At 43.9% G+C, this 57,671-nt stretch carries 57 protein-coding genes and 3 riboswitches (2 of these 60 running past the window's edge); of the genes, 14 read left to right on the top strand and 43 right to left on the bottom strand.

Translation table 11 applies throughout. The features are described from left to right. The 14 genes from nuoF to DESPCE1_RS0106015 form a co-directional block, all read right to left on the bottom strand. On the bottom strand, positions 1–790 hold the 5' portion of the coding sequence (gene nuoF, locus DESPCE1_RS0106085; RefSeq protein WP_019849811.1) for an NADH-quinone oxidoreductase subunit NuoF. The gene continues 1,004 nt to the left of window position 1, outside the view; the window shows 790 of its 1,794 coding nt (coding positions 1–790); the start codon lies at positions 788–790; its stop codon lies beyond the left edge, outside the window. Positions 791–801: 11 nt separating this feature from the next. Beyond that, the gene (gene nuoE, locus DESPCE1_RS0106080) at positions 802–1,284 is read right to left on the bottom strand and encodes an NADH-quinone oxidoreductase subunit NuoE (protein ID WP_019849810.1); all 483 of its coding nucleotides are present in this window, start codon (positions 1,282–1,284) and stop codon (positions 802–804) included. A 28-nt stretch (positions 1,285–1,312) separates the two neighbouring features. Then, complete coding sequence (locus tag DESPCE1_RS0106075) at positions 1,313–1,897, bottom strand: 5-formyltetrahydrofolate cyclo-ligase (RefSeq protein WP_019849809.1); 585 nt, start codon at positions 1,895–1,897, stop codon at positions 1,313–1,315. Positions 1,898–2,038: 141 nt separating this feature from the next. Then, positions 2,039–2,965: a lysine exporter LysO family protein gene (locus DESPCE1_RS0106070; protein ID WP_014793230.1), complete on the bottom strand. Its 927-nt coding sequence runs from the start codon at positions 2,963–2,965 to the stop codon at positions 2,039–2,041. A gap of 417 nt (positions 2,966–3,382) precedes the next feature. After that, positions 3,383–4,402 (bottom strand): tRNA (adenosine(37)-N6)-threonylcarbamoyltransferase complex transferase subunit TsaD, encoded by a 1,020-nt coding sequence (tsaD, locus tag DESPCE1_RS0106065; protein WP_014793229.1) that lies wholly within the window; start codon positions 4,400–4,402, stop codon positions 3,383–3,385. Between the two features lie 98 nt (positions 4,403–4,500). After that, the gene (gene rimI, locus DESPCE1_RS0106060) at positions 4,501–4,947 is read right to left on the bottom strand and encodes a ribosomal protein S18-alanine N-acetyltransferase (RefSeq protein ID WP_019849808.1); all 447 of its coding nucleotides are present in this window, start codon (positions 4,945–4,947) and stop codon (positions 4,501–4,503) included. Beyond that, positions 4,944–5,660, bottom strand: a complete 717-nt coding sequence (gene tsaB / locus DESPCE1_RS0106055; RefSeq protein ID WP_014793227.1) for a tRNA (adenosine(37)-N6)-threonylcarbamoyltransferase complex dimerization subunit type 1 TsaB — start codon at positions 5,658–5,660, stop codon at positions 4,944–4,946. The genes rimI and tsaB overlap by 4 nt, the downstream gene beginning before the upstream one ends. 8 nt (positions 5,661–5,668) lie before the next feature. Further along, entirely contained in the window at positions 5,669–6,151 is a 483-nt protein-coding gene (tsaE, locus tag DESPCE1_RS0106050; protein ID WP_014793226.1) for a tRNA (adenosine(37)-N6)-threonylcarbamoyltransferase complex ATPase subunit type 1 TsaE, read from the bottom strand. A 114-nt stretch (positions 6,152–6,265) separates the two neighbouring features. Then, positions 6,266–7,435, bottom strand: a complete 1,170-nt coding sequence (locus DESPCE1_RS0106045; RefSeq protein WP_014793225.1) for an amidohydrolase — start codon at positions 7,433–7,435, stop codon at positions 6,266–6,268. Positions 7,436–7,485: 50 nt separating this feature from the next. Beyond that, positions 7,486–9,651 (bottom strand): Tex family protein, encoded by a 2,166-nt coding sequence (locus tag DESPCE1_RS0106040; RefSeq protein ID WP_014793224.1) that lies wholly within the window; start codon positions 9,649–9,651, stop codon positions 7,486–7,488. Positions 9,652–9,786: 135 nt separating this feature from the next. Further along, a complete protein-coding gene (locus DESPCE1_RS0106035; RefSeq protein ID WP_014793223.1) occupies positions 9,787–10,581 on the bottom strand; it encodes a DUF4652 domain-containing protein in 795 nt (264 codons plus the stop codon). A gap of 265 nt (positions 10,582–10,846) precedes the next feature. Next, positions 10,847–11,875, bottom strand: coding sequence for a homoserine dehydrogenase (locus tag DESPCE1_RS0106030; RefSeq protein WP_014793222.1), 1,029 nt, complete (start codon positions 11,873–11,875; stop codon positions 10,847–10,849). Between the two features lie 107 nt (positions 11,876–11,982). After that, positions 11,983–12,084, bottom strand: a riboswitch (SAM riboswitch). A gap of 109 nt (positions 12,085–12,193) precedes the next feature. After that, complete coding sequence (gene larE, locus DESPCE1_RS0106020) at positions 12,194–12,997, bottom strand: ATP-dependent sacrificial sulfur transferase LarE (protein ID WP_014793221.1); 804 nt, start codon at positions 12,995–12,997, stop codon at positions 12,194–12,196. 51 nt (positions 12,998–13,048) lie between these two features. Then, a complete protein-coding gene (locus DESPCE1_RS0106015; protein ID WP_014793220.1) occupies positions 13,049–13,399 on the bottom strand; it encodes a hypothetical protein in 351 nt (116 codons plus the stop codon). 270 nt (positions 13,400–13,669) lie between these two features. Further along, positions 13,670–13,768: riboswitch (SAM riboswitch) on the top strand. Positions 13,769–13,857: 89 nt separating this feature from the next. Here DESPCE1_RS0106015 and DESPCE1_RS0106010 point away from each other — a divergent pair. Then, entirely contained in the window at positions 13,858–15,003 is a 1,146-nt protein-coding gene (locus DESPCE1_RS0106010; RefSeq protein ID WP_172637587.1) for a PLP-dependent aspartate aminotransferase family protein, read from the top strand. On the opposite strand, the gene DESPCE1_RS0106005 is transcribed toward DESPCE1_RS0106010, so the two are convergent. The 9 genes from DESPCE1_RS0106005 to DESPCE1_RS0105960 form a co-directional block, all read right to left on the bottom strand. Beyond that, the gene (locus DESPCE1_RS0106005; RefSeq protein WP_019849805.1) at positions 15,000–15,668 is read right to left on the bottom strand and encodes a YitT family protein; all 669 of its coding nucleotides are present in this window, start codon (positions 15,666–15,668) and stop codon (positions 15,000–15,002) included. The two genes, DESPCE1_RS0106010 and DESPCE1_RS0106005, sit on opposite strands and share 4 nt — an antisense overlap. Before the next feature lie 497 nt (positions 15,669–16,165). Next, positions 16,166–16,816 carry a TetR/AcrR family transcriptional regulator gene (locus DESPCE1_RS0105995; RefSeq protein WP_019849803.1) on the bottom strand — a complete coding sequence of 217 codons (651 nt, stop codon included), beginning with the start codon at positions 16,814–16,816 and terminating at the stop codon, positions 16,166–16,168. Between the two features lie 49 nt (positions 16,817–16,865). Beyond that, a complete protein-coding gene (locus DESPCE1_RS0105990) occupies positions 16,866–17,258 on the bottom strand; it encodes a DUF2809 domain-containing protein (RefSeq protein WP_014793216.1) in 393 nt (130 codons plus the stop codon). A gap of 329 nt (positions 17,259–17,587) precedes the next feature. Next, on the bottom strand, positions 17,588–18,115 hold the full coding sequence (locus DESPCE1_RS0105985; protein WP_019849802.1) for a GNAT family N-acetyltransferase: 528 nt from the start codon (positions 18,113–18,115) through the stop codon (positions 17,588–17,590). 65 nt (positions 18,116–18,180) lie between these two features. Continuing rightward, positions 18,181–18,702 carry a hypothetical protein gene (locus tag DESPCE1_RS0105980; protein WP_019849801.1) on the bottom strand — a complete coding sequence of 174 codons (522 nt, stop codon included), beginning with the start codon at positions 18,700–18,702 and terminating at the stop codon, positions 18,181–18,183. A gap of 212 nt (positions 18,703–18,914) precedes the next feature. Further along, positions 18,915–20,051, bottom strand: a complete 1,137-nt coding sequence (locus DESPCE1_RS0105975; RefSeq protein WP_019849800.1) for an FtsX-like permease family protein — start codon at positions 20,049–20,051, stop codon at positions 18,915–18,917. Positions 20,052–20,085: 34 nt separating this feature from the next. Beyond that, the gene (locus tag DESPCE1_RS0105970; RefSeq protein WP_014793212.1) at positions 20,086–21,246 is read right to left on the bottom strand and encodes an FtsX-like permease family protein; all 1,161 of its coding nucleotides are present in this window, start codon (positions 21,244–21,246) and stop codon (positions 20,086–20,088) included. Beyond that, complete coding sequence (locus tag DESPCE1_RS0105965) at positions 21,243–21,941, bottom strand: ABC transporter ATP-binding protein (RefSeq protein WP_019849799.1); 699 nt, start codon at positions 21,939–21,941, stop codon at positions 21,243–21,245. Before DESPCE1_RS0105965 ends, DESPCE1_RS0105970 begins: the two co-directional genes overlap by 4 nt. Before the next feature lie 71 nt (positions 21,942–22,012). After that, entirely contained in the window at positions 22,013–22,594 is a 582-nt protein-coding gene (locus DESPCE1_RS0105960) for a DUF2318 domain-containing protein (protein WP_019849798.1), read from the bottom strand. A gap of 314 nt (positions 22,595–22,908) precedes the next feature. Here DESPCE1_RS0105960 and DESPCE1_RS0105955 point away from each other — a divergent pair, with 314 nt between their 5' ends. The 3 genes from DESPCE1_RS0105955 to DESPCE1_RS0105945 all read left to right on the top strand — a co-directional run bounded on the left by DESPCE1_RS0105955 (position 22,909) and on the right by DESPCE1_RS0105945 (position 25,946). After that, complete coding sequence (locus tag DESPCE1_RS0105955) at positions 22,909–23,676, top strand: ThiF family adenylyltransferase (RefSeq protein WP_014793209.1); 768 nt, start codon at positions 22,909–22,911, stop codon at positions 23,674–23,676. 181 nt (positions 23,677–23,857) lie between these two features. Beyond that, entirely contained in the window at positions 23,858–24,550 is a 693-nt protein-coding gene (locus DESPCE1_RS0105950) for a response regulator transcription factor (RefSeq protein ID WP_014793208.1), read from the top strand. Between the two features lie 4 nt (positions 24,551–24,554). After that, positions 24,555–25,946, top strand: coding sequence for a cell wall metabolism sensor histidine kinase WalK (locus DESPCE1_RS0105945; protein ID WP_014793207.1), 1,392 nt, complete (start codon positions 24,555–24,557; stop codon positions 25,944–25,946). A gap of 37 nt (positions 25,947–25,983) precedes the next feature. On the opposite strand, the gene DESPCE1_RS22930 is transcribed toward DESPCE1_RS0105945, so the two are convergent. Beyond that, positions 25,984–26,154 carry a hypothetical protein gene (locus DESPCE1_RS22930; RefSeq protein WP_019849797.1) on the bottom strand — a complete coding sequence of 57 codons (171 nt, stop codon included), beginning with the start codon at positions 26,152–26,154 and terminating at the stop codon, positions 25,984–25,986. A gap of 461 nt (positions 26,155–26,615) precedes the next feature. Here DESPCE1_RS22930 and DESPCE1_RS0105935 point away from each other — a divergent pair, with 461 nt between their 5' ends. Then, a complete protein-coding gene (locus DESPCE1_RS0105935; RefSeq protein ID WP_014793206.1) occupies positions 26,616–27,158 on the top strand; it encodes a nitroreductase family protein in 543 nt (180 codons plus the stop codon). Between the two features lie 116 nt (positions 27,159–27,274). On the opposite strand, the gene DESPCE1_RS0105930 is transcribed toward DESPCE1_RS0105935, so the two are convergent. After that, positions 27,275–27,850 carry a DoxX family membrane protein gene (locus DESPCE1_RS0105930; RefSeq protein ID WP_014793205.1) on the bottom strand — a complete coding sequence of 192 codons (576 nt, stop codon included), beginning with the start codon at positions 27,848–27,850 and terminating at the stop codon, positions 27,275–27,277. 307 nt (positions 27,851–28,157) lie between these two features. Here DESPCE1_RS0105930 and DESPCE1_RS0105925 point away from each other — a divergent pair, with 307 nt between their 5' ends. Further along, positions 28,158–30,392, top strand: coding sequence for a sigma-54-dependent Fis family transcriptional regulator (locus DESPCE1_RS0105925; protein WP_019849796.1), 2,235 nt, complete (start codon positions 28,158–28,160; stop codon positions 30,390–30,392). Positions 30,393–30,748: 356 nt separating this feature from the next. Here the strand turns inward: DESPCE1_RS0105925 and DESPCE1_RS0105920 are convergent, their stop codons facing one another. The 7 genes from DESPCE1_RS0105920 to DESPCE1_RS0105890 form a co-directional block, all read right to left on the bottom strand. Then, complete coding sequence (locus DESPCE1_RS0105920; protein ID WP_014793203.1) at positions 30,749–31,474, bottom strand: gamma-glutamyl-gamma-aminobutyrate hydrolase family protein; 726 nt, start codon at positions 31,472–31,474, stop codon at positions 30,749–30,751. Between the two features lie 397 nt (positions 31,475–31,871). Further along, entirely contained in the window at positions 31,872–32,666 is a 795-nt protein-coding gene (locus tag DESPCE1_RS0105915) for an MBL fold metallo-hydrolase (protein ID WP_019849795.1), read from the bottom strand. A 282-nt stretch (positions 32,667–32,948) separates the two neighbouring features. Further along, the gene (locus DESPCE1_RS0105910) at positions 32,949–33,299 is read right to left on the bottom strand and encodes a type II toxin-antitoxin system PemK/MazF family toxin (RefSeq protein ID WP_005817423.1); all 351 of its coding nucleotides are present in this window, start codon (positions 33,297–33,299) and stop codon (positions 32,949–32,951) included. Further along, positions 33,296–33,574 (bottom strand): CopG family ribbon-helix-helix protein, encoded by a 279-nt coding sequence (locus DESPCE1_RS0105905; RefSeq protein ID WP_014793202.1) that lies wholly within the window; start codon positions 33,572–33,574, stop codon positions 33,296–33,298. Before DESPCE1_RS0105905 ends, DESPCE1_RS0105910 begins: the two co-directional genes overlap by 4 nt. Positions 33,575–33,803: 229 nt before the next feature. Next, positions 33,804–34,568 (bottom strand): type 1 glutamine amidotransferase, encoded by a 765-nt coding sequence (locus tag DESPCE1_RS0105900; protein WP_019849794.1) that lies wholly within the window; start codon positions 34,566–34,568, stop codon positions 33,804–33,806. A 3-nt stretch (positions 34,569–34,571) separates the two neighbouring features. Further along, positions 34,572–35,972, bottom strand: a complete 1,401-nt coding sequence (locus tag DESPCE1_RS0105895; RefSeq protein WP_019849793.1) for a MurT ligase domain-containing protein — start codon at positions 35,970–35,972, stop codon at positions 34,572–34,574. Positions 35,973–36,108: 136 nt separating this feature from the next. Then, entirely contained in the window at positions 36,109–37,125 is a 1,017-nt protein-coding gene (locus tag DESPCE1_RS0105890) for a 2-hydroxyacid dehydrogenase family protein (RefSeq protein WP_019849792.1), read from the bottom strand. 278 nt (positions 37,126–37,403) lie between these two features. Between DESPCE1_RS0105890 and DESPCE1_RS0105885 the strand changes: the two genes are divergently transcribed. Further along, a complete protein-coding gene (locus DESPCE1_RS0105885) occupies positions 37,404–37,934 on the top strand; it encodes a gamma carbonic anhydrase family protein (RefSeq protein ID WP_014793198.1) in 531 nt (176 codons plus the stop codon). A gap of 175 nt (positions 37,935–38,109) precedes the next feature. Here the strand turns inward: DESPCE1_RS0105885 and alr are convergent, their stop codons facing one another. From alr to DESPCE1_RS0105860, 5 genes are all read right to left on the bottom strand, one after another. Continuing rightward, entirely contained in the window at positions 38,110–39,222 is a 1,113-nt protein-coding gene (gene alr, locus DESPCE1_RS0105880) for an alanine racemase (protein ID WP_019849791.1), read from the bottom strand. A 10-nt stretch (positions 39,223–39,232) separates the two neighbouring features. After that, a complete protein-coding gene (locus DESPCE1_RS0105875; protein ID WP_014793196.1) occupies positions 39,233–40,798 on the bottom strand; it encodes a bifunctional ADP-dependent NAD(P)H-hydrate dehydratase/NAD(P)H-hydrate epimerase in 1,566 nt (521 codons plus the stop codon). Between the two features lie 92 nt (positions 40,799–40,890). Beyond that, positions 40,891–41,247, bottom strand: a complete 357-nt coding sequence (locus DESPCE1_RS0105870; protein WP_014793195.1) for a holo-ACP synthase — start codon at positions 41,245–41,247, stop codon at positions 40,891–40,893. Further along, entirely contained in the window at positions 41,244–42,515 is a 1,272-nt protein-coding gene (locus tag DESPCE1_RS0105865) for a histidine kinase (protein WP_014793194.1), read from the bottom strand. Before DESPCE1_RS0105865 ends, DESPCE1_RS0105870 begins: the two co-directional genes overlap by 4 nt. A gap of 67 nt (positions 42,516–42,582) precedes the next feature. Beyond that, positions 42,583–43,188 carry a TrkA C-terminal domain-containing protein gene (locus DESPCE1_RS0105860; RefSeq protein ID WP_014793193.1) on the bottom strand — a complete coding sequence of 202 codons (606 nt, stop codon included), beginning with the start codon at positions 43,186–43,188 and terminating at the stop codon, positions 42,583–42,585. A 175-nt stretch (positions 43,189–43,363) separates the two neighbouring features. Then, positions 43,364–43,490, top strand: a riboswitch (cyclic di-AMP (ydaO/yuaA leader). A gap of 108 nt (positions 43,491–43,598) precedes the next feature. On the opposite strand from DESPCE1_RS0105860, the gene eam reads away from it, so the two are divergent. Beyond that, positions 43,599–44,840 carry a glutamate 2,3-aminomutase gene (eam, locus tag DESPCE1_RS0105855; protein WP_014793192.1) on the top strand — a complete coding sequence of 414 codons (1,242 nt, stop codon included), beginning with the start codon at positions 43,599–43,601 and terminating at the stop codon, positions 44,838–44,840. A 69-nt stretch (positions 44,841–44,909) separates the two neighbouring features. Next, the gene (locus DESPCE1_RS0105850) at positions 44,910–45,101 is read left to right on the top strand and encodes a hypothetical protein (protein WP_014793191.1); all 192 of its coding nucleotides are present in this window, start codon (positions 44,910–44,912) and stop codon (positions 45,099–45,101) included. A 74-nt stretch (positions 45,102–45,175) separates the two neighbouring features. On the opposite strand, the gene DESPCE1_RS0105845 is transcribed toward DESPCE1_RS0105850, so the two are convergent. The 4 genes from DESPCE1_RS0105845 to DESPCE1_RS0105830 all read right to left on the bottom strand — a co-directional run bounded on the left by DESPCE1_RS0105845 (position 45,176) and on the right by DESPCE1_RS0105830 (position 48,121). Then, positions 45,176–46,144, bottom strand: coding sequence for a TIGR01212 family radical SAM protein (locus DESPCE1_RS0105845; protein ID WP_014793190.1), 969 nt, complete (start codon positions 46,142–46,144; stop codon positions 45,176–45,178). Between the two features lie 38 nt (positions 46,145–46,182). Next, positions 46,183–46,563 carry a VOC family protein gene (locus DESPCE1_RS0105840; RefSeq protein WP_019849790.1) on the bottom strand — a complete coding sequence of 127 codons (381 nt, stop codon included), beginning with the start codon at positions 46,561–46,563 and terminating at the stop codon, positions 46,183–46,185. Positions 46,564–46,609: 46 nt separating this feature from the next. Next, positions 46,610–47,773 (bottom strand): DVU0298 family protein, encoded by a 1,164-nt coding sequence (locus DESPCE1_RS0105835; RefSeq protein ID WP_019849789.1) that lies wholly within the window; start codon positions 47,771–47,773, stop codon positions 46,610–46,612. Positions 47,774–47,905: 132 nt separating this feature from the next. Beyond that, positions 47,906–48,121: a tautomerase family protein gene (locus tag DESPCE1_RS0105830; RefSeq protein ID WP_014793187.1), complete on the bottom strand. Its 216-nt coding sequence runs from the start codon at positions 48,119–48,121 to the stop codon at positions 47,906–47,908. A gap of 266 nt (positions 48,122–48,387) precedes the next feature. Here DESPCE1_RS0105830 and DESPCE1_RS0105820 point away from each other — a divergent pair, with 266 nt between their 5' ends. Both DESPCE1_RS0105820 and tsaA read left to right on the top strand, forming a co-directional pair. Further along, positions 48,388–48,576, top strand: coding sequence for a CooT family nickel-binding protein (locus DESPCE1_RS0105820; protein ID WP_014793185.1), 189 nt, complete (start codon positions 48,388–48,390; stop codon positions 48,574–48,576). A gap of 5 nt (positions 48,577–48,581) precedes the next feature. Next, a complete protein-coding gene (tsaA, locus tag DESPCE1_RS0105815; RefSeq protein ID WP_033422414.1) occupies positions 48,582–49,247 on the top strand; it encodes a tRNA (N6-threonylcarbamoyladenosine(37)-N6)-methyltransferase TrmO in 666 nt (221 codons plus the stop codon). Between the two features lie 101 nt (positions 49,248–49,348). Here the strand turns inward: tsaA and DESPCE1_RS0105810 are convergent, their stop codons facing one another. Beyond that, on the bottom strand, positions 49,349–50,179 hold the full coding sequence (locus DESPCE1_RS0105810; protein WP_014793183.1) for a manganese catalase family protein: 831 nt from the start codon (positions 50,177–50,179) through the stop codon (positions 49,349–49,351). A gap of 146 nt (positions 50,180–50,325) precedes the next feature. After that, entirely contained in the window at positions 50,326–52,302 is a 1,977-nt protein-coding gene (locus DESPCE1_RS0105805; RefSeq protein ID WP_019849787.1) for a methyl-accepting chemotaxis protein, read from the bottom strand. A gap of 308 nt (positions 52,303–52,610) precedes the next feature. On the opposite strand from DESPCE1_RS0105805, the gene DESPCE1_RS0105800 reads away from it, so the two are divergent. The 3 genes from DESPCE1_RS0105800 to DESPCE1_RS0105790 all read left to right on the top strand — a co-directional run. Beyond that, positions 52,611–54,704: a glutamine synthetase III gene (locus tag DESPCE1_RS0105800; RefSeq protein ID WP_019849786.1), complete on the top strand. Its 2,094-nt coding sequence runs from the start codon at positions 52,611–52,613 to the stop codon at positions 54,702–54,704. A gap of 158 nt (positions 54,705–54,862) precedes the next feature. Further along, positions 54,863–56,485 (top strand): sigma 54-interacting transcriptional regulator, encoded by a 1,623-nt coding sequence (locus DESPCE1_RS0105795; RefSeq protein ID WP_014793180.1) that lies wholly within the window; start codon positions 54,863–54,865, stop codon positions 56,483–56,485. Positions 56,486–56,734: 249 nt separating this feature from the next. Further along, positions 56,735–57,671: the 5' portion of an amino acid permease gene (locus tag DESPCE1_RS0105790; protein WP_014793179.1), read on the top strand. The gene runs 431 nt beyond the window's last position; the window shows 937 of its 1,368 coding nt (coding positions 1–937); the start codon lies at positions 56,735–56,737; the stop codon falls past the right edge of the window.

Below are 57,671 nucleotides of genomic sequence, written 5' to 3'. Positions count from 1 at the left end.
TGTTATCACCTAAGAATCCTGCTTCTTCAGCCTGTTTCATGGCAATTTGCAGATTCTTGATAGCCAAGGGGTACTCTGCACGACAGTAAACATAGCCCTCATCTGCACCAATAGCATAGGCGCCAATCAACATTCCCTCAATGACGGCATGAGGATCTCCCTCGAGAAGACCGCGATCCATAAACGCACCCGGATCTCCTTCATCGGCGTTACAAATCACATATTTTTTATCTGATGGAGTAGCTTTACATAAGCTCCATTTCAGACCAGTTAAGAAACCGGCTCCTCCCCGGCCACGTAAGCCGGCTCCCTTGACTTCCTCGATAATTGCCTCGGGGGCCATAGTGAGGGCTTTCTTTAAACCTTCATAGCCTCCATGAGCCAGATAATCCTCAAGCTTAGTAGGATCGATAAATCCACAATTTTTAAGAGCGATACGGGTTTGCTTGGCAAAGAAACTAATGTCCTCATAGCTTAAAGCCGGTTCTCCTGACAGGGGATCCACATAGAAAAGGCGCTCCACCTTCTCCCCTTGACCTAATTCTTTCTCTACAAGCTCCGGAATATCTTCCGGTTGAATTCTTCTGTAAAATCTCTGAGCAGGCTCTACGACCAAAGTTGGCCCTTGCTCACAAAAACCACGGCAACCTGTGGCGATGAGCTCCACATTCTCAGACAACCCTTGACGTTTTATCTCTACGTTCATTAAATCAATGATTTTATTGGCTCCTGAAGAGAGACAGCCTGTGCCCGCACAGATAAAAACCTGTTTTTTAGCTTCTGTGTTCATCCCTATTCCCCCTACTTATACTCTGCCAGGATTCCTGGGATCTGATCTGCATTCAATCGTCCGTGGACATTTCCATTAATGGACATAACAGGAGCTAATCCGCAGGCACCAATACAGTTGACAATCTCTAAAGTAAAGCGTCCATCTTCCGTGGTCTGTCCATCCTTAATTTTTGTATTTTTTTCTATGGCTTCCAGAACTTTAGCTCCTCCTCGAACATGGCAGGCAGTACCTAAGCAGACACTGATGACATTGCGTCCCATTGGCGCAAGGCGGAATTGGGCATAAAATGTGACAACTCCATAAACCTTGGCAGAAGGTATACGTAGTTCCCTGCTTATGTGCTTTATCACATGTTCAGGCAAATATCCATAAAGTCCTTGTGCTTCCTGCAAAACCGGAATAAGCGCCCCTTTCTCCTGTTTATAGTGGGCTAATATCCGATCCAATTGTTCCTCTTTAGGATCAACTAACTCCCTACACTCCTCACACAAAACGATTCTCCTCCCTTTTCCACTAAGTTCAAAGCGTTTCTTTGAAACGCATGATACCCTGTTCAGTGATTAACATGTCTACTTTCTTATCGTAAAACTCAACGGGGATTCTGTCCACGATCTGGCAGTGAAAAGCAAGCGCAATCTTTGGTGTTCCTTCTGCCAATCTCCCGAAAAACCGATCATAATATCCGCCCCCATAACCGAGGCGATTGCCCTGAGTATCAAAAGCTGCTCCAGGAACAAGAATACAATCGATCTCCAGGGGATCAACCTTAGTGAGTTCCTCCTTTTTAGGTTCACGGATTCCCCACATTCCTGACTCAATATCCTTTTCCAAATCCTCGATAAGCGCCGGTATAAGCACCCCCTTTGGAGCACATCGCGGCAATACCAACCGCTTTCCTAAGTCAATGACTATTTGGGCTAACTCAGTAGTCTCTACCTCATCGCGAAAATTCATAAAAAGCATGATGGTGCTTGCTTCCTGAAACTCACGGGTCTGAGTCACGATAGCCTGAATTCTTTGGCTTTTAAAAGCCCGTTCTTCCGGCGTCAACGCCGATCGCAGGGACAGTACCCGTTCCCGCAATGACCGCTTCTCCTCAGACACCTTTCAATCCTCCTTTAGATCCTCCACTAAAAAAGTATACTTTTCTTTTCAAGAAAATTCAGTCAATCATATAATAGATTCGTCAAAGATTAGAATATTCCTTCTACAAAGTTCGATAAATACTTAAATGGCTTTCCTGATCTAACCTAAAACCAGGGGTACCAAAACCGGAACCAGAAGAGATAAAGAAAGCCCGCTAATTATAGCTACGATACCGATACCTTTAGGTCCCACCGCCACCAAGAGAGGAAGGGTCGAATCCATAGCTGTCGCTCCACTGGGAGCAACAAGGGCCAACGGCCCCACCCTTTTAGCTAAAAAAGGGACAAAAATAATCGCTAAAACTTCTCTAAATATATTACTCAAAAAAGCGATAGTACCCAAGGAGACCGAGTGAAGGTCGGAGATCAAAACCCCAGATAGGCTGTACCATCCAAACCCAGCACCAACTGCTCCTCCCTCCCGAAGCTCCCATCCAAAGCACAATCCTACCACCATAGCCGCTACAATACTACCGAGCACCACACCCACAGGTGCTAAAAACACCTGCCAACCAACTTTGAGCATATGTCTCCAAATATCGCGATTCAGACCTAAATCGATGCCTACCATGACCAGAGTAAAATCAAGAGCTAACGTTGTAATCGTTGGTAAGTATGCTGTCCAAGCCTGGGGAAATAAAAGAATCCCGCCGAAAATTCCTGCAATAAACGCCCCAATAATTGCGCAAGTCATCTGATAGGGATGAGCTGCCTCAGTACTGTTCACTTCCATCTTATCTTGCTGCGGAAGCATGGGCGACTTCCCAATGAAAACTCTTTCTAATAGCCAAACAGCCACTACACTTCCTATAATTGCCGCAACTGCAAATAAGAAGGCCTGCAATCCGAAGCTCCCTAATTGTGAAAGAGTGTTCTGGTCCACTCCGATCCGTAAACCCATGGTCAACAAGAGAATCAATACCCCGATCATCATCCCTCGTCCCGCTTGGTTCAAGATAACCCTAGGCAATAAACGAAACCATCCCACGAAAGCTCCTGCTATAAGACAAACAAATAATATCCACATGTTTGTTCTCCGTTCTTATAAATAAATTAATTTTAAGCCGTTAACTAAGGGCTCTCCCCCATGGTATGAGAAACTCTCTAAACACATGCTTCTATTTTATCTCGAACAAAGGATAAAAGAAAAGTACCTTGTACTACTTTTCATATTTTTAAGTTATCCCCATCTCCATCCCTTCATAATATCCCTTGTCCCTGACTTATCCACATTATCCACAGGGTCTGTGGGTAATTATGTCCAATGTTCCTCCTCAAATTCAACACCTCTCAACCCGCTAATACCAGTTAGTCACAGAGTTATCCACATTGTCCACAGAATTAACTATCCACAGAACATATTATCCCTTTTCAAAATTTCTTGCCCGAATGTCCTATTTCGAGAAAAAGAAAGGGGGTATAGTCCTATTCGAACTATACTCCCTTAAGCCAGATTCAGTCCCGGTATAGCATTCAAATTCCAAGGAGCATAATCCTTAGCTAAATAACGGTAGTATCCGGCTGCCGCGATCATGGCTCCATTATCCGTGCAGAGAACCGGAGGTGGATAACTAAAGGCAACACCCCGTTTTTGGGTTGCCTCAGTGAGACGTTTCCTTAGTGAAGTATTGGCTGCCACTCCTCCGGCAAGGACTAGGGTAGGAGCCTTTGTTTTTTCCAAGGCCAGCAAGGTCTTACGCACTAAGACATCTACGATGGCCTCCTGGAAAGAAGCTGCCACATCAGCAACATTCACCGTCTCGCCCTTCATTCGCGCTGAATTCAAGGTATTGAGCACAGCGGACTTCACTCCGCTAAAGCTGAAATCAAGACTGCCGGGTTCAAGCATAGCTCTTGGGAATTCGTAGGCATGAGGATCCCCTTCAAGAGCGGCCTTTTGAATATAAGGTCCTCCAGGATAACCCAACCCTAAGGTCCGAGCTACCTTATCTAAAGCCTCCCCTGCAGCGTCATCCCGAGTATGTCCAAGGACTTGATACTTCCCATGCCCTTCAAAATGCACCAAATGGGAATGCCCTCCCGAGACAAGGAGAGCCAATAAAGGAAACTTCAGCTCCGGATCATGGAGAAAGTTCGCATAAATATGTCCTTCTAAATGGTTAATTCCCAGCAACGGAATCCCTGCCGCATAAGCCATAGCCTTTGCCCCCGCCACTCCTACAAGAAGAGAGCCCACAAGCCCCGGTCCATAGGTCACTGCAATTCCCGCCAAATCTCCAAACTCCATCTTCGCCCCTTGCAAAGCTTCCTCTACAACACTTTGCAAATGTAGGATATGCTCCCGTGAAGCCACTTCCGGCACGACTCCACCGTATTTTTGATGGGTCTTGATCTGCGATGAAATAATATGACTGAGCAGATCACGGCCATTGCGAAGCACGGCCGCTGAGGTCTCATCACAGCTTGTCTCAATTCCAAGTATATTAATATCTTTATTGTTCACCAGCAACCTCCCGATATCTGCCTACTTTCCTTCACCAGAAAAAAACATCTCTTCTTAATAGAGATACTCGCCACCGCTCAGTATGGCAAAGACTATCTCTACTCTTTGCCTATATCAAGCCACATAATAAGGGCATCTTCACGATTATCTGAGTAATAGCCTTTACGAACCCCCGCTGTTACAAAGCCAAGGCGTTCGTACAGTCTTTGAGCAGAGACATTGGAGGCTCGTACCTCAAGGGTCATACGCTCCATGCCTTCCTTAACCATCAAATCGATCACAGAGCGCATCAGGAACTCTCCTCCGCCCATCCCCTGATACCCCGGTGCTATAGCCACATTGGTAATATGTCCTTCTTCGAGTATAAACCATAACCCCATATAGCCGATGATATTGCCCTCGTGTTCCAAGCAAAAGTACCGTGCATACTCATTATCTCTCAGCTCACTGACAAAAGACTGGGGAGCCCAAGGTGCCGGAAAGCAGGCATGCTCTATCTCCAGAATTGTGGATAAATCACTCTCTTGCATGGGGCGAATCATCATTTCCCCTTTAGCGCCTCCTCTTTCTTAGCCCAATTGACCTCAGCTTCCGATAACCGAATGTAATAAGGTTCCACAAGCTTCCCCTGGGTTCCCTTCTGCCATTCATTCCAAACACAACGAACAGTATACGCTCCCCGTGGTAAAGCCAAATAATCCGGGAGAAGCACCGCCTTATTCCCTAAGGTGGTCTTAATCTTCTCTTTATAGCGCGAAACGGCGTCACCGATAAAAACAATGGCTTTATCCTGTTCCGCCAATTCCTTAAGCCAAAGAGCTGGCTCTACCGCGAAAGGATCCCGGCTTCGTATGGGGATTTCCTCTCCTTCCGACCATCGGTACCGAGCTGTATACCATTCATTCTTTCTTGCATCAAGAATAGGTACGATTTCTTCCGGTCGGCTATGTCCGGCCCAAGCCAAAGAATCCAAGGAAAGCACACCTACTAAGGGAAGTTTGAGCACTTGAGCCAAGCCCTGAGCTGTGGCAATCCCAATACGGATTCCCGTAAAAGAGCCTGGTCCCCGCACCACACCAATAAAATCGAGATCTTGAAGCTTCCAGGCTGATGCCTCTAAGACTTGATCCAATACAGGAATCAACCGCTCCGAATGGGTTTTGGATGTATGCAAAAAGCCTTCCGCCACCAGCTGCCCGTCCTCCGCCAAGGCTAAAGCTGTGACTTTGGTGGTAGTATCGATGGTGAGATACTTCATAGATCCTCCTAATATTCAAAAGGAATAATATCTTTGAGCCGTTCTACCCAGGCTTCCGAATGAGAAGAAAAGCCGATTCTGCGTGGTTCCTCCCCTGATCCTTCAATCCTGATCTCTAATGAATCATCGGGTAAGATGTCCTCTGCAATTCCCGGCCATTCAATCAAGCAAATAGTATCTTCTTGAAAGGCATCCTCTACTCCGATTATTTCTACCTCTTCTGGATAACGCAAACGATATAAATCCATGTGGATTAACCGCACCGGATTATCCCGAGCTATCCCTGAATACTCAATCTGAAAAGTAAAGGTCGGACTGGTCATGGGTTCTTGTACTGCTAAAGCCTTCCCAACTCCTTTGGCTAATGCAGTTTTTCCCGCACCCAAATCACCGAAGAGGCACACCACATCTCCCCCACGAAGCGCTTTTCCTAAATTGTATCCAAGGGCATGAGTACAATCTGCGCTTAGGCTTTGAACTTCTAGGTCCATTCTGACCGTCCTTTCCTTTAACTATTCGTTCTAAAATCTGGTTCGCTTCAGGTATTACCCTGAGGTTTGGCTAAGCGCCCACGGAAGCGAAATGATGCCGGCCCCCCGGAAAGCCTAATCCCTAATGATTTTGCCGTTAATAATGACAGTCTCAGGATGTGATTTTAAAACAAAAGGATGTTCACTCCAAATAACGATATCCGCATCTTTACCCACTTCCAAGGATCCTAGGCGATGATCCACGCCCATAATTTCTGCCGGATTAATAGTGATGGCCTTTAAAGCTTCTTCTTCATCCATACCGGCTCGTGCTACCAGCGCTGCACAAAGGGGCAATTGTTCGATGGGAGTCACCGGATGATCTGTGATAATTGCTACCTTAACGCCTGCTTGTGTTAGGACATTAGGAGTTTCAAAGGATTTATCTTTCAACTCCACCTTAGCCCGATTAATTAATGAAGGACCCACAACAGCAGGATATCCATATTCTGCGATTTCCTCAGCAATCTTATGTCCCTCAGTGCAATGTTCAATGACCAGATCTACATTAAATTCTTTAGCAATGCGAATAGCGGTCATAATATCATCAGCCCGATGAGCATGGGCCCGTAAAGGAATCTCACGTTTAATCACACGAATCAAGCTTTCCATTCCCAGATCCCGCTCGGGCACTTTTTCTGGATCTTCAATACCTTGCTCCAACTTTTCCAGATAGGTCTCAGCATCCACTAGAGCTTGTCGAAGAAGTGCCGCAGTGGCCATACGTGTCATGGGCATCTTCTTTTGTTCACCGCCATAGACCATTTTGGGATTCTCACCAAAGGCCACCTTTAGCCCTGCAGGTTCCCGTACGATCATCTTATCCACGACTTTGCCGACTGTTTTCAACACTACGCCTGTACCACCAATGACATTGCCGCTGCCCGGTGTGGAAAACACTGCGGTGACTCCCCCTAAACGAGCATCCCGTAAACCTTCATCCTCTGGATTAATACCATCAATTGCACGCAGTTCAGGGGTGATCGGCTCAGTCATTTCATTGAGATCATCCCCTTCACTTTGGTAAATCTCCTCTCCCAGTCCCACGTGACAGTGGGCGTCAATAAAGCCGGGTAAAACAAACTTATCCTGGGCTTCGATGATCTCTGCTCCCTCAGGAGCAACCAGATTCTCCCCAATGGCTTTAATTTGTGTGCCTTCCACTAAGATGCTTCCGATGAATTCTTGGCCTTTCATGGTCTTAATGCGACCGTTACGGATAAAAAGGCTCGTATTTGCGTTCATGATTACCTCCGTTATGAATAGTATAGTCGTTGAAATCCTTATATATAGGGCTATATAGATACCATTGCGTCTGCAGCGATTTCCCTCATAGACAGACTGACTCGCTCACGGGCGGTGTCGATACCTAGGACACGGACTTTAACGATGTCTCCCACGGAAAGCACTTCCATGGGATGCCTGATAAACTTCTCACTGATTTGAGATATATGCACCAAACCGTCGTGTTTGACTCCTATATCAATAAAAGCTCCAAAATCAACGATATTCCTGACGGTTCCTTCGAGGATCATTCCAGTCTGTAAATCCTCTAGATGGGTAACATCCTGACGTAGTTTTGGTCGGGGCAAATCCTCCCGAGGATCCCGGCCAGGGCGTTGCAGAGCGGCAAGAATATCTTTGACCGTGGGAACCCCGGCACTGAATTCCCGAGCACATTCCTCCGGATCCAATTGGGCAATCCCCAATCGCACCTCATTGGGGCGTTCTCGTAGATCTGTTAGAGCGAATCCTGCCTTGTGCAAAATATTTTGAGCAAGGTCATAAGATTCCGGATGAACCGGTGTATTTTCCAGAGGGTTGACCCCTTCGGGAATACGAATAAAGCCGGCGCACTGAACAAATGTCTGCTCACCTAGACGAGGGACCTTTTTAAGCTGATCCCGTTTTTGGAACTTCCCGTGGTTTTCCCGATAAGCCACAATATTTTTGGCAATGGTAGGTTTAAGACCTGCTACATATTGAAGGAGAGATGGTGAGGCGGTATTCAGATCTACACCAACAGCATTAACTGCCGATTCCACTACTCCATGTAGGGATTCTTCAAGGCGTTTGGGTTGAACATCATGCTGATACTGCCCAACTCCTACGGCCTTGGGTTCTATTTTAACAAGCTCAGCCAAGGGGTCCTGTAAGCGCCGAGCTATGGAGACTGCGCTACGTAATGAGAGATCAAAGTCCGGAAACTCTTCTCCCGCCAGCTTCGACGCAGAGTACACTGAAGCTCCAGCTTCACTCACGATGATATACTCCGAAGCTAAGCCACTTTCCCTAATCATTTCTGCAGTAACTTCCTCTGTTTCTCGAGAGGCTGTGCCATTTCCAATGGCGATCACATCTACATGATATTTTCCGATAGCATCTCTAAGCATTCTTTTCGCTTCTTCCCGCTTGTTTTGGGGAGGATGGGGATAAATAACCCCTACATGAAAGAGCTTGCCAGTATCATCAACTACAGCAAATTTACACCCCGTTCGGAATCCCGGGTCTAACCCCAGTACCACTTTCCCACGCACTGGAGGTTGCAGTAAGAGTTGCCTCAAATTCTCGGCAAAGACTCTGATAGCTTGTTCTTCGGCTTTTTCGGTTAGAGCACCCCGAATTTCTCTCTCTATAGAAGGTGCTATTAAGCGTTTATATGCATCATCCGCAGCTGAACGTACAATCTCCGCTGCGGGCCCTTGCTTCACAAAAGCCTGTTCGATTAGGGCTAAAATATGCTCTGAAGGAACTTCCACTTTCACATTAAGGAGCTCTTCCTTTTCTCCTCGGTTCAAAGCAAGGATGCGATGAGGAGGCAGTTTTTTCACAGGCTCCCGATAATCATAATACATCTCATAGGCTGAGCGCTCTTCTGCTTTTTTCGCTGAAGCTATGATATCACCAAGGCGGAAAGTAGCTTCCCGAATCTTTTTGCGCATAGCAGCATCATCGGAGATCATTTCTGCAATAATGTCTGAGGCTCCATTGATTGCCTCTTCTGGCGTTTCTACACCAAGTTCAGGATTTATATATTTTTGAGCTTCTATAAGCGGCTGAGCCTTGTGATATTGTTCAAGAATCCATAATGCTAGAGGCTCAAGTCCCTTTTCTTTAGCCATGGTAGCCCGAGTCCGTCGTTTTTGTTTGTAGGGCCGATAGAGGTCTTCTACTTCTTGAAGAATTGTGGCCTTCTCAATCTGATTCGCCAACTCCTCAGTAAGTTTACCTTGTTCTTCAATTAAACGCAGAACCTCACTTTTGCGTTGCTTTAAATTTCTTAAATACTCCAAACGCTCAACAATACTGCGCAGGGCGTTCTCATCCAACTCACCGGTCGCTTCTTTACGATAGCGAGCTATAAAGGGAATAGTGTTCCCCCCGTCCAAGAGTTGTATGGCTTCTTTAACTTGATGGGCTCGCAAGGTAAGTTCTTGCGCAATAATTTCCACAAATTCCAAAGGATAATCCCTCCTGCTAGTTCTCAATTTTTTATTATACCATTCTTTTAGCAAAAAGCTAAAGAAAGATGGAGAAACTAACAAAGCAAGCCCGCCAGGACCTGCTTGTAAAAAACTAGACCTTATTATTATGCTTTAAGAAACAATGTCTCGTTGTGATAAAGTATCAATGTCTTTCAGGGGAACACGGATTTCTCCCTTCTCTATACAAAATCCATTAACATCCATGAGATTAATATAAAGAACTAGATCATCTCCCACTTGTTCAAAATCTACAACCTCTTGATTAAGTTTTTGATAGGCGGGGTAAAGAATCTCCGCCTTACCGGTAGCTCTAGTAACCTTAACCAGCTCACCACCCTTAGAAACTATACCATGAGCAAAGCCGACTATAATGATAAACTCGTTATCATTAAGCCAGTGAATCTTCTTTTTTGGAGTGTATCTTCCTTCTGGAGCAAAAGAATGCCACATTTTAACTCGGTAGTTCTGGTCTAGCTGCAGTCGCAACCAACTACTGCTCGCACTATCTTTGATATAAATATCGCCGATGGTTTCCCATTCATCTGGGTAGATATAAGCTGTATATTGCTTATTTGGCGAACTGCCATGAACCACATAATTCCCCTGTAAAATAAAGGCAGGAACATAGGGATTGGTATTAATACGAAAAAGCTGTTCAGTTTGCTCGGTGATAGCTGGTTTCGGAGTCTCGTCTTCCACTGCTCCGCTATCAGGTTCACTTGGACCAGCTGCTGCTGCGGTCTTTACTTTCTTAACATAAGCGGCATAATTGGCTCTTTGCTGTTGGATTCTTTGCTGTGGAGTTTGTTCGGGATTGGTGACCAGCGTTGTCGAATAAGTCAGTTCCTCTGAACCGGGCCCTTTAAAAAAGGCACTTAAAGGAAAGATACCAAAATTCAAGAACAAGGTACAGAATACCACTCCTAGGAAAAACAAGGTGCCGCGAGTGATTCTTCGTTTCTTGATAATGCTCCCTCCCTAAACTTTACTTCCACTTGAATCGAGTAATACCATTATTTACCATACCTTTATAGTAGGTTCTCTATTACTGTTTCTCATTCCTTCTTTTAGCAAAGATATGTCAAATCACCCTACGAATCGTGTAGATAAAAAGGAAATCATCAAAAAACGAACTAGCATAAACTAGTTCGCTCATATGATCCTGCCTTATTTAACGAGCTGCATTTCCTATGCTGCGCTCTACAACTACTTTCTTTGCAATCTCAACGATATCGGACAAGACCGCTCCCCCTGTGGCCAATCCGCCAGCACCAGGTCCCTTCCAAAAAAGATCACCCACCAACTGCGTTTCCAGGGATAGGCCATTATCCACGCCGGAGACATGACTTAGAATTGCTTCCCTAGATAACCACTGCACACCAACCTTAGCAATAATTCCTTCCCGACTTTTTTCCAGTCCTGACGAAGACTGATCAATGATGGATGCCTCGGCAACTAATTTAGGCACTCGTCCCTGTCTTTTTTGCTCCGCGACCTCTTCCGGGGTTAGCCCTTGGATTCCTTTAATCTCCACCTCTTCAAGAGGAATATCCAGATCAAAGCATTCCCGACAGAGAATAACAAGTTTACACGCCGCATCTAAACCAGTTACATCCATGGTCGGATCACTTTCCGCATAACCAGCCTCTTGCGCTTCTTGCAAAGCCTCCTCATAGCCTTTCTCTGACTCCACCATTTGAGTCAGAATATAATTAGTGGTCCCATTTAAAATTCCACAAATTTTTTTCACCTGGTCTCCGGCTAGCCCATATTGAATGGTTCTAAGAATCGGAATCCCTCCCAAGACGCTCCCTTCATAAAGCAAGCAGATTCCTTTACGCTGGGCTATTTCTTGTAATTCCGCGCCATGAAGAGCCAGTAATAGCTTATTGGCTGTCACTACATGCTTTCCTTTATCTAGCGCCTCTTTGATATAAGAATAGGTGGGATGTTCACCTCCCATAACTTCCACTACTACTTCAATCTCCGGGTCATCGAGAATATCTTGAGGTTTCTGTGTTAGAATAACCCCCTCAATTGCTCGCTCTTTACTTATATCTTGAACAAGGGCCTTGCTTACGACCAGTGTGATCCCCAGTTTGCGAAGAATTTTGTTTGAATGGAGTAGTATTCCTTTTACCACCCCTTGGCCCACGTTCCCACATCCTAATAGACCAATACTCACTGTATTTTCCTTCATCTCTCTATTCCTCCTCTTCGTCGGTCCTTGACGGTGCCTGCAATGTTATAACTAGAGCAAATAAAAAGCCCTTCCATATTCCAGGAAGAGCTTATGTCTTATATTTTTGCTCATCTTCCAGGAATAATCCTGCTGGAATTAGCACCACTGCCACATAGGCCGGTTGCCGGGTTTCATCGGGCCAGTCCCTCCGCCACTCTGGATGAGAAGTATTCAATTTTTCATTATTATATGACAGTAAACAAAGTAATGTCAATAGAGCAGAGTGATATATTACAGAACAATGTGATCCCTTCACTGTAGAACTATGAAGTAATGCTACAGAATTGGTATTCCTTCGTTTAGACTGCCGCTTCGAAAACCCTCTAAATCCAGAGTAACATAGGTAAACCCTAATTCCTTGAGGGGCTTGACGATAGTATCGAGGTCCAGTTCCATAAGTTTCAAAAAATCTTCTTTAGGAATTTCCAATCGGGCCACATCCTGGTGATAACGCACTCTTAAATTTTTAAATCCTAGTTCTTTAAGTAAAGTTTCCGCTTTCTCTACGCGCCGAAGCTTTTCGATCGTGATCTCCTCTCCGTAGGGAAAACGAGAAGATAGACAAGGACTGGAGGGCTTATCCCAAGTTGAAAGTCCCATCTTCTTGGAAAATTGACGAATCTCTTCTTTGCTCAAGCCCGCTTCTTGTAACGGACTCCTTACCCCCAAGGCTCTCGCTGCTTGCATGCCAGGACGGTAATCTTTTAGATCATCAGCATTACTCCCATCAAGAACCCAATTAATCTTCTTCTCTTGGGCAATGCTCAAAAGCTTTGTAAACAGCTCATTTTTGCAATGAAAACAACGGTTCTGAGGGTTCTTTACAAACTCCTCCTTGTCCATTTCTTCAGTTTTAATTACTAAAAACTTTGCCCCAAACTCTTTAACCTGCTGCAAAGCATTGTTATAATCAGCAGAAGGCATCGTTTCCGAAGCACCGATGACAGCAAGACAATGATCCCCTAAAGTTTCATGAACTACTTTTAAGAGAAAGGTGCTGTCCACCCCACCCGAAAAAGCTACCACAACTGATTCCATTTCCTTAATGATTTGCTTTAAGTGATTCAGCTTTGCTTGCATGATTTACCTCCAGATTACTCAAACTTAATTAAATTTCACGCTTTAATCGATCTATTCTTTAGAATTATCGCTAACATAGTAGTTTCTCAGCCTCTCCATTCTTTCAGAATACTCCTCTTGAGTCAAGATTCCTTGCCCGACTAATTCCGAAAGCACTTTCGTATAGCGTTCTAATTCTTTCATCTTTTTACTTGAAACTTTCTTATGATTGTAAAACTGTATAACCTCTTCTAATTCATTATTATCCAGCACCCCGATATCCCGCAACCTGACCAGGCTTAACTCACCTTCCTCATTAACCGCAACATCATTGGAGCTTTGGATCAATGGCTGTATAGCCAGCCTTACAGCAAGAAAGATAATAATGAAAAGTAATATTGGATATACAAGGATTGCCTCCATTGTTATGACTCTCCCCTCTTTTTCATACCTTACTCCTTTACACAGTCATGAATTTTCTCTCGGTTAGGGTACTCTCTAATGCTTGCACACATGGAACTGAATTTTAGCTCCGCTTAACTAAGATATTCTCAAAAAGCTAGGATTTTCCTCTTTTCAGAACGAAGTACACTAGAACACGAAAAATTCACTTGCAAAGCCCATAGGAATAGTATAGTATTATCTAAATATCTTATTAAGCTAAAACGAATTAAATATGGACTTATGTCAAAGCTCTTATCGAGAGTGGCGGAGGGACTGGCCCAATGAAGCCCGGCAACCTGCATATGTGAGGTGCTAAATCCAGAGAACTATTAGGTTCGAAGATAAGAGGACGTGGAAACAATTCACGACCTCTTTCGAGGTCGTTTTTGTTTACGCACAACAACTTTATTGATTGCTCAAGTGTCTAAAGAGGAGGAATGAGAATGAATATTTTAACCGAACTGGCTCAGATCGGCAACCGCCGAGATCCCAATGGAGCGATTAGCTTTCCAATTTACCATTCATCCACCTTTGCTCACCCTGGCTTCGGTGAAAGCACAGGCTTTGATTACTCACGAACCGGCAACCCTACCCGCCAAATTCTGGAAGACGCTATGGCAAGCATAGAAGAAGGTACCAAAGGGTTTGCTTTTTCTTCAGGCATGGGCGCCATTACCACTATTCTCTCCTTATTTTCTCAAGGAGATCATCTCCTTGTTACAGAAGATCTTTATGGGGGAACCTATCGCATCCTTAAGGAAGTCTTCAACCGCTTTGGTCTTCAAGTGACCTTTGTGGATTCCAGCAATCTCAGGGCCATAGAAAAAGAGATCCGCCCCGACACAAAAGCCATCTTCACCGAAACACCGACCAACCCTCTAATGAAGGTTGCCGACCTTAAGGGGATCGCTTCCTTGTGCCAGATGCACGGTCTCTTAAATATAGTGGACAATACTTTTCTTACACCCTATTTGCAAAAACCACTGAACCTGGGTGCAGACATTGTTATTCATAGTGGCACCAAATATCTCGGTGGTCATAATGATGTCGTGGCGGGCCTCGTAGTGGTTCAAGGAGAAGAGCTTGCAGCTCGCTTTGGACGTTTGCAGAACTCTCTCGGCGCTACATTAGGCCCCCAAGATTCCTGGCTAATTATCCGGGGTTTGAAAACCTTGGCCCTGCGCATGAGAGCACAAGAAGAAAATACCCTCCAGATTGCACAATGGCTGGAGATGCATCCCCTTGTCACCGAGGTCTATTATCCCGGACTTGAGCATCATCCCGGATATGCAACTCAGCTTGAACAAGCCCGAGGCTTTGGTGCTATGCTATCTTTCCGAGTAAAAAGTCCCAGCTTAATCCCCGAAATATTAAAATCTCTCAAGATTATTTCCTATGCAGAGAGCCTTGGTGGTGTAGAATCTCTAATCACTTATCCCGCTACCCAAACCCATGCTGATATTCCTCACGAAGTAAGGGCAAGGCTTGGGGTGGACGATTGTCTTCTCCGGTTATCCCTAGGTATCGAAGCCGCCGAGGATCTCATTGGAGATTTAGAACAAGCTTTAAAGCAGATGCTTTAGGCATCTTCTCCAACGGATTTCTTATAAAACCCCTTCAGATTCTTAACGGTCTCATCAATGGTCTCATGTTTGACCGAAGTCGCATCAAATTTCACCCAAGCAAAGACCGTTTGTACGCAGATCCCTATTCCAAATGCAGAAATAACTGTACCAATTCCTACGGGTCCGCCCAAAATCCAGCCGATCAAACACACCGTCACTTCAATAATCCCACGGCAAAGCCCTATCGATAATTTAGTCTTTCTCTCTAAAGCCACCATTAGACTATCCCTTGGGCCTGCTCCAAAACCAGAGGCAATATAGAGATAGGAGCTAAAGGCGCAAAGGAATAATCCAAGGATGAGCATAATCATCCCTGGAATAAAACTCTGCATCTCAGGGATTAGTTTTAAGGGTAACAGTAAGTCAATATAAATTCCGATGGCAAATATATTAAAGATAGTGCCAATACCCAACTTCTCTCCAAGCAAAACGACTATGATAGAGATCACCAAACTGGCCACTATAGAAACATTTCCAATTGTGATGCCGACAGTATCGGCAGTCCCCCGATGGAACACATCCCAGGGGGCATAACCTAAATTGGCTTTCATGGTCATAACAATTCCCAAGGATAGTAAAAAAGTGCCTAAAAATAAATACACAAGCCTTTTCCACAAATTCATATCCGCACTTCTCCTCAATATCTCCTGATTGATTATCTAATAAATAAGTGTAACATTTTATTGAGCACATTTCCAAACCTTTATTTTATTTCTAACGTATATCTTACTCATAAAACGGTATTAGGACCGGGAGAAGACAAAGACTAAAGTGGAAGCCATAGCGGAGCTGTAGCGTGCATTGACCCAGTTTGAGCCGGAGATTATGAAAGTGTTTGTAGGAAAGGCTTTATGAGCACCTCACAACCAAAAGAAGGCTAACGCTTGTAATGATAAAAAACGCGATACCTGTTAGATAAAACGCAAACTGTACCGCTGAACTTCCAACTATAGAAATTGTTTGACCGATAGTTATCGTAAAAAAGCTTCTCTTCCATGGCTGTTTCGTATTGGTTGAATTGATACTCATACTCACATCTCCTATTTCTAAAATATACCGACGTTTGGTATGAATCTTTTTAAAATAATAGCTATTCTCTACATCCACCTGTAAAGAATAGCTATTTCTGTTTTTGGGAAAGCGAATGGAGTTCGTCAATGGATTGAAGAACCTCTTCCGTAAATATAGGGACCCCTATTTCTTCAAATACATTTCTTGCAAAGGAAATTATGTCCTTTAACTCATTGGGAGTCCAAGAATACATCCACGGGTTAAACCAAACGTTAAAAAATAAGAGAATCATCTGGGCAAGCCGACGGGGTTGAGCTGTATGAATGGATCCATCTCTAATACCTTCCTCAATAACACCTGTAAGCAGGTCGGCTGCAGAGCCCATAGTATCTCGCATATGAAGAGCCAATAATTGAGGATTTCTAAGAAACGGCGGTACGGTCTGATCGAGAGCCTCGTGTTGGGCCGATTGTATAGAAAACATAAGCATCTTACAAAGTTTATCCAACCCGGATATGCTGGTATCGTGAGCAACTGTTTTTATATCCGCTATCCCCTGCTCAGCTAATCTTTTATTCACCGCATCCATAATTTCTTCTTTTGACTTGAAGTGATGATAAATAGCGCCTTTACTCAAATCTCCCAATTCATCGATGATATCCTGTATCGTCGTATGCTCATATCCTTTGGACATAAATAATTTCATGGATGTATTGAGAATGCGGTTTATCGTTACTTCAGGATATTTATTCCGTGCCATAGTAGTACTCCATCTTTATATACATACTTTAAGTATGTATACGTATATGTCAAGGTAGGTAAGAGTTTATCAACCTATCTATAACTGCTCCCACCGCTACTCCGATGGTATAGGCTACTAAATCCCTCCACAAAAAGCCATACCCTAGCACCAAACCACCCAGCCGGGTTTGCCTTATAGCATCAATCCAGGGAGCATGATAAAGCTGACTGATTTCAATTCCAAAGGTGAAAAGCAAAGCTACTGCAGCAAGCCAGCCGGTTCCTTTCAACCTGAAAATAAAGCAAAACATAAAGAAAACCATAAGTGCCCATAGGGCATCTCCCAAGTAAAGATTGATTGTATAGGGCAAATACCCCGAAAACTGCCGGCTGCTTAAGCCAAGTATTATTGTTACTCCAACAAAGATAAGGTAAGTCCATCGATTTCTTTTTGCTGCCATAATCATTTCCTCTTTAAAACAATAACAACTATGCTTCAGTAACTCCTCCGGTGCTGATTATACTTAATTCTTCTCCACCTGTTTTAAGCATACAGAGTTATCCCATTAAAAGCAATTTTAATAAACTGAATACGGAAAGTGTAACGAGGCCGATTCCCCCACTCCTTTCCGTTAACTTTATCTTCTCATCGGGCAAGGGGAGCCTTTCCCTCACCCAGTCAATATATCTTTTACTATAGGTAAGTGTAACAATACTATTCCTGCAAATAGCACAAAAATCCATAAAACCATACTAACCACTCAGGCATCGCTCACCCCCACAGGTTAAGTTAAGACTGAAGATTATAATTTGATCTGTTTATTCTGGCCATTAGATATTCATCTTCATATTTTCCATTTCTTATTGCCGCCAAGCGCTTTATTCCTTCTTTTTCAAATCCAAACCTTTCATACAAATGTATGGCTCTAGCATTGTCTACAAATACAGTTAATTCGATTCTAACTAACATTAGCCAGTTGTCCGCAACATCTATAAGTCTTCCTAACAAGACACTGCCAACACCCTGATTTTGGTAGTCTTTATGAATCATTATACCGATAGCACCACTATGCCGCATGCGATGATTAGGATATACCGTTAAGCCTGCACTTCCTATTATCACTTCCTGTCCATCTTGAAGCCTGGCTACCGCCACAAATTGATGCTGGTTGACATCTAAGTTGGCGATAAACTCCTCATTCCTCTTTGCCCGCTCGGACGGAATGCCTAGAATATTTTCAAAAACGCCAGGCATACGCCTCAACTCATTTATACCTTTGCCATCACCAATTTCTATGGGTCGAATATGATACTCCATTCCTATGTCCTCCCGGTAAAAATTTCCGCAATGTTTCAACGATATGCAGCTGCTTTAAGATACTATCATTCTTCTAATTCCGAATCGCTTTCTCTCTTTAATCCAGCTGTTCTAATAAGATTCAATAGATTAACCAACCCCTGTGAACCAAGAAAAATGCCTATTCCAATAAGCAATTCGGTTGTTGGTCCTCCCAAAAAAAGCACCCTTAACCCGGTGGGTTCCGGTAATCCATAGCTAGCAGTATGCAGGCTGGGTAATTTAGTCACCAATTCCGGCAATGAGTGCCCAATAAAATAAAGTCCCAATACTGAAAAGCCTATTCTCTGTAGATCACTAGCCCCTAATCCGATGACCTCATTTTGATTCCTTTTTTTAACCAAAACTTTAGCTAATTTATCAGAAAAGTACCACAGTAAAACACCAAATAGAATTGTAATTAAAGAATAAAAAATGTTTACCATACTATAGTCAGCTATCATATTTGCCGCTACAGGTACATTAAGCGAAAGCAGTCTGGACCCTTGAACGATAAAGAATATCCCGATAAGCTTACACCCTATACTTGCAATCTCACGCTGGTTCATTCTTTTCCCCTCCCTTAAAACAACCCATTTCCTGCCGATTTCCCTTCTATGTATACTCCTTCATTTTTATCGTTTAACTTCGCTAAACCGGAATATATCTCCTTCTAATCCTTTAATCAGTATAAGATAATCTTGTCAACATAAATAAAAAAACAAGCACTGCATAACGAATTTTTACCTCATGCAGTGCTTGTTGGTGCGGATTCCTCACCTTATATGAACTTAAGAACATCCTGTAAATTCAGCTTAAGTATTCGCCATGCAGGATAAATCATTGCCAGCACTCCTACCAGAAGAGATCCGGCAATCAGGGCGCTTCCTAAACCGACGTAAGGCGCAAAGGCGAAGTTACTATAACCTAAAAGCGGTCCCAGTACAAGGGGGACAAAGACTCCTATGATATATCCTAGAAGGCTTCCAGTAAGGCTGGTGATCAGCACTTCACGACCAAGCAAGGATAGTATATGCCTTTGGCGAAAGCCAATAGCCCGAAGCACGCCAAGTTCACGAGCCCTGTCATGAACATTTCCGGCCAAAGTTACGATAATCACTAAGGCCCCGATTAACCCCATGGCTAAAGAGATGGTTGAGGAAAAGCTGGCAAAACGCTCCAGACTCTCTTTGGAGCCTTGGACAAGCTGAGTCACTTCTGTGACGTTAGCCGACCGTAGAACAGAAGTTAGTTGAGTTACGGTTTGTGCCGTGTCTTGCGTATTGAGTTCGATTAAAGACCATTCGGAGGTTATATCTGTAAGAGATCTAGCGGTATTGATCGTTGTAAATACTCCTTGGTCCTCTGCTCCTCCCGTTTCTTCCATAATTCCCACCACAGGGTACTTCCCTTTTCCTAAATCCAGGATATCCCCAATCTTCAGGTTAGAATTCATGGCCAACTGAGAACCGATTACCACCTGATTATCCTCGGCGACCCTACCTTCAATCTTCCACCAGGGCTTTATCTTAAGCTCTTGGTCAAAGTCAACACCGATAATCATGAAGGTCTTGCCCATGGCTTCTGCCGAGCCAATAACTTTGGGAGCAATGGTCACTTCCGAGCCCATCTCTTGGGAGATCATCTCTACAGCATCGGCGTCCAGCTTCTTGACCTCATACTCCACCCCGGAGACAGATAATCCTCCATAGCTTAAGTTCAGGTGCTCGGAACGAGGGCTAATCACTACATTGGCACCATATTCGGTTAAACTCTTCTGCAAATCTTCCTTCATTACCAGCGCTAGGATGGTTAAGGCAGAGATAGTGGAGACGATAAAGGCAAATGTCAGGATCAGAAATAGAGTTTTGCCCGGCCTTCTACGTAGATTTTCCAGGGCGATGTGGTTAAGTGTCATAAATACCCCCCGAGATAGAAGTAAAGCAGATTTTTTAGAAGTAACGCAGGGCTTCAGCAGGATCGAGCTTAGTTGCCTTCCAGGCTGGATAGATAGTGGCAAGGAAGCTGATCATCAGGGCAGCCACCAAGGAGTAAAGGGCAAGCATAGGCTGAAAGGGTATCTGAAGGGTAAGTTGAGCCAAAGAAGAGCCAAATTGCATAGCCAGCCCCATGCCCAAAACAAAGCCCATTAAACCTCCCAAACCGCCGACCAGACTGACTTCATAAAAGAACATGCGTAGTATATGCTTTTTCCGAAAGCCAATAGCTCGCAGAACCCCAATATCTCGCGTCCGCTCTTTAACAGCCGAGATCATGGACATAGCCACCACAAACCCACTGGTGATAAGCAGAATCACTGATATCACTGTAGCAAAAAGGCTAAATTGGGCGACGGTATCGTCCCTTGCTTCTAATGTGGACTGGAGAGCGGTCACTTTAGCATCGGGGAGTTTTTCACTTAATTGTAGGGTGACATCTTCAATAGGACAGGTGTAGCAAAGAACTGCTGCTTCAATAAGACTAATAGCAGTGGGCTTATGTTCAACTTTTTGCAAGGTGGGTAAATCCATAAAAATCGCCTGGTCATTTTCCATGGAGCCTGTGGGTTTGATAATTCCCCCTACCCGGAACATTTCTCCTTTAATCTCAACCTCATGTTGAGGGCTGAGATTAAGGATCCGTGCCACTTCACTACCGATCAGAATCTCGTCATCTTTTGGAAGTTGCCCATCTGCTAATCCATCAATAGTCCACCATTTTTTTAAGCGCAGCTCTTCAGCAAATTGTACTCCCACCAAAAGAACTTTTTTACTATCTATCTCCGCTTCAGCAAGCAATTTAGGAGATATGGTGGCTAAAGTCTCATTATTCTTGATGGTTTTCATCTCTGGAACCATGGCCATATCCAGCTCTTTTCCTGAGCTGGTTCCCACAGTTACTCCACCAAAGGATAAGGTTTCCCCTGTCTTAGGGAGAATAAGAAGATTGGACCCAAATTGGTCGATTTTATCGGCCACATCCTGTTCCATAGAGCGAGTGGTGGTAAAGAGAAAGACGCTGGAAGCCACACCGATGATAATGCTAAGCAAAAGCAAAAGGGCACGCTGCTTGCGCCGTTTTAAATTTCCCAGGGTAATGGTGAAGATCTTCATATTGTACCACCAACCACAGGCTGCGGATCCTTCTCAATGATTCCATCGCGAATCTGTACCCCATGGGAGACATAGGCAAGATTCTCTAGATTATGGGTCACCATGATAATGGTCTGCCCTTCTTTATTTAAGGACTGGAAGAGTTCCAGGATTTCCTTGGCTGTCTTGGTATCTAGACTTCCTGTCGGTTCATCGGCGAAAAGAATCACCGGATCATTGACAATGGCTCGGGCGATGGCCACTCGATTTTGCTCTCCACCGGAAAGCTGGTTAGGCAGCCGCATGGACTTTTTGCCTAACCCCACCTTTTTCAGAACTTTTTGAGCCATCTCCCTTTGGGCTTGATCCGAGTACTTGGTAATCGCTAAGGGAAGCATGACATTTTCTAAGGCAGTAAGATAGGGGATCAACTGATATTGCTGAAAGACAAACCCAATATACTCATGGCGGAAATCGGCTCTTCGCTCTTCATTCAACTCATAGATGTCAATATCATCGATTAAGACCTTACCCTCTGTGGGTGGGTTCAACGCACCAAGGATACTGAGTAAGGTACTCTTTCCCGACCCGGAAGGCCCCAACAAAGCTAGAAACTGACCTTGAGAAATCTGGAGATTAATATTTTTTAGGGCATGGACTGATCCTTCCCCGCCTTGATAGATTTTTGATACGTGATTGACCTTGATAAGACTCATATTCAACCCCCCTGCTGCTCAAGGCTGCTAACTATTTGATCTACCACTGAATTCAATTAAAATTCTACCAACTAAACTCTAGGCTTCCAAGCATCCAGTATCCCTTGATCCACTTCCAGGTTATCCCCATTTTGAGTATAGACTAAGCGATCAGGTGGATAAGCCTGGCATCCTCCGCTTAAGCCCTTAAAAGAGTTTAAGGTCCAGGTAGTGTTGCAAGCATTGCAGACAAGATTATCGCCTTCAATTCGGAAGGAATCACTGTTGCAGGGCTCGCAGATGCTTACAGCCACAACGACTTTTCCATCGGGCAGAGCTACAGCTGTAAGAGGAATGGTCTTATCATTGGCTTGGTACTGGGTATAGATAAATTTCTTTTCCTTAAGCTCGGACAAGGTGGTGACCACCACTTTGCCGTTTTCGGCATTGACGGGTGCCGTTTCGGCCTGCTGAAGAGGAGATCCGCTGTAATCGACCGTTTGACCAAGGGTTGCAACAGCATACTGATCCCCATCGGAGCTTCTGTTTCCTAAGAAAAAACTTCCCGCAATAATAGCGATTCCTAAGACAATCGCTCCACCAATCAAAGGCGCTTTGCTCTTTTTTTCAGGTTGGGTAAATTTCTCTTTTTTACTGTTCTGGTTATTGCTCATCAAATCTAACCCCCATAATTTTATTTTTATAATTCCGTACACTAAAAGAAATCTTTACAAATTAGCATGTCATAAATATAATCAATACACAAGTTTTTTTCAAGCAAACCTATCGTCTTTCTAATATTCTCTTTTTTTACTTCCAGCTTTGTCTAAGGCGCTACCTTTGGTCGTGTTAGTCCTGATGTCTGTGGACAAAATAATAGCTAAACACTCTCTTTCTTTGCCTAAAGCACTATGCTATACTGATTAACTGAAATCATAAAATTGACCTAATGGAATAGATAGACTTCTGAAAAACGAGGAGGATACTCATGCAGCATAAATTCTCTAGAACTGAGATTCTTATTGGTAAATCCGCATTGGAGAAGCTTAGCCAAAGCACAGTTATAATTTTCGGCGTAGGCGGTGTGGGATCCTATACCGCAGAAGCCCTGGCTCGGGCCGGTGTGGGGCACTTGATCCTCGTGGACTACGATGAGATTTGTTTGACCAATATCAATCGTCAGCTTCATGCTCTTCATTCGACCATCGGTAAAGCGAAAGTTGAAGTCATGAAGAACCGCATCCTGGATATTAACCCAAAGGCGAAGGTGGAAGCTATTAAAGAATTCTTCTCCGCCGAAAATGCAGAAAGCTTCTTGGGCAAAAAGCCGGATTATGTGGTGGACGCTATTGATACCGTCTCCGGTAAAGTTGCTCTGGCCAAAGAATGTATCCAGCGTAATATTCCCCTGATTTCCAGTATGGGAGCAGGCAATCGTCTTTCCGCTGAAAACTACCGTATTACAGACTTATCCAAAACCAGCGGAGATCCTTTGGCCAAAGCGGTACGGAAATTACTTCGCAAAGAAGGAATTACAAGGGGAATCAAAGTCGTATATTCTCCTGATCTCCCTCTCACACCCTTAGCTACGGAAGCCGATTGTCGAAATAATTGCATTTGTCCGGGGGGCGATGCCCATTGTGCCCTTAAACGGCAAATCCCCGGCAGCATTTCCTTTGTCCCCCCAGTATCAGGGCTTCTCATGGCAGGGCAGGTTGTGAATGACTTAATCGCAGGCTGTCCCCGCGAGGCCTAAGAAACAAAGAAGACCAAAAGCATACGGCTTGGGTCTTCTTTATTTTTACCGATGACTGTGATTTCCCCATGAAAAACTCATGAATTTCTTATGAATTCCTGGAACAATCTATGGATATTACTTTCCAACCGCTGCTTGGTCCACTAAAATTAGACTATGTTAAAAAAAGAGGTGAATCTCCATGCGAATTCTCTTAGTGGATGATGAAAAAAATATCAGCAATGTCCTTAAAGCCTATCTCCAGCAGGAAGGGTTTCATGTGACCACAGCGGTCAATGGCCTCGTAGCCTTGACCTTATTTAAAGAAAATTCCTACGATCTCGTCCTTCTAGACCTTATGCTGCCCGGCTTATCCGGTGAAGAAATCTGTAGGGAGATTCGTAAAATCTCGGCCACTCCTGTTATTATGCTCACAGCCAAGGTCGAACTGGAAGATCGGCTTCAAGGCCTTAACCTGGGCGCCGATGACTATATTAGTAAACCATTTAGCCCGCGGGAAGTTGTGGCTCGGGTCAAAGCAGTGCTTAGGCGAACCCATATAGAAACCTCTCCCCTTGCCGATAGTATCACCTACGATAATGGCTTGACCATTGATAACTCACGGCACGAAGTCCGTTTACTGGAAGAGGTCGTCTCCCTTACCCCCACTGAGTTCAAAGTTCTAGGTGCCTTAGCCAAATATCCGGGAAGAGTGTATTCCCGAGGGCAGCTGGTACAAATCGTCCAAGGGCATGATTTTGGCGGGGATGAACGGGTGATTGATGCTCATATCAAAAAACTCCGCCAAAAAGTCGAGAAAGTACCCAGTGATCCCAAAATCATCCTGACGGTCTATGGAGTCGGCTATAAATTCAACCCACATAAGGAGGAGTAAAACCATGCATAAACGCCTTTTTCTCTCCTCCCTAGCCATTATTCTCTTGACCTTATTGCTCAGCATTCTATCCGTTAACTTTGTGTTCCAAAAACATTTCAGTAATTATCTCGCCAGCTCCACTGAAAAGACTCTGGAGCAATTGCCCGAGCGTTTGAGCAGTAGTTTCTTCAGTCATGGTTGCTGGAATCCGGATTCCCTATATGATATCGCCCACTCCCTTCCCTTTGGAACCCATATCGTGATCAAAGAACCCTCTGGGGAAACTATCACGACCCTGATCAACCCCATGGAATCCATGCTACAAAATGATTCCGGCATGTGGATGAATATGGGTTTAAATTACGCCATTGAGGAATGGAAAAGCAAGACCCTCATGATCCCTGGGCCCACTGGAGTCTTTGCCATTGCGGAAGTTCGGTATCCGGCCAGGGCCAAGGTTCTGAACCCCGCTGATCAGTCCTTTGTCTCTGCTATCTACCAATCCTTGTTTCTAGCCGGGGCTTTTGCCTTGATCATTGGTACTATCCTGAGTTATTGGATCAGCCGGCGCCTGATTTCCCCTTTACAAGGGTTGACCGAGGCCGTACAGCGGGTGGGTGAAGGGCATCTGGATGAGCAAGTCCCCGTTACCGCTAAGGATGAAGTCGGTCAATTGGCTACCGCCTTCAATGGGATGGCCGAAAACCTGAAACGGCAGGAACAACTCCGCAAGCAGTTCAGTGCAGATATTGCTCACGAATTGCGCACTCCCTTAACCTCCATCCGCAGTTATATTGAAGCCTTCCAAGATAGAGTTCTTCCAGCAAGCAGCGAAAATCTTGCTGTCATTAACGAGGAAATTGAGCGGCTGGTCGAGTTATCCAGTGATCTTAAAGATCTCAATGTTGCAGAGATGGGAGCCTTGCATCCTCATTTAACTCAGGTCAATCTTTCCGAGCTTATAGATAAAACAGTGAATAAGATCTCCCCTCTTATCCAGGAAAAAGGCATTTCTTTAGAATGGCGTAAACCTGAATCAATTCTTATAGAAGGGGATGAGTACCTATTAACCCGCCTTTTCTACAACCTCCTTCACAATGCTTATAAATTTACGGAAAGCTTGGGTAAGATTGAGGTCCAAATGGAGCTTCGCCAAAAGGATGTACTGATGACCGTTTCCGACTCCGGAATCGGTATTCCAGAAGAAGACCTTCCCTTTATCTTTGAACGGTTCTATCGCTCAGAAAAATCCCGCTCACGTGCAACAGGTGGCACGGGCATCGGCCTCGCCTTAGTCCGACAGATCGCTCACCTTCATCAAGGAACACTAAAAGTCGAAAGCATCCTAGGCAAAGGAACCCAATTTATAATCATACTTCCGTTAGTAATCAAAGATGAGTCGACTCGTATCTAGAACAGAAAATTCATCTCATAATACCATAGATGTTCATTTAGATAAGATGTAGCTTAGTCCTCTGCACATTAAAGAAGCCATCAAATTCTGAGCCCGTTAAAAGCTCAACTTTGATGGCCAATTTCCTTTCTTGTAAGCCTTTCACATCCAGAGCTCGAAAGGCATTAAGTATAGCAGTAATAGTTACACCTACATCTGCAAATACCACTTCTAGATGCCCACCTATGCCCACAAGGATGTAACTGGCGACAAAGAGTACTAAAAACCCAAATGAATAGTTATTGTCTAAGACCGTTCTTTGTCTTTTCAGTACTATATTTGAAACAAATCCAGGGTCCAATAGTTTATAAGACTTATACCTCTTTAATATGTTCTAAGCCCTTTTCAAAAATATCCTTGACATGGTTATCGGACAGATCGTAAAGGAATGTGTTCACCATACGTATATGGATTTGTTACATTACAACGAAAATGCTATAGTTATATCATCAACAATTGATCAATCGTTCAGCTATTACTTGACAGATAATTGAACGAATACTTAATTATTAACCTAATCTTCTCACTTAACTTCATTTACTAAATGTTTGGATTGGAGTAAAATTAACTAAACCATTTGCCGAAGTCTGAAAAGAGGGAAAATTTAGCCTTTGGAGGAGAGATTATATCATGGATACCATCAAAGCCATTGGATTAAGAAAAAGTGTACGGAGCTATCTACCAAAATCTGTAGAAGCAGAAATAATTAATCAGCTTGTAAGAGCCGGCAATAGTGCACCTAAAGTAGGTTTTTTCCATACTTCAGTCATTGAAAATCCTGAAGTATTGAAGGAAATTAACGAAGAAGCCTTAGTCCAGTACAAAAACTCCGGCGACAAACTTCTCATGGGGCGGGCAGCACTCGAAGGCTACCAGCCCCTATATGGCGCTCCTGTATTCTTCCTCTTTTCTGCTCCTTTTGCTAACCCTCTGAAGGAGGCCACCACTTCCTGTGCCGTAACTTGCATTACCATAGCGGCAACGTCTCTTGGACTGGGTTCTTGTTATATTCATTCTGCCTTACAAGGTATCAAGGGAAACTCACAACTCATGGGAAAAATAGGCATACCCTTTGGTTTAACCCCTATCTGCGGAGTTGTGGTGGGCTATTCTGCCGAGGACTCCTTACCACCCTACCGCTCCACTGAAGAGAATGTGAATTATTGTCGATGAAAAAGCGCCTGTCCCGAAAATTATTTCGGGCAGACGCTCCCATTTCATATTGTCATAGACAACACAAGATATCTCTTTATTATATTTTAGAATTGTGTTGAGATAAATCCGGATTATTAGCCCGCTTGATTTATTCCCTTATTTATTGTGGTTCTATGACCGGCATCAACCGGAAAAAGATGTCTTAAGAACCCTTTGTTCAAGATGGGGAATTTGTCCACCAGTTTATTCATAAAGAAGCGATCTACTCCAATTGCCCCCGATGCTGCCGCAAAATATAAAATAACCAAGAACCCAATAACCATTTGGGGGTTAGAAGATACTGTACCCGAAAGTAAGAATGAAAAATTCATGGTTAGAGCAAAGAATGCTGCTAATGTGGTAAAACAGCCAAGAATAAGTCCCAGCCCGATCATTACTTCACCGGTTTTAACCATGAAAGCCATAATATCTGCATTAGGTAAAAACACATGGCTGATGAGCCAGCCCCAAGTGTCGGTTACATTGGCTTTCCCGGTTTTACCCGCAGCAGCTATAGCTCCTGCAGTCTGAGCCAGCCCTCCTTTTAAGAACCCACCGACTGACTCTCCGTTAAAACCGGTTTGGAATTTACCAATTCCGGCATTAAGAAAGTAGTAACCAAAGTAGAGACGGATCAATAGGGCTATAACGGATTTGATTGGATTTTTCATTTTAAACCCTCCTACAAATTATAATAATAGCAGTGCTTTTTGACCTAAGGAAGGCCTCCTCTTCCCTCCTCAGTAACACTTTTATCAACAAGAAGATTACTTTGCAAAAACTATGCCAACACTAGAAAGGCTTACTTTCCATGTTATATTAAGCAACAGTGGTTAACTAATTAACACCGTCAAGTTAACAGTGTTAACTTGGACCGAATTCACTTAATAAAATAGCTGTTAACACCAATGATAAAAAGTTAAAACAACACATTAGACTGCCATGAGTATAGCCTTAAATCGATTAGGGAGAACGATTATGCGAGATGAACTATTTGAATCCTTTCCTTTTGGGATAATCCGTATAGACTCCGATAACAAAATACAGCGGATGAATTATTATGCCAAACAATTGACTCATGCCCTGGATCATGAATCTTTAGAAATGCTTCTCAGTCTAAAACCGAAGAATGATATTACCTCATGGTCTGTAGCCAATCATCAAGTTGCTTTAAGTGTCGAACTCTTTATGGTAAGAGGCGATTCCCACCGCCTGCTTCTTCTCGGCTTGGAACCCAATTTTACATCCACACTCCCTCCTCAATTTGAAAGAGCACTTGAAGACCTGACCACCGATCCGGAAGAAATCGTATTGCGCATTGTGAATATGATCAGTGCGGCAACCTCTTTTGAACGTTTTGATTTGGTACGGGTAAATCCTCACCTTCGCAAATACAGCTATGCTTACTCCATCGGCTTGGGAATAGAAGGCACTTTATACGCTCCTTATTCTCAGATTCGCAAGACCGGTTTAGGCTGGATTCTGGAAACGGAAGCTCCCCAGCTGAGCTCCTCTCTTCAGCCGGAAAGTTTCTCTTTCAGTGAAGATCCTTTACTTTATCAGACAGGATTTCGTTCCGCTATGAGAGTTCCCATACTCTTTGGCCAGGAGGTAATCGGTGCCATCTTATTGGGCGGTACCAGATCTTTGCAATTTGAGATAGAAGATGCATATTTAATTAATCAGATTTCCCGGCACTTTAGCCAGGCCTTTTATCATTCCGGAATAATCGAGGAGCGTTCCTATCACGCAATAGCTACATCTGCCTTTTTGCACAGTATCGCGGGAAACCTTAAAGATGAGCACATCCTTGACTTTCTCAATGATTATTGCACTCAATTGCAGCTCGCTACTCAGCTTGAAAGCATACACCTCTGTCTTCTTGATCAGGAGCATCAAAATCAGAAACTCCTCGTTAGCGCTGGCAAAAAATTCCTTCAGGAAAACGAATGGAAACCTTTGAACAAGGAGATCGCCGAGATGCTCCAAGTAAAGAGTATTGTCTGTTATAGTTTAGCTCATACCCAAACTCAAAACACTGACGAGCTTTTGAACCAAGGTTTTACCTCCATTCTTTACGCCCCCATCGAACATCGGGAAAATATTGTAGCCGCGTTGGTGGCCGCTGCTATGGACGAAAAAGCTTCTTCCCCTCATATGTCCGGATTATTCAAAGTGGCTACAGAACAACTTAGCTCTATAGTAGCCCACCTCCAAGGCGTGCCCAATGCAGTCCCTGAACCAAAGCCTTTCCTGCAATCCTTTAAAAAAACAAGAAAAGATCCTCTACAGGATCAAGGAACTTCCGGGTTTTCACGGATTATCGGCAGCTCGAAAATCATGCAGGACACGATCCAAAATGCTGCTCGAGCCGCCCAATACGACTTCCCCATATTAATTACCGGCGAAACGGGAACCGGTAAAGAACTGCTGGCTAAAGCGATTCATCAATCAAGCCAAGTTGCTCAAGGTCCCTTTATTGTCGTTAATTCGGCGGCTATACCAGCTAATCTTTTAGAATCTGAGCTTTTTGGTTACCAGGAGGGAGCCTTTAGCGGTGGAGCAAAAGGAGGCAAGCCCGGAAAAATCCTTCTAGCCAATAGGGGAACCTTGTTTCTGGATGAGATTGGTGAACTTTCTCCGGAACTTCAAGCAAAACTATTAAGAGTTATTCAGGAGCAAGAAGTAGAACCTTTGGGGGCTATCAAGCCCATTCCTGTTAAGGTGCGCATCCTTTCCGCAACTCATAGAGACCTTAGTCAGATGGTTGAGCAAGGGGAATTCCGGGAAGATTTATTCTATCGTCTTAATTCTATTGAAGTCAAAATCCCTCCCTTGCGCGATCGAGGTCAGGATATTCTGGAACTAGCCGAGCATATGCTTCAATTCCTCGCCCAGAGTCATGGTACTCCGGAGAAAACCCTTTCTCCCAGCGCCCAAGGCCTCCTTCTCAAATACACTTGGCCGGGAAATATTCGTCAACTCCAAAATATTATTAATCGACTTTACGTTTTTGTAGAGGATTCCGTCATTCATTCGAAGGACCTGCCTCCCGACCTTCGGGTAGTTGAGACCGACAAAGGTAATTCTGAAAAAGAAGAAATCGAAAGTTTACTTGCTGAGTTTGGAGGAAACAAAACCGCTCTGGCTCAGTATTTGGGGATTACTCGGACAGGTCTTTGGAAAAAGCTTAAGCGCTTAGGTCTTCAATGAGGAACTGTATGAAAGTTTAAGTCTTAAAGTTAGAAGTAGGTAAGTACAATAAGAAACGACCTTATCTTAACAAACCTTTTATCAATAGAATCTCTTCAATTTCTCTTCAGGGATTTACATCAACTCCAGACTCATCTTATGCTCTTTCAATCTCATATTAAAGCGCTTTTAATACTAAAGGCCCCATAACATCAGTAATTCACTAATGTCACAGGGCCTTAAGTTGATTAATCAGGCATCCAATCTGTTGGCATTGTATCAATTACATATTATTAAACCCATCTTATTACTATGTATTCTTATGAAAGGATGTCAATTAAAAATCTGCAAATAACTTGATCGACTTAGTAAGATACTTACAGAAGCCTTTTTCTGTAATATCCTGCCCCTGCCTCCACGAACTCCTGGAATATTCTTTGACTGCTTTTATCCTTCATCATCACTTCAGGATGCCATTGCACTCCTATGCAAAAGCGTACGCCAACCTTCTCAATCCCTTCGATGATGCCATCGGGAGCGACAGCACTGATGAGAAATCCTTGAGGAACCTCAGAAACTGCCTGATGATGAACGCTGTTGACTGCGATCCGCTCTTCACCAAGGTAGGTTCTTAATTGAGATTCCATAAGGGTTACTTCATGCCAAGGGAAGTCACGAGGGCTTTTCATCTTATGTTCCATGGAGTCTGGACATTGGCTAACAATATCCTGAAAAATCTTTCCACCTGCAGCCACAGTCAGGACTTGAATCCCTTTGCATATCCCTAAGAGGGGAAGGTTCACTTCCAATGCCTTTTGGGTCAAAAGAATCTCACTGAAGTCCCGATCCGGCATGCAGTCCCCGATTCCCCGCAGAGGATCTTCCCCTAGCAGAATAGGTGAGATATCCCCCCCTCCTGTGAGAATAAGGCCATCGATAAGGGCAATGATTTCCTCGGCATCTTCAGCTGTAGCGAGAGGGGGCAATAGTATGGGCTGCCCCCCTGCTTGCATAACAGCTTCCACATAACGGGCTCGCGGATAGGATTTTAACTCCTCATTACAATGAGCAGCGGTTATGCCGATGACAGGTTTACGCTTCATTATGTATCTCCTCTCCATACATTTCTCTACACTGGACCTGAGCACCTAATTATTCGATTGCTCAGAGCCTCTTCCTTAAACATACTATTCGACTCTCTGTATTAAGTGATTCTAAGCTAAAGCTTGAGAAGTAAGTCAGCTTCCTCTATCACAGGGACGAAGCAGCGGTTATCTCCCACTTATAGCGGGTGGGAGTCTTATCCTTAATGAAAAAATAGAACTATACCCATGCCATAAAAAAACGGATTTCGATACAAAACGCACCGCAAACCCGCATAAATACTATGTTTTTTTACTTCCCGCCATTTTCTCTCCCTCTGAAAAACTGCGAATGGTGCCCAAATCTTGTATGGCTGGCTCCGTTGCCCGTTGCGTCAAATGCTCATAACTCTATAAATCAGGTTTCAATTATTTCCCCGCATGACAGATAAAACAAATTGGATATCTGTCGTGATAGACACTGAAATGCTTCTGTTCCCGTGCAATGACATGTATAGAATTGGATTTGGGGGTACTTTTGCAACTCTTGTGCAATATCATTCAATAAGGTTGTGGATACAGTTTTCCTAGTCAATGGATTGAACAAATGATAGCCACCAATGCATAGTTGTGGATGATATGATTCCGCTTTTTCCATAATATTGACAATGCCTGCATGACCACACCCCATTATAAGTGCCGTTTGCTTTTCTCTAACGATTAAGTTATGTTCGTGTAAAAAATCATCTTTTTGACCTTTTGCATACAAAGTATCATTGGCTTTGGAGTAACATTTATCTGTGTGGCTTACCGTAAACAGGCTCAATTCATCATCAATTTGGTAGTCACCTTCGACCAAGACAACCTGCGGATGGTTTTTAAGTTTATCGTCTATGCCAATACTCACTTTCAGAAAAATAGACTTGTTGAAATGTGGCTCAAATGCTTTCCTCTGCACATAAATTTTAGCAATTGAGTTGATTTGTAAAAAGCGGCTTAAAGCACCACCGTGGTCCATATGTCCATGTGAGATAATAACTGTGTCAACCTCAGAAAGATCAATACCTCTTGTTTTAGCATTATCAAAAAGAGTATTGTCAGGACCTAAGTCAAATAGAATTTTATGCTTTTGCGTTTCTATGTATAATGATAAGCCATGTTTAGCTTTTAATTCACATTTCGTTTGGTTCTCAACTAATACAGTAATTTTCATGCCGTTCCTCCGCGCAAGATTATTAAATTTCCTGTAGCTTTTTTTAATTCGCCTACAAGAGAGAAGCCTCATAATCTCACCGAGATAGACGAATTAGTATTATATCAAAAATTCTTCCGCATCTATTACTTTATATCCTTTATCCATTAATGCTTTAGCAAAAAGACCCTGTCCCCATTTGCACAAGAAATGAAGAGATATCAATAAACACAACAGCGTTAGTCATTCCAACCAACGCCGCTGTTGTGTTTATCTTATTGTTTAAATCGACTCTTATGCTTATTAAATATCAGTCAGCCCCAAGCTGATTTCGATCGCTTGATCCACTCTCAACATTACTTCTTCATCAAGAACGGCGACCTTCTCCTTGAGGCGGCTTTTGTCAATAGTTCGAATCTGTTCAGTCAAAATGACCGAATCCCGTTCTAAACCACTACGTTTTGCCCGCACCTCCACATGAGTCGGCAACTTTGCTTTTGCAATCTGAGATGTAATCGCAGCAATAATAGTCGTCGGACTAAACTGATTTCCGATATCATTTTGGATCACCAACACAGGACGGGTACCGCCTTGCTCGGATCCGACGACGGGGTTGAGTTCAGCATAGTAGATTTCCCCGCGTTTTATGATCATCTCTGACACTCCACATTAGAATCTTCATAAACCAATTGGACCTCTTCCTCTGTGAGGAACAGCTCTCTGGCAATGGCTAAGTTCAATTGAGCCATTTCCTCATAACCTTTACGCATTTGCTCGCGGATTCCCCGTTTCCGGCGTTCATGAAGAACACTGTTTATTGCTTCACGTATAAATTCGCTACGATTTCTATTTTCTAGCGTAACGACATCATCCACTTCCGCGAGCAAATTCTCCGGCAAACTAATCATTATCCGCTTACTTTCTGCCACACCAGCACCCCCAAGTCATTTAGCCACAGCTATACTTCATTATAGACAATAACCCTAAAAAGTGTCAACGAAGTATAACCTTGAGATAAGCTAAAAAACCTTCAAATCAGCCCTATTCGCCATGTAAATTTTGGCATCACATAGTTTTCTCCATTAATTAGCTTATTATTTTGGATTATATCTATTATATGAGTATAGCCTCAATGATATACTACCAATCTGTATTCTGCTAAACTTTCTTCTGCTTTGAAAGAATTCGATCTACTACGGTTTCATGAGCAAGTATTTCTAATCGATCATCTAAAGGAACTAAGTTTTTAGCCCCTCCTCCTCTTTCCATGGCTAATCTTAGCAACATATCCGCAAAATGAGGGTTCTTAGGTAAAAGCGGGCCATGGAGATAGGTTCCAAAGACATTTTTATAACGCATGCCCTCACCTTGATCCTCACCATTATTCCCGTGACCATGGATGACTTTACCTAAAGATTTCAGCTCAGAGCTAAAATAGGTTCTCCCCGAATGATTTTCGAATCCTACCAAAGTGGACAGGGTGTTGGAACTCGCCTCTGTCAGCTCTTCAATCTCTAAGTTCACTACCACATTGCCTGTTAAGCGGTTGGCACCTGCAACGGTCCAGAGATCCAAAATCCCCAACCCGGGAATCCTACGCCCTTCAGTGGTCTGATAGTATTGCCCCAGAAGCTGATAACCACCGCAGATAGATAATACTACAAGCCCATCTTCAATTGCTGCTTTTAATTCCTCGACCCGCCCCATAAGGTCAGCCACGAGTATGCTTTGTTCCCGATCGGATCCGCCCCCAAGAAACAGAATGTCCAAGGAATGAAAATCAATCCTTTCTCCTAGAGACACATTCTGAACCTCAAAGTCTAGCCCACGCCAACGAGCTCGTGCTTCTAAAGTAAGAATATTTCCTCGATCTCCATAAAGATCCAACAAATCCGGATAAAGATGGCAGAGTTTAATTTTCAAGGGTCACCCCTCCCCCCTTTGGATTTGCTGCGTAAAGCTCGGCTTGCTTCCCTTAATTTGCTTGTTCACCAGAATTTCCCGCATAGGAAAAAGTAAGGTATAGGTAGGGAGAATAAAGATGCTTTCCTGCCCTTCTGAGCCTTCGTGTACTTTCTCCAGAGCATTGCCCATTTCGCGCTCAAGGTACAGCTTGCTCACTGGTACTCCTGCATATTTGAGACGAACCGCCATATCCTCCGCCCGAAGCCCAGAACAAACTATCCTTTGAATCCGCTCCTCCTCCTGACCTAAGCACTCAAAATCTACATCCCACAACCAAGAGATATCTCGACCATCAGCCGCTAGATCATTAATACCAATGAGCAGACGAATGGGGCGTTCTTTACGACTTAATACAGTCTGAATCACTTGATTAAAGCCGGTGGGATTCTTAACCAGAGTCAAGGTAACCGGCCCTTGGGGTAAGATGAATTGCTCCATGCGGCCAGCCTGGGGTACGAATTCCCTTAAGCCTCTCTGAATTTCCCGATCTTTTATTCCTATACGCTTGGCTGCCGTCATGGCAGCTAAAGCATTATAAAGATTATAATATCCTTGCAGAGCTATGGAATAGGAAGTCGGTTCCACCTTAAATTGTATTCCATCTTCACTTGCTTTCACACTTCGAGCCAGTACAGGGGGGTCCGGACGCTTATAACCGCAAGGACAAGCATAGATTCCTAATTGACCATAATGGTAAAGTGTATAGGCCAGTTCTTCTCCACAATGAGGGCAGAATCTCGCCTCCCGGGTCTCTGTGCTGTAGGTTTTGCTGTCCGGAGTTTGCTCTACCCCATAATACAGGGTATGGACTCGATCCCGACCAAACTGAGCCACCAGGGGATCATCAGCGTTGAGAATCAAATGAGTCTGAGGGGGAATGGCATCCCGAACTAGTTTGATGGTGGTATCCAGTTCTCCATAGCGATCCAACTGATCCCTAAAAAAATTCGTTACGATGGCTATTTGAGGGATAACCTGCTGACAGAATTTCGGTACCGTAGCCTCATCCACTTCTAAGAGAGCCATCTTCACTTTGGCTTGTCCTCCCCAACCGGTATTTGCGAGCAGCGCACCGGTAATCCCTGTGACCAGGTTAGCCCCTGCTTGATTAAACGCAAAGGTCTTCCCGTCTGCCTTTAGGATCTGAGCTAGGAGGTTGGCTGTAGTCGTCTTTCCATTGGTTCCCGTCACCATAATAATTCCGTCCGTATAGGCACTGCTCAGCATGCCCATGAGACGGGGTTCAAGATTCAAGGCTATTTTACCAGGCAGGGTTGTCCCTTTTTTGCCCAGAAGCTTTAATATACTGCTTATTCCTTTACCTGCCCATAGGGCAAACCAAAAGCGGCTTGTTCGTCTCACACCTGTATCTCCTTTTCATCCGATGTCCCAATTTTAGCATTCCTTAAGGGGCTATATCAAGGATTACACACAGGTTCCTGTTAGAACTCTTTCGAAATAAAGAAGGGAACGGACTTTACCGTTCCCTGCGACGTTCTTATTTTGCTGTCATAATCCTATTCTTCAGATGATTTGCATTGACACAAGTCAAAGGAGCTTTTCCCTTCAGCACGGCTATGATATTTTCGGCAGCAATAGCGGCCATGGCATCCCTTGTCTCAACCGTAGCATTTCCGATATGAGGAGTAAGGACGACCTGATCCAACTTCTGCAGCCCTTCTGTGATCTGAGGTTCAAACTCATACACATCAAGGGCTGCTCCAGCAATGGTTTTGTTTTCCAGAGCCTTCAACAAGGCTTTCTCATCTACCAAAGCTCCTCGGGCGGTATTGATCAGATAAGCCGAAGGCTTCATGGCTTCCAGCTCCTTAGCACCGATCATATGATGAGTGGCAGAACTATAACTTAAGCTTAAGCTTACAAAATCCGCAGTTTTTAGCACGTCTTCCAAGGACATATAAGTGAACCCAAGCTCCCTCTCTTGTCGAACCGAAAGGCGTGTTCGGCTAGTATAGACGATTTTCATATCAAAGCCTTTAGCCCGTCGGGCAATAGCTTGTCCGATATTTCCCATACCAATAACACCGAGGGTTTTTCCTGTGACATCAACACCCAGATGGTACAGAGGAGCCCAACCCTTAAAGCGTCCGGCACGGGTCTCTTTATCCCCTTCGACAATGCGGCGAGCGATAGCAAGAATAAGACCAAAGGTCAAATCCGCTGTAGCATCTGTGGACACATCAGGAGTGTTGGTTACAGGAATGTTGGCTTCTCCTGCCGCAGCAATATTGATATTGTTATAGCCCGCTCCATAATTAGCAATCACCTTAAGCTGAGGGTTGGCTGCGATAATATCTTTATCAATAGTATCGGACAAAAGGCAGAGCAGAGCATCTTTTCCTTCCAAACCTGAGATAATTTCCTCCTTGCTCAATAGGCGCAGATCGTCATGCATATTCACCTCAAAATCCTTAGAAAGAAGCTCATAGGCAAGTGAGGGAATCCTTCCAGTGATAAATACCTTTTTCTTCTTGGAATGGTCGCAACGTTTCATATATTAAAACCACCTTTCGCAGTGTAAAACACCATTTACTGGCTATAAAATATCATAGCCATCTTATTAATACAATAGCTGGAAAAAAAGCTTTTATCTTTAAAATACTGTTATATTTAAAAACGTTCTAATAAGAGAGATAGTTCAGATAAATTAGCGGATTCTGAGTGTCTGGTCAATATACTGGACAGTACAAAAAAATCATTTTATAATTTAAGAGTCAATTTCCTTTTGGTAAAATCTATCAATATTGATTAAAAGTTAGGAGGAGAAGCCCATTGCTATATTCTTATATGGATAAAAAACCTTCACTAGGTAAGGATGTCTTCATTGCAGATGGAGCAAAAATAATCGGAGATGTACATATCGGAGATGGAGCTAGTATTTGGTACAATTCCGTACTTCGCGGTGATATAGCTTCTATTTATATTGGTAAACGATCAAATATTCAAGATCTCACCGTAATCCATGTTAACACCAATGTGTCGGTAGTCGTTGAAGACGATGTTTCAGTAGGCCACTCCGTTACCTTACATGGGTGTACCATTAAGAAAGGCTCAATGATCGGAATGGGCTCCACGATTCTTAATGGGGCTATTATTGAGGAAGGATCTCTGGTGGCTGCTGGCTCCCTCATTACAGAGAACAAACACTTTCCTCCTCATGTTCTGATTATGGGATCGCCTGCTAAAGTGGTGAGGGAACTCACCCCTGAGGAAGTAAACACCCTTAAAACAACAGCCGACCGATACTGCCAAAGAGCACAAGAACATCGGGAGAATAATCCCCTTCCTATAACAGATTTTTAGACTCTTTCCAAGTCCAAAGAAATTTAAACTAAGGCTGCGCTTACACTACTTCTCTGTAGAAAGCGGAGCCTTTAACTTTGCCTAAATCCTTCAATACTAAAGAAAAAAAGCACCTTCCACAATAGGGAAAGTGCCCGACCTAACGCTAATTACGCCATAATGTAAAGATCCCTCTTTACTTAATATATATCCGTGGAACTCGCTTCGATATTCCACACACAATTTCATAATTTATGGTATTTAACCAACCGGCCATTTCGGTGGCATCGATCCGTTCATACCCATCCGTACCAAGTAAAGTAACCTCATCGCCCATTTGTACATCCGGTACTTTCGTGACATCCAGCATAGTCTGATCCATACAGATTCTCCCGATCATGGTCGTTCTTCTGCCTTTAATTAAAACTTCACCCTTATTGGACAGACTTCGGCGCAGACCATCAGCATAGCCAATGGGAATCGTCGCCACTCGGGTGGGATAGGCCGTTCTGAAGGTCCTGCCATAGCTTATGGTTTCCCCTTGGGGAACCATCTTTATATGACTAATTCTGGCTTTCCATGAAAGTACAGGCTCCAGGCCAATATCATTACCCACATGCCGGGAGGGAGGAAGTCCATAAAGGATAATCCCCGGCCGCACCATCTCCAAGTGGGCCTCCGGCATCTGCAGCAGAGCTCCACTGTTGGCCGCATGTCGGATGGGTATATGGACTCCTTGTGCTTTGATTCTGTCACAAATCGCCAAAAACTCCTTCAATTGCTCTCGGGCAAACCTTAAATCTCCATGATCAGCCGTGGCAAAGTGGGTATAGATTCCCTCTATGTAAAGACTAGGCAGCTTGGTACAGTCGAAAAGTTCCTCCCAATCCTCTTCTCTAAAGCCAATACGCCCCATTCCTGTATCCACCTTAAGATGAATTACCGCCTTCTTGCCTTGTCTCTTAGCTTCTTCCGACAAGAGTACCGCTTGCTCTAACCGATACACCCCGCAGATAATATCTTCTTTAATGATTGTTGCTAAGGATTCCATGGGCAAAGAACCGATGAGCATCACCTTTATATCCGGATACGCCTTCTTAAGCTCTAAGGCTTCATCCAATAAAGCAACCCCAAAACGACGAGCACCTTTTTTATAAAATACTTCTACTACCTGTGAGGCTCCATGTCCGTATGCATCGGCTTTGACTATCGGCATGATTTCACTTTGGGTCAATGCCTGAATCCGGTCATAATTCCTCTGCAGAGCTTGTAAATTGATTTCTGTCCAAACCGGCCGTCTATTTTCCATGGTGCCCTCCTTAATGATTATTTTCCAAACTTCTCCGTGCCTTGGGCAGCTGATCAGCCACCTCACCGGCCGTATATCCGCTTAAGCCGAATTCGCCGGTCAATTGATCTGCTGCCTTACCATGAAGATACACTCCCAAACAGGCTGCAGCTAAGGGTTCTACCCCTTGAGCCAACCAGGCTAAAATACTTCCTGTAAGTACATCCCCCGTCCCTCCGGTTCCTAATCCTGGATTACCGGTAGGATTAAGGAATGCTCGTCCGTCCGGGGCGGCAATAATGGTAATAGCCCCTTTGAGGATAATAATGCTCTCCCATTCTACAGCCTTACTTATGGCTAGTTCAAGCCGATTAGCTTGAACTTCTTCCGTTGTACACCCACACAGACGAGCCATTTCTCCGGGATGGGGAGTAAGGATCAAGGGTCCCCGCCCCTGACGCCAACCCAAAATTCCTGGTTCCTTGGCTAAAATATTCAATGCATCGGCATCGAGAATTACGGGAAGGGAAAGATTGCGTAGAACTTCCTCTAAAACCAGCAGCAACTCGGGATCTTGTCCTAATCCCGGACCTATGGCTAATGCCTGGGCCTTTTCAGCTCGTTCATAAATCACAGACCAAGCATTGCCATTGAGGGCTTTTTCACCTTCTGCACCCCAAACCGTAGCCTCTATCAAAGCAAGATCCATTCCTTCCGCAAGCCCATAGGGAACAACCATCTGCAATAAACCTATTCCAGATCGTAGGGCGGCTTTACCGGCTAACAAGGCGGCACCGGTCATTCCTTCTGAACCTGCCACCAAAACCCCCCGGCCGTGGGTCCCCTTATGCCCTTGAAGACTGCGGATGGGTAAATATTGACGCACATCCCCCGTTAATATGAATGTAGTCAAAGTCTCATCATCCAAATAACGTGCCGGAATCGAGATAGGGTCCACAATGACCCGACCTGCATATTCAGGTCCTACCCCTAAAAAATGGCCGAGCTTTGGCAGACCAAAAGTAACCGTGGTATCGGCTATAATGGCCTTGCGATAGATTTTTCCCGTATCCGCTTCCACGCCACTGGGGATATCTACAGCGACAACAGGTACCTGGGCGCGATTGATTTCCTCCACATACTCTTCAATTAAGCTGGGCAGAGCACCACGAAACCCTGTCCCATAGATAGCGTCTATAATCACATCAGCCTGAGCTAGAGAGATTCTCGCCAATCTGCGCTGTTTTTCTCCATCGATGGTGAAAAGTTTGCCTCCGGTGTTTTGGTATAACCTATAGTTGAGAGCTGCATCACCTTTGAATTCTTCAACCCTGGCGAAAGAATAGACGGTTATATCCATCCCTAAGATCAGGAGATGCCGAGCAACAGCTAATCCATCCCCTCCATTATTGCCTTTACCTACAAAGACTGTAGCCCTCCCCTCCGACAATTCAATATGCCGGTGTTCGAGCATTTGACGTATTTCTTGGACCACGGCTAAAGCTGCATTTTCCATGAGCAACAAACTTGGTATACCAAAATCTTGAATCGCCCTTTCTTCGAGTTCTCGCATTTGTTGGGCACTGACCACTCTCATAGCTACACCCCCATATAAAGGAAACTTACTTCAGGTGGAGTTTTGACTCCACCTGAAGTTTAGTTGACTTATCCACGCAATGGATAACCTTCCTAAAAAAGTATGGCCATTCCTACAGCGTACTCTTTCTCGTGGGATAGGCTTATTCGGATCTGGGATCCTCCTCGTGTATGCAATACTATCTCAGCTTTTTCCGTAAGGAATACGATAGGTTCCCCCAAGTCATTGCTAAGGATTTCAATATCATGCCAGGATAGTCCTCTTAGTCCTGTTCCTAAAGCTTTAAGGACTGCTTCTTTACCCGCAAAACGCGCTGCCCAACTGGGTGCCGCTTTATGTTGTAAACTCTCAATCTCACGAGATGTAAACAATCGCTCCCGAAGTTTGGGTGTTCGCTCACAGGCTTTAGCAAAGCGCTGAATTTCTACGATATCGACTCCCGGGATCATAGCAGACCTCCATCTTCTATAGTCGTTAAGGGCAAATGCATGGTCACCGTCGTCCCTATATTAGGTTGACTCCGAATTTGTAAGCCATATTCTTCACCGTAATGTCCAATTAAACGTTCATGGACATTAGCCATACCCACTCCATTACCTGAGCCGACACCGGGCTTTAGCACTTCTTGCAAACGTTCCGGCTGTATTCCCACTCCATCATCTGCCACAATAATATAAAGTTCCTGACCTATTTGCTCCACTTTCACGGAAACGACTCCATTGCCGATTTTCTCCGTAATCCCATGTTTGACAGCGTTTTCCACAAGGGGTTGAATGCTTAAGCGTGGGACCAATGCATTCATGAGCTCTTCGGGAATCTCTCCTTTAAAATGGAGCTTACGCCCAAAGCGAGCTTTCTCGAGAATTAAATAGGTTTTTACAAAACTCATTTCCTCCCGCAGAGTGATCAAGCTGCCGTGGGATTTGAGGGCCTTACGGAAAAATTCCGCAAGATGAATCAACAACCGTCGCGAACGATTAGGGCTGGTACGGCTGGTGGCAATTATGGTATTGAGTACGTTGAAAAAGAAATGGGGATTGATTTGGGCCTGCAATGCATTCAACTGTGCTTCCGCAGCCAGTTTTGCTTGGTGGTCAAGCTCTGCTAGTTCGATTTGAATCCCCAGAAGCTCTGCCATCCCAATAGCTAAGCGAATAAGATCCGATGAAAGCTGTCCATCCTTTGTCTCATACAGTTTCATGGTTCCCACCACTTCACCCTGACACTTCAGAGGTACGATGACAGCCGCCGCTAGTGGACAATCACAGATGTTCTGTCTAGGGCAGTTCAGTTCTTTTTGAGTTCGTACTATCTTATAAACTCCGGATTGGATCACATCTCGTGTCGCCCGGGTAAGAATTTTATCTCCCGGATGATGCTGATCACATCCCACACCTAAATAGGCTAGTTGCTTTTCACGGTCCGTGATCGAAACAGCTGCGACCTGCCCGATCTCTTGAATGATTTTGGCGATGTATTCTGCATTTTGCTCATTAAGCCCTCGGCGTAAATAAGGAAGAGTCTGGTTAGCTATTTTGAAGCTGAGTTCCGCATTCCGCTCTGTAGCTTGCCGCGCAGCTTTTTTATATTCAAGATTTAGATGATACAAAAGAAAAAGTGTGTTGCCTATTAAAAATGGAATTAACAGCTTCATCTGGCTTGTTACTAAGACCAGCATTAATTCCACGCCAAGTATAACTAAGCTTTGAAAGATCATCTATCATCCCTCATGTCCTCTAGAATTCATAGAGTGTTTCGACAGATGGACGGTCACTTCCTGTATTCTAGCGAAGGATTTCCTGAAGTTTTTCTTTACCTTGTTCAGATCCTACCACCAGCAGGATATCTCCATCGTCCAGAACAAACTCAGCCCCTGGAGAAAATTGTTCAATACCCTCTCTAACTACAGCCACGACCGTCAAACCGGTTTTTTCCCTCAATTTTAAATCGCTTAAGGTTTTCCCTTTGGCACCGGAACCTTTGGCGATTTCAATTTCGGCTACATCCATCCAGCGGCTTGCCAAGCGATCCGTATAGTTTACAATTTTTGTGAGATGTGCGTCAATTTTTTGATCAATCTCACGCCTCTGCTCCATTAATTTCTTCAACTCATCAAAATAGACCTGAATCTCTGCTTTCTGATCAAAACCTCTCATAAACTTTTCCGCCATGCTTTTGGAGATCACCGTAATCCCTACCCCTTGACTTACCATGACTACACCCATGGTTTGGAGGATAGCAATAGAGCGCCGGATGGTCTCCGGAGATACATTATAACGACCCGCTAAAGTCGAGCGTCCATGTATTTTTTCCCCTTCGCGGTACTCTCCCATAACGATAGAATGAGCAATATCTATCGCAATTTCTTGATAACGTGCATTATATTCCATCGGGTTCCTCTCCTTGATCTATTTATAATAATTTTTTTAACTACATGAAATAATAAACTATAATTCCTTACAAATTAACTCTAGATAACATAAACATATGGTGGAAAAATTGTGTACAAAAAATACAATTGACTACTACCAACCCACATGATACTATTAAGTTGTTAGTTATGCAACTTTATATGGGCTTAATTTCCCAAGAGGAAAACGGGGGAACCAATTTAGGGGTGAATCGTTTCAAACGTAGAGCATGTTTCAGCTCGAACCCGTCAGCTAACCTCGTAAGCATTGAGACACATATGGGCGTAAACACCTGCTTATGTAGTAAGCTTTTCTTGGGAACCGTGACGGTTTTTTTTTGTTCTAAGGACTTATTCTTTTATATTCGCAAATAGAGGAGGGCAATCATTATGGCAGTAGAATTTCTCCCCCCTAACCCAAGACAGGCTTCACAAGCAAGGGCTTTGGAATTAAAACAAAAGGCTCAATCTTACAACAAGTGCAAGGAAACGATTCCCTGCGGTCTCGCTTTAAGCGAAGAATATAATGAAAACCGAGACTTTATACTGGATCAGTTAGATGCCGGCCTGGAGCATTGGCAGGATTGGAAGTGGCAGCTTAAGAACCGTATTCAGGATGCTGAGAACTTGAGTACCCTGCTTCCCCTGACCCCGAAGCAAAGACATGAAATCGACGAGGTGGGTAAAATCTATCGCTGGGCAGTTTCACCCTATTATTTAAGCCTTATCGATAAAGATGATCCTCGGGATCCCATCCGTCTACAAAGTCTCCCCTCTATGGAAGAGATCCTCGATGATTCCGGGGAAGTCGATCCTATGGGAGAAGAGTATACATCCCCTGCTCCGAGTATCACTCGTCGTTACCCAGATCGTCTCATAATTAATGTAACCAATCTGTGTGCTATGTATTGCAGGCACTGCCAACGCCGGCGGAATATCGGGGAAATTGACCTCCATGAAACCCGTGCTAATCTGGAGGCGGCTTTAGATTATGTACGCTCCAATCCAGAGATCCGGGACGTGCTGGTCACCGGTGGCGATGCACTCCTCCTCAGTGATCAAATGCTGGATTGGCTATTAGGAGAATTGCACGAAATTAAACATGTGGAAATCAAACGCATTGGCACCCGGGTCCCTGTCACTCTGCCCATGCGCATTACTGATGAGCTCTGTGCTGTTCTTGAAAAATACCCACCCCTTTATATCAATACTCAATTCAATCATCCCAAAGAGGTGACCGAGGAGACCAAGAAAGCTGCCGATCGCTTGATTAAAGCGGGAGTTATCTTGGGTAACCAAGCAGTTCTTCTCAAAGGAATCAATGACCGACCGGAGATTATGAAGCGCCTTAACCAAGAGCTACTGAAAATTCGCGTTCGTCCCTACTACATCTTCCATGCCAAAAATGTTAAGGGCACGAGCCACTTTATTCCCCGTATTCAAGACGGGTTAAAGATAATGGAAAACTTACGCGGCTACACCTCCGGTTTGGCCATTCCAACTTATATTATTAATGCCCCGGGAGGCGGTGGCAAAACCCCCATCCTACCACAGTACCTTATTTCCCTTAACGATGATGAAGCGGTAATAAGAACCTGGGAAGGTAAGGTTGTGCATTATCCTAATCATTAACTATCTTATGAGGTCGTTTCACTCTGAGTGAATGATAAACCCCAATAAATTATATAGGGAGGAATCGGTATGAAATCACAAAAACTAACCTCTGACCCAGTCTATCAGGCCATCCTCCAGACTCACACCAACAGCCTTAAACGCTATCTCTCCTTAGCTCCTACCCTTAAAACTCCTCCTCAACAGAATAAAAATGCGTCCAATCTGAACCGGTACTATCAATGCGTAGCGAGTCATTCCAGATCATTCGAGAAAGGTTAATACACTCATCCAAAGTCAAAAGTTTCTCCCTAAACTATATTTACGGCTAGCTCCTCTTTATTATTGAAATGGTGTTAGCCGTTTTTATTATCTCTCTTTTTCCCTTGCCATGTTCCCCTACTCTCCAGTTCCTGGTCGATAGCATTAAGAATTTCCCATTTTTTAAGACTCCAAAGGGGTGCTATCAAATCCTTTCGGGGAGCATCCCCGGTCAAGCGGTGAATGACCATCTGAGCGGGCAATCTTTCCAGAGTATCGCAAATTAGATGGACATACTCATCCTGTGAAAGCAAAGGAAAAGGGTTCTCCTCATAAATTTTAGCCAGGGGTGTCCCCCTTAACACATGCAAAAGATGCAGTTTAAGTCCCTGCACATCGAGTTTGGCTAAGGTTTGAGCTGAGCTAAGCATATCCTCAAGGGTTTCCCCCGGCAGCCCATAAATCAAATGAGCACAGACTCTTATCTTTCTTTGGCGGAGCTTATCTAAGCCTTGAAGAAAATCCTCAAAAGTGTGTCCTCTCCCCACCCATTCCATGGTCCGGTCATGAATGCTTTGCAGGCCTAACTCCACCCAGAGATACGTTCGTTGATTGAGCTCTTCTAGATAGTCCAGCACCTCGGCCGGTAGACAATCCGGACGAGTGGCAATGGACAGGCCTACCACTCCCTCCTCCGCCAAGGCTTGCTCATAGACTTCCTGCAAACGCTTCAGGGGAGCATAGGTATTGGTATAAGCTTGGAAATAGGCTAGATATTTGGCTCCGGACCATTTTCGGCTCATGACTTGCTTAATTTCACAGAATTGCTCATGAATAGATTTCTCTGCCTGACCGGCAAAGTCTCCTGAACCTCTCGCACTGCAATAAATACAGCCTCCTCGCCCTACTCGTCCATCCCGATTGGGACATGTAAACCCCGCATCAAGGGATACTTTAAACACCTTATCTCCGAAAACATCGCGCAAATGTTGATTTAAAGTGTAATAACGTTTATCTCCATTTTGCCAATTAAAATTTAGTTTTTCTTCCCTACCGCGATTCAACTTGGTATTGCCTCCTATTTCCTTAGTCGACCTTTTGATTATTCCTGAAATAGCTCCAGTTTCTCTCCAGAGGGGCCTCTAAAGAAAAAATTATAGCGTCCTCCCTCCATCTCACGAGGTTCTGCGTTAATACATTCCACATGGTGTTCCTTCAACCAAGCCACTGCCTGAAATATATCCTCTACTCGTAGAGCCAGGTGATTAACCACTCCATCTTCAAATTTCTTTTGGTCATTAATTTCAATCAGTTCAACAACAGTTTCCCCGCATTTCATGAAAATAAGCTCTACATCCCCTGGTTTAATCCGCTCAAGGAGTTCAAAGCCAAGCACCTCAGAATAAAAGGCTGCGGCCTGATCCATATTCATCGACTTGATCCCAATATGGGGTAAACCTTGAAACATTTTCTTCTCGCTCAATTCATTACCTCCAATATTCTTTTTGGGGCTGCCCCCCTATAGTACTCTATTTGTGGCGATGGGCTGCTTCCCAGTTTAGAAGTCGCACCTTATAATCAAGGCCACTGGCATAACCCACTAAATCTCCCTTTTTGCCCACCACCCGATGACAAGGCGTAATGATGGCCATGGGATTCTTATTATTTGCCAAGCCTACGGCCCGTGGTCCTTTAGGGTTGCCAACATTCTGAGCAATCTCACCATAACTGCAGGTTTCTCCATAGGGTATTCTGCGCAGCTCTTCCCATACTTTAAGTTGAAAATCAGTTCCTCTAGGGTCTAAGGGAAGAGCAAATTCTTGCCGGTCACCCGAAAAATACTCTTCCAATTGCTCCATAATTTTTTGATTAGGCAAGGCTCGGGGAATAATCAATGCTTTAGGTGCACGTTTCTGTGCCCAGGACCTTATTTCCGCTTCTTCTTTTTCCGGAGTTCCTAAACCTACCCAACAAAGGCCTTTCTGAGAGCTAGCCACACTGATATTCCAGGTAAAGTCTTCTTGTTCATATTCTCTGGCATGGAAGGTAAGAATCTCTTTTCCTAATAACTCAGAGATTGAAAAATGGTAATAGTTTCCCTCCAGGTAGATTTCAGCCACCTCTTTATCCTGAACAAGCACCTTGTGTAATTCTTCCCCAATCTCCCATCGTTCCTCGGCTAAGGGATAGGCTTTCATCAAAGTAAAAATCCAGACCGCTAACCCCCTTTGGCTGACATCCTGGGCTTTGAGAAATGGATACACCCTCTCTACCAAAGGATCCACCACTTCAGGAGCATTGATGGATAGATTAAGCAATCCCCAAAGAACTCCTTCCTGTAAGCTTTCATCTTCCAAAAGATTAGCATACATCCAGTTGAAGTGGCCACACTCCTTGGGGTTATGAGCCATGATACTGCCGATGGCCTCGGATGCATTCCAAGCGTTGCCACCGGATTCCTCATTTAAAGACCAAAAATAGCGACGTACCAACTCCACAGAAGAATCTTTCTTCTGTTTCTCCTCTAAAGCAGCGGCCACCCCCAGTGCTTCTACTGCACGCCAAAACCCCAGTCCATCCTTTATGTAAATCCTGTTCACTAAACTGCGGGTTGCTTTTTTATTACCTACAAGAACTAACTCTTCTAATTCCCGCCAATTTCGTTCAAGCAAAATTTCTTCCATCTTCTCCATAATCTCACCCACTTTTTCAATACTCGATCATTTTATTAATCATCCTCTAAAAGCAAGATTTTTTCAATAGCAAAATAAAGCTAGCGGGATTTCCGCTAGCTTTATAGCCCGTGCGAGGTTAAAAAACTCTTCTTAGTCTTTGATCTCTTTAACCTTATTCCAAAAATTTGATTCTACCAATACTTCTCCCCCGATACCAAAATTACTGTACTCATGCTCATCAAGAACAACAGTGAAGGAGGCCATTGGCAATCCTGTTGCTTGAGAAGCCGCTTGCGATATTCCATGAATTAGGCTTCGCTTTTGATCCATAGTAAGTACAGGACCATCAAAATGAATCATTGGCATAAAAATTACACCTCCAAAAGACTTCTTAAATACATCTATTAAACTTCCCGAATTGTAATCGAAACATGTAAAAATAAAGAAGGAAATTTTCAATGAATGGAGAATAACCATGGTAAAGGAATGGATTAATAAAGGCCATGGAGGTCTTGCCGTTACAATGGTATCTCCATGGCTTTTTGGCAACCTTTTGGCATCTAGATACACAGCTTTAAAGGATAGGGTTTCAAGACATTTTAAGGTATGTTTATTGAAAGGAGGGCTTGGCAATGTGTGAGGCAAATGCTTATTTAAAGGATGGCACCGAGGAAGTTCTGTTTATGGAATCAGTGGATATAATCGAGCCCCATGATGAAGGATTGAAGCTCGTTGATATTTATGGCAAGCAAAAATTTATAAGAGCGTGTATCAAAGATATGAATTTACTCAATCATCGCATTGTGCTTGAGAAAGGTTGATGTGTATGAGCATTGAATTGAAATCCATAGGGACCATCCACACCCCCTATATACCTTCCCTGCCGATTCCTCATCAGCCCATGAAGGACGCTCCCGGGGAGTTCTGGATTTCCCTGAACCCTGAATATGTAGAGGGATTGAGTGAGCTTTTATCCTATCGTTACATCACACTTCTTTTTTATCTTGACAAGGTATCTGATGAAAGCTTAAAGGTTAACCCGCCTATGGCCCCTGAACTAGAAGTCGGAGTCTTTGCCAGCCGCTCTCCCCGCCGTCCAAACCCCCTCGGCTTAAGTGTGGTAGAGCTTAAAGGTATCGAAGGAAATGAGATTATCATCTCCAGCATTGATGCCTATAATGGTACGCCCTTATTGGATATTAAACCCTATATTAAGTCCATCGATATAAAGGCCGATGCGAATGATGGCTGGTTAGATACCCTTCCCGACAAGGAGCATCTCCTGGCTCATTTTCTGGGGCTACCTCACGACCATGATCATGAACACTCCCACGACCATGATCATGAACATCCCCACGACCATACTCATGAACATCCCCACGACCATACTCATGAACATCCCCACGACCATACTCATGAGCATTCCCACGACCATACTCATGAGCATCCCCACGACCACACTCATGAACATCCCCACGACCATAAACATTAATCTGTGAGCATAACAATGCTCCCTGAGAATCAGGTTCACCTTTCTCAGGGAGCATCTTCGTATTGCGACACATACCAATTTTTCAAAAGGCACTAACCTTTCTAGTGCATCGGTTTTTCCTGTCCCGCTACATTAGGGGTAGGTTCCTTGGGCTGAGTATACTGTGGGTTATTCCGCCTGCTATCATCATACCCAGGTCCAATTTCCTCTTTGTTGTCTGCACCACGATCTTGACCATATGACGCTGGTCCACCGTACTTTTCATTAGGATTCTCTTCATATTGAATGCCATTACCTTGGTTCCATGGACCACGGGCATCTCCCATACCAGTAGATAGATTCATATACTTCTTCGTGAACTCGGTATCTCTGAAATTTGCATCTACCCCGGTTCCTTTAAGGGTTTCGATAGCTTGCAAAAAGGAGAAGTTATGAGCTTCTTCCCGACTAAGGAGGAATCGCACCATATCTTTTACCCCGGCGTCATCGGTTTGTTGAAGCAAACGCTCGTAGATAAGTTTCGCCCGTAGTTCCGCCGAGGCATTGGAAGCCAGATCCGTATAAAGATCACCAGTGGTCTCAATATAACTTGCGTTCCAGGGAATTCCCATAGCGTTAGTTAAGATAGGACCACCTGTTAAGATTGCCATGTGTATCGCAGGAAAATCACGAGACACTTCATCAGTTGGGCCAAGAAGCATGGCGATACATTCTCCAACCATTTCAAAGTGGCTCAGTTCTTCCGCAGCAATATCTTGTAACATATCCCGAATTTTCGGATCGTTACAGCCAACTGCTTGAGAGAAATATTGCATCGCCGCTTTCAATTCTCCATGGGGCCCACCGAACTGCTCAAGCAAAAGATTGGCAAATCGAGGATCGGGGCGATCAACACGGACAGTGTATTCCATATCTTTGATATGTTTAAACATAGTGATACCCTCCTTAATTTGGCTATAAGTAGTCAAATTTATTATCCTCAAAAAGGATAAAACTATACAAACAAAAAATGCCCAACAGACATTTATCTGTTGGGCTATATCTTTTTTAGAATATCAACTTAATCTTTCCGTATTAATCAAATTTTGAACCGAGCAACCTCTAGACTCAATTTTCCGGCTAGCTGCTCAAGCTCTTCTGCAGTTTTTGCTACACTACTAAAGGCGCTGGCCGTTTGCTCCATGGATGCACTGACTTCTTCAGATGCGGCAGATGTTTCCTCGGTTACTGCAGAGATGCTCTGAATCACATCCACCACTTGATTTGAATCCATGGTCATTTCCTGAATCAAAGCCGTCGTATGGGTGATTTTTTCTCTAATAGTATCCATCGCTTGCGATATTTCAGCAAAAGATTGATTAACATCCTCCACGGATTGCACCGTGGCTTCGGAGTGATTCCTCACTTCTTTCATCACGCCCACCGCATGAGAACTCTCCCGTTGAATGTCTTCCACAATTCCTTGAATACCTTGTACTGATTGGGCAGATTGCTCAGCAAGCTTACGTATCTCATCCGCCACCACGGAGAATCCTCGACCAGCCTCTCCAGCCCGAGCAGCCTCGATGGAAGCATTTAAAGCTAAAAGATTGGTTTGCTCCGCAATACTTGTAATGGCAGAAAGAATACTACCAATAGCTTGGGATTTACCGTCAAGGTTACGGATCACTTCATTGATCTGATCGACAGCTAATCTGCTTTCTTCCGTTTTCACACGTAAATGCTCAACCGAATGCAAACCCCGCTCATTGGCCTCTTTAGCACCAACTGAGGAGTTTACCATTTCCGCCGAGTTTACCTCTAGAGCTTGAATTTTTGTAGCAAGTGCCGTAACCATTTGGGTACCCTTTTCTGCTTGAACCGCTTGATCGGAAGCACCGCCGGCAATCTGGGCCGCTGTAGCATTGACCTCTTCACTGGATGCCATCGTCTCCTCTGCACTGGCCGCTAATTCCTCGGCGGAAGTGTTCATCTCTTCAGCAATATATTTAATATTTCCCATTAGTCCGGCCAACTGAATGACCATTTGATTTAGGGTATTGGTCAAGGCACCGGTTTCATCTCGCGATAGGGTCTTGGCCCGAACTGTAAAATCTCCGGAACCAATTTTCTCACTATATACAAGAAGAGCTTTAATAGCTTTAGTAAATCCATGGGTAGTGAACATCCCAAAAGCTATGGCTAATGCAGCAAAAATCGCACAATAGATGATGGTGTTTTTTAAAATTTGGGAGACTGCTTCATCAATCTCGTTATATCCTAATACGCCGATGAATTTCCACTGGGTTTTGGGATAGGTAGCAAAGACACCAAATTTCTCTTCTCCATCATATGTATAATCCACGATTCCATGTTCTTGGGCTACAGCTGCCCTTAGCTTTTCCACGGGAACCTCTTCCCCGATCAAGGTAGTGTCAGGGTGGGTCATAACTTTGCCGCTTTGATCCAGGAGGAAAATATAACCCTGGCGACCTATTTTCATGTCTCCAACTAAAGCACTCAAAGTATCGAGCGCAATATCAACACCCACCACCCCTACGACTTCCTTTGTCAATGGATCTTGGACAGGTTTTGTTGCAGAAATCACTAATTTCTTCGTCCTTGTATCTACATAAGGCTCCGTCCAAATAACCTCTCCACTGCTTACCGCTCGTTGATACCACTCCGTAGCCGTCGGATCAAAGCCTGGAGGCACTTCTGCCGCAGGGTACATAATCATGCTTTTACTCTTTGTTCCCAAATAAACATTCAATATATCAACATTAGTCTCTTTATAAATTTGGAAATTTTTCAAAGCCTCCACGGTATCTCCCTGCAATGCAGCAATCAGGGTATCTTCTTCCTTACCCAGTCGCTTAAGATTTTGTTCATACCCTTCGAGATACAATGTCGTGGAATCTTGTATGCGCTGCATCGATTGTTCCGCTGCATTCTTAAGTTCATTTTCCAATGCATCATTCGCACTTTTGTAGCTAAAAAAGCCCAATAAAGCTGTAGGGATCAGGGATGCAAATAGTATGACTGCAGTTACCTTTTGCCTAATCGAGAAAACCATTCTTTTACTCCTTTCAGATACACCGCTAAATTCTTCTTTTTTTCAACAAATTATACATATTATCAAACAAATTGACAATATATGTCGGAATTAAAAGAAAACATTTTTATTTGCTCGTTCAATTGCTCAAAAAAACCTTTCACAAATGCTTTTTATCGCCTATTTTTATCTTGTGTTTTACAACAGGATATGCTATTTTTATCAGTAAGGCATTTTCGAGAGCTAAGACGCTCAGTAGAGATTTTCTTGCGCAAGAAAATCCAATGGGGGTCTTTTTCCTTTTAGTCATAATAAGGAGAGGATAAGAGATGGATTTCTTCGGTAAAAATGTATTTAATGACGCGGTGATGCGTGAAAGATTACCCAAAAACACATATAAAGCACTCCACAAAACTATTGATGAAGGCCTTCCTCTGCAACTAGAAGTGGCCGAAGTAGTAGCTAACGCTATGAAGGATTGGGCTATCGAAAATGGGGCAACCCATTATACTCACTGGTTCCAGCCTATGACCGGTTTTACCGCGGAAAAGCACGACTCTTTTATCTCCCCAACTCATGACGGTAAAGTAATTATGGAGTTTTCCGGTAAAGAGTTGATTAAAGGCGAGCCCGATGCTTCTTCCTTTCCCAATGGCGGGATTCGATCTACTTTTGAAGCCAGAGGATATACTGCCTGGGATTGTACTTCGCCGGCCTTTTTACGAGAGGATGCAGGCAAGGTTATCCTCTGTATTCCTACGGCCTTCTGCTCCTACACCGGAGAAGCCTTAGATAAAAAAACCCCTCTCCTCCGCTCCATGGAAACCATATCTAAACAAGCTCTTCGTATCCTTCGCTTATTCGGCAACACCACAGCCAAACGGGTTACTCCCACAGTTGGCGCGGAACAAGAGTACTTTCTCATCGAAAAAAAATACCATCAAAAGCGTTTAGACCTTATGCTTACAGGTCGCACTTTATTCGGTGTCCTTCCTCCCAAAGGTCAAGAAATGGAAGACCATTATTTTGGAATCATCAATGAGCGCGTTACTGCTTTTATGCAAGAAGTCAATATTGAACTCTGGAAGCTGGGTGTCTTGGCAAAAACCCAACATAAAGAAGCGGCTCCCGGTCAATATGAGATTGCACCTATATTTACCAGCACGAATATTGCTACAGACCATAACCAAATTGTCATGGATACTTTGCACAAAGTAGCAAACCGCCATGGCCTGGCATGCCTTCTTCACGAAAAGCCTTTTGCCGGCGTCAATGGATCAGGCAAACACAACAATTGGTCTTTATGCACGGATGAAGGGGTCAATCTGCTGGAGCCCGGTAAGACTCCCCATGAAAACGCACAATTCTTAACCTTTATTTGTGCAGTCATAAAAGCCGTGGACGAATATGCTGCCCTTTTGAGAGCATCTGCAGCTAACCCTGGTAATGACCATCGTCTAGGAGCCAATGAAGCACCTCCCGCCATTATTTCCATTTTCCTTGGTGATGAATTATCCGACATTATAGAACAGCTTAAGAATGGCAAACCCAACTCGTCCAAACAAGGTGGCGAATTGACCATTGGAGTATCAACCCTTCCTTCCCTGCCCAAGGATTCTACAGACCGCAACCGGACCTCTCCCTTTGCCTTTACTGGCAATAAATTTGAATTCCGTATGGTTCCTTCTTCCCTTTCCATTGCTGATCCTAATGTAGTGATCAATACCATTGTGGCTGAAGTCCTCACCCAAATGGCAAATCGCCTGGAAAAAGCCAAAGATTTCCACGGAGAGCTTCAAGCTATCCTTCAGGAAATCGCCATCCAGCACTCCCGTGTAATCTTCGATGGCAATGGTTACTCTGAAGACTGGGTTAAAGAGGCAGAAAGGCGGGGCCTGCCGAATCTGTCTTCCACAGCGGAGGCCATCTCAGCACTAATCAGCGAAAAAACTACTGAGCTCTTTAAGAATCATGGCGTCTTCAGTGCAACGGAACTCCACTCCCGCTATGAAATATATCTAGAGCAATACTCCAAAACCATTAATATTGAAGCCCTGACTATGGTGGATGTAGCGAAGCGCCAAATCCTCCCAGCTGTCATGCGCTATTCCACAGAGCTGGCCGATTCTATTAATACCATCCGCACAGCGGACCCGGAAGCGGATGTGCTGGCCCAAAGATCTTTGCTTAACGAACTCTCTCCTTTGCTTAAAGAACTGAGCCTTAAAACCAAAGCTCTCCAAGATGCCACCTCTACAGCAAAACATCTTCACGGAGACGCTTATAAGCAGGGTATCTATTATCGTGATGTGGTCTTTAAAGCCATGCAAGAACTGCGCCAGGTGGCCGATAAACTGGAAGTACTTGTAGACTACGACATGTGGCCCTTGCCTTCCTATACTAAAATGCTCTTTAGGCTATAATAAACCATTATTATAGCATCCTCATCCGGCTAGCACGATTGCTAGCTTTTTTCTTCTTGGGCAGTCTCTAGGAGGATTCAAATGTTAATGCTATAATTAGAGTAACAAGTTAAAAGCATTCACTTTAATCACAAATAGACGTTCGAGAGGGTGACAGCATGGAATCCCAAGAATTAATTGTACGGATTGATTTTGTCGATCGCCCCGGTCTTGGTTACGACATATTTCAGCGCTTTGAAACTCATAACACTGATAAAATCGGAATGGAAGTCACACATGGTCACCAAATGATGATTAAGTTTCGTTGTTCTAATCAGGAGGAATCGGAGACTCTTATTCAGGATCTTCTTACTGTTCAAGGTGTCGTATCAGTGAAGCTTGCTAATTATATGCCTTACGAAAAGCGGGAGCAGGAACTAAAAACAATTCTCGACTTAGTAAGCGAAGGAATCATTGCCATCAATACGAACCATAAAGTGACTCATATTAATGAGGTTGCGGCACGTATCTTTTATACAACTCCGGAAAAGGCTTTAAACCAGGATGCAGAATTTTTGTTTGAAGCGAATGCCCCGATTTTCGAAACCTTAAAAACTGGAATCCCTTACAGCTTAAAAGAGCGCAAAATCCGGAGAAATCAGAGACTTATACATTTTTTGACCAGCGGTGTTCCCATTCTTAATAAAAGGGGACAGATCATTGGCGGGGTTATGACCATCAAGGATTTTCGCCAGGTGGAAGAACTCCTCTCCAAAGTTGAACGTAAACCTCAATCTATAACCTTTGATAATATCATCTATGAGAGCCGACGTATGAGAGATCTCATTGAGACCGCTAAAACAGTGGCCCGCGGGACCTCCACCATACTTCTTAGAGGAGAAAGCGGCACAGGGAAAGAACTGTTCGCCAAAGCAATTCATGCCGAGAGTCCACGCTCCCAACAAGCCTTTATCCCTATAAATTGTGCTGCTTTGCCGGATACCTTATTGGAGAGCGAACTCTTTGGTTACGAGGAGGGTGCTTTTACCGGAGCGACTAAAGGAGGCAAGAAAGGGCTTTTCGAGCAGGCCCACGGGGGCACACTTTTCCTTGATGAGATCGGTGATATCACTCCTCAGGTCCAGGTACGCTTGCTCAGAGTATTACAGGAAGGAACGGTTCGCCGGATCGGAAGTTCGAAAGAAATCCCTGTGGATGTACGAATCATCGCAGCTACTCACCGCAATCTCGAAGCGTTGATTGATGAGGACCAATTTAGAGAAGATCTTTATTATCGCCTCAATGTGATTCCCTTGCATATTCCATCACTACGGGAGAGACCTGAAGATATCCCTTTGATTGCCCAAACCCTCACCCGAAAGATTGCTAAAAAGCTCGATAAATCTGAAGTGTATCTTACAAAGGAAAGTACAGACTTGCTCATGGCCCAAAAATGGCCCGGAAATGTTCGGCAACTAGAGAATCTTCTGGAAAGAATTATCAATTTGAATTCCAGCTCAGAGATCAAGCCTAGTTCCTTCTATGAATGGGCTGATCTCGCTCCAGCAGTTCCTATCACTAAACCCGAAAGCACAGCCCATCAACTTATAGTCCCTATTACAGAACCTTGGCCTCCTCTTAAGGAAATAGTCGCTCAAGTGGAACGTGAAGTCCTGCTTAAAGTACTGGCAAAACATCCTTCCTCACGCAAGGCAGGTAAAATACTTGGAGTTTCCAATACAACAATTTTAAATAAAATGAATTCCTATGGACTTGGCAAAATCGATGAACCCGAGGGATGATTTAATGGGATAAGCGGAGTTATGCAAAAGTTTTTTACCATGTGATAAGAAAAATTGTCAATTTTTCTTATCACATTTTATTTTATACTTGTTTTTTAGTTTTACCTCTTCTAAGTTAAATGGATAGCTACCCCTAAAATATAAGAAAATCACCTAAAATATTTAATAATTTTACAATTATTTTGGCATGGGATTTGCATTATCATAAAGTACGCACTATTCAATTACATTATCGGAAGGAGAAATTTTATGAGCAACCAAGAAAACGGTATGCACCGCGGTCTAAAAAACCGGCATATCCAAATGATCGCTCTAGGAGGAGCGATTGGCACAGGTCTTTTTTACGGATCTGCTGCAACGATTGAGCTGGCCGGTCCCGCAATCACATTTTCCTATCTTATTGGTGGATTAGTTATCTTTTTCATCATGAGAATGTTAGGGGAAATGGCCGTTGATGAACCTGTTTCCGGATCGTTTAGTCACTTTGCCTATAAGTATTGGGGGGAATTTCCCGGATTTCTTTCAGGGTGGAATTATTGGTTTAATTATATCGTCGTAAGTATGGCCGAATTGACTGCTGTCGGGATCTATGTGAATTTCTGGTTCCCTGATATTCCTCACTGGGTAACTGCGCTGATATGTCTGGTCTTCATTACTCTGCTTAATCTTATTAGTGTCGGTACCTTTGGTGAATTTGAATTCTGGTTTGCGATTGTCAAAGTCGTGGCAATTATCGGCATGATTGTCTTCGGGTTATTTCTTATCTTCTCCGGAATCAACGGTGAAGCTACAGGATTTGATAATCTTTGGATTCACGGCGGGTTTATTCCCAATGGCATGATTGGTATTTTGTTCTCTTTGGTACCTGTCATGTTCAGCTTTGGCGGAATTGAGCTCATCGGCATTACGGCCGGTGAAGCTGATAACCCCAAAAAATCCATTCCTAAAGCCATCAACCAAGTTATGTGGAGAATTCTTATCTTCTATGTGGGAGCCTTATCTGTCCTGATGGTCATCTATCCCTGGAATCAAGTAGGTGCAGATGGAAGTCCCTTTGTTATGATCTTCTCTAAAATCGGAATTCCCGCAGCTGCAACCATTCTCAATGTCGTTGTTCTAACCGCTGCTCTTTCCGTGTACAACAGCGGCGTCTACAGCAATGGACGCATGCTGTACAGTCTGGCTA

Origin of the sequence: Desulfitobacterium sp. PCE1, from assembly GCF_000384015.1 — a bacterium.
GTDB classification, from domain to species: Bacteria; Bacillota; Desulfitobacteriia; order Desulfitobacteriales; family Desulfitobacteriaceae; genus Desulfitobacterium; species Desulfitobacterium dehalogenans.
This window is presented reverse-complemented; position numbering and strand designations above follow the sequence as displayed.

Excerpts from the sequence above, each read along its gene's own strand:
- DESPCE1_RS0105875 (WP_014793196.1), bottom strand. The coding sequence starts at position 40,798 with ATGAGAGTGGTCAGTGCCCAACAAATGCGAGAACTCGAAGAAAGGGCG.
- DESPCE1_RS0106015 (WP_014793220.1), bottom strand. The coding sequence starts at position 13,399 with ATGGAGGCAATCCTTGTATATCCAATATTACTTTTCATTATTATCTTT.
- DESPCE1_RS0105810 (WP_014793183.1), bottom strand. The coding sequence starts at position 50,179 with ATGTTTAAACATATCAAAGATATGGAATACACTGTCCGTGTTGATCGC.
- DESPCE1_RS0105985 (WP_019849802.1), bottom strand. The coding sequence starts at position 18,115 with ATGGAGTATCATATTCGACCCATAGAAATTGGTGATGGCAAAGGTATA.
- DESPCE1_RS0105920 (WP_014793203.1), bottom strand. The coding sequence starts at position 31,474 with ATGAAGCGTAAACCTGTCATCGGCATAACCGCTGCTCATTGTAATGAG.
- DESPCE1_RS0105795 (WP_014793180.1), top strand. The coding sequence starts at position 54,863 with ATGGAATCCCAAGAATTAATTGTACGGATTGATTTTGTCGATCGCCCC.
- DESPCE1_RS0105910 (WP_005817423.1), bottom strand. The coding sequence starts at position 33,299 with ATGATCATAAAACGCGGGGAAATCTACTATGCTGAACTCAACCCCGTC.
- DESPCE1_RS0105800 (WP_019849786.1), top strand. The coding sequence starts at position 52,611 with ATGGATTTCTTCGGTAAAAATGTATTTAATGACGCGGTGATGCGTGAA.
- alr (WP_019849791.1), bottom strand. The coding sequence starts at position 39,222 with ATGGAAAATAGACGGCCGGTTTGGACAGAAATCAATTTACAAGCTCTG.
- tsaE (WP_014793226.1), bottom strand. The coding sequence starts at position 6,151 with ATGGACCTAGAAGTTCAAAGCCTAAGCGCAGATTGTACTCATGCCCTT.
- DESPCE1_RS0105860 (WP_014793193.1), bottom strand. The coding sequence starts at position 43,188 with ATGGAATATAATGCACGTTATCAAGAAATTGCGATAGATATTGCTCAT.
- DESPCE1_RS0105970 (WP_014793212.1), bottom strand. The coding sequence starts at position 21,246 with ATGAAGATCTTCACCATTACCCTGGGAAATTTAAAACGGCGCAAGCAG.
- DESPCE1_RS0106070 (WP_014793230.1), bottom strand. The coding sequence starts at position 2,965 with ATGTGGATATTATTTGTTTGTCTTATAGCAGGAGCTTTCGTGGGATGG.
- DESPCE1_RS0105930 (WP_014793205.1), bottom strand. The coding sequence starts at position 27,850 with ATGAAAAATCCAATCAAATCCGTTATAGCCCTATTGATCCGTCTCTAC.
- tsaB (WP_014793227.1), bottom strand. The coding sequence starts at position 5,660 with ATGAAGTATCTCACCATCGATACTACCACCAAAGTCACAGCTTTAGCC.
- eam (WP_014793192.1), top strand. The coding sequence starts at position 43,599 with ATGGCAGTAGAATTTCTCCCCCCTAACCCAAGACAGGCTTCACAAGCA.
- DESPCE1_RS0106010 (WP_172637587.1), top strand. The coding sequence starts at position 13,858 with ATGAGAATGAATATTTTAACCGAACTGGCTCAGATCGGCAACCGCCGA.
- tsaA (WP_033422414.1), top strand. The coding sequence starts at position 48,582 with ATGAGCATTGAATTGAAATCCATAGGGACCATCCACACCCCCTATATA.
- DESPCE1_RS0105865 (WP_014793194.1), bottom strand. The coding sequence starts at position 42,515 with ATGATCTTTCAAAGCTTAGTTATACTTGGCGTGGAATTAATGCTGGTC.
- DESPCE1_RS0106005 (WP_019849805.1), bottom strand. The coding sequence starts at position 15,668 with ATGAATTTGTGGAAAAGGCTTGTGTATTTATTTTTAGGCACTTTTTTA.
- DESPCE1_RS0105890 (WP_019849792.1), bottom strand. The coding sequence starts at position 37,125 with ATGAAACGTTGCGACCATTCCAAGAAGAAAAAGGTATTTATCACTGGA.
- DESPCE1_RS0105820 (WP_014793185.1), top strand. The coding sequence starts at position 48,388 with ATGTGTGAGGCAAATGCTTATTTAAAGGATGGCACCGAGGAAGTTCTG.
- DESPCE1_RS0105975 (WP_019849800.1), bottom strand. The coding sequence starts at position 20,051 with ATGACACTTAACCACATCGCCCTGGAAAATCTACGTAGAAGGCCGGGC.
- DESPCE1_RS0105805 (WP_019849787.1), bottom strand. The coding sequence starts at position 52,302 with ATGGTTTTCTCGATTAGGCAAAAGGTAACTGCAGTCATACTATTTGCA.
- DESPCE1_RS0105965 (WP_019849799.1), bottom strand. The coding sequence starts at position 21,941 with ATGAGTCTTATCAAGGTCAATCACGTATCAAAAATCTATCAAGGCGGG.
- DESPCE1_RS0105955 (WP_014793209.1), top strand. The coding sequence starts at position 22,909 with ATGCAGCATAAATTCTCTAGAACTGAGATTCTTATTGGTAAATCCGCA.
- DESPCE1_RS0105850 (WP_014793191.1), top strand. The coding sequence starts at position 44,910 with ATGAAATCACAAAAACTAACCTCTGACCCAGTCTATCAGGCCATCCTC.
- DESPCE1_RS0105945 (WP_014793207.1), top strand. The coding sequence starts at position 24,555 with ATGCATAAACGCCTTTTTCTCTCCTCCCTAGCCATTATTCTCTTGACC.
- DESPCE1_RS0105960 (WP_019849798.1), bottom strand. The coding sequence starts at position 22,594 with ATGAGCAATAACCAGAACAGTAAAAAAGAGAAATTTACCCAACCTGAA.
- larE (WP_014793221.1), bottom strand. The coding sequence starts at position 12,997 with ATGCAAGCAAAGCTGAATCACTTAAAGCAAATCATTAAGGAAATGGAA.
- DESPCE1_RS0105950 (WP_014793208.1), top strand. The coding sequence starts at position 23,858 with ATGCGAATTCTCTTAGTGGATGATGAAAAAAATATCAGCAATGTCCTT.
- DESPCE1_RS0105915 (WP_019849795.1), bottom strand. The coding sequence starts at position 32,666 with ATGAAAATTACTGTATTAGTTGAGAACCAAACGAAATGTGAATTAAAA.
- DESPCE1_RS0105835 (WP_019849789.1), bottom strand. The coding sequence starts at position 47,773 with ATGGAGAAGATGGAAGAAATTTTGCTTGAACGAAATTGGCGGGAATTA.
- DESPCE1_RS0105990 (WP_014793216.1), bottom strand. The coding sequence starts at position 17,258 with ATGGCAGCAAAAAGAAATCGATGGACTTACCTTATCTTTGTTGGAGTA.
- DESPCE1_RS0105830 (WP_014793187.1), bottom strand. The coding sequence starts at position 48,121 with ATGCCAATGATTCATTTTGATGGTCCTGTACTTACTATGGATCAAAAG.
- DESPCE1_RS0105870 (WP_014793195.1), bottom strand. The coding sequence starts at position 41,247 with ATGATCCCGGGAGTCGATATCGTAGAAATTCAGCGCTTTGCTAAAGCC.
- DESPCE1_RS0105995 (WP_019849803.1), bottom strand. The coding sequence starts at position 16,816 with ATGGCACGGAATAAATATCCTGAAGTAACGATAAACCGCATTCTCAAT.
- rimI (WP_019849808.1), bottom strand. The coding sequence starts at position 4,947 with ATGATGATTCGCCCCATGCAAGAGAGTGATTTATCCACAATTCTGGAG.
- DESPCE1_RS0106030 (WP_014793222.1), bottom strand. The coding sequence starts at position 11,875 with ATGAAGGAAAATACAGTGAGTATTGGTCTATTAGGATGTGGGAACGTG.
- DESPCE1_RS0105980 (WP_019849801.1), bottom strand. The coding sequence starts at position 18,702 with ATGAACCAGCGTGAGATTGCAAGTATAGGGTGTAAGCTTATCGGGATA.
- DESPCE1_RS0106045 (WP_014793225.1), bottom strand. The coding sequence starts at position 7,435 with ATGAACGCAAATACGAGCCTTTTTATCCGTAACGGTCGCATTAAGACC.
- DESPCE1_RS0105925 (WP_019849796.1), top strand. The coding sequence starts at position 28,158 with ATGCGAGATGAACTATTTGAATCCTTTCCTTTTGGGATAATCCGTATA.
- DESPCE1_RS0105935 (WP_014793206.1), top strand. The coding sequence starts at position 26,616 with ATGGATACCATCAAAGCCATTGGATTAAGAAAAAGTGTACGGAGCTAT.